We start from the raw sequence: 57,671 nt of genomic DNA, 5'->3' as shown, positions 1-57,671 counted from the left end.
TTGAAGGTCGGTTTGACATTCTCGTCATCCATCCCGGCAGCCATTATCTCAATGGCAATTTTACGTTTCTTCAAGGATTCTAACGTTCTTGAAAACAACATGGTACAAACGCAAGCATCTGCAGCTGGTACCTTATCTGCAATTATTTTTATCTTGCCAGGTCTTTTAATGCTTGGTTATTGGCAAGGGTTCCCATTCTGGCAAACATTCTTGATTTGCGCATGCGGTGGTTCCCTCGGTGTGTTATTCACCATTCCATTGCGCCGTGCTATGGTAGTGAACAGTGACCTACCATATCCAGAAGGCCGCGCAGCAGCCGAAATCTTGAAGGTCGGTTCTCACAATGGTGGTGAAGTTGCTAAATCTGGTTCCGGTATGGCAGACATCGTTTCCGGTGGTGCTGTAGCTGGTATCATCAGCCTTTGCGCTAACGGCTTCAAAGTTCTTGGCGATAGCATGAGCTTCTGGCTTCCAGTAGGCAGCAAAGGGATTACTCAAATTCCATTGGGCTTCTCCACAGCGTTGTTAGGTGCTGGTTACCTTATCGGTATCGCATCTGGTATTGCTATCCTCGTTGGTGTTCTCATCGCGTGGGCTGGCTTTGTACCTTACTTGACTAACGTGTTTGCTCCAGATGGTGGTGCAACTGCAAAATTTGCTATGGGTATCTGGAAATCTAAAGTTCGCTTTATCGGTGCTGGTGCTATCGGTATCGCAGCGATTTGGACATTGATTACCTTGATTAAACCTATCATCGAAGGTATGAAGATTTCCGTTAAATCCATGAATAGCAGCGCTGCTGAACGCGAAACGCATCGCATGGATACAGATATGAGTACAAAATCTGTATTGATCGTATTTGCCATCATCCTTATCGGTTTGGTTATTACGTTCTGGGATTTCGTATCCGCTGTACCTATCAGTGCAGGCTTGATGTGGACACTTGTTGTAGTAGGGGTTGTCGTGGCCTTGTTAATCGGCTTCTTCGTAGCTGCAGCATGTGGTTACATGGCAGGTCTTATCGGTACATCTGCATCTCCAATCTCTGGTATTGGTATCCTAGCAACTATTATTTCTTCTCTAGTGGTATACTTCATCGCTTCTGAAAATAATTTGTTTGCTACCGAAGCAGGCGTTCAATTTGCTACAGCTATGGCTATCTTCATGACATCCGTAGTTATTGCTATTGCATCTATCTCTAACGATAACTTGCAAGACTTGAAAACTGGTCAACTCGTTGGTGCTACACCTTGGCGTCAACAAATTGCATTGTTACTTGGTTCCGTAGCCGGTGCAGTTGCAATTGCTCCAGTTCTTAACTTGTTATACCAAGCATATGGTTTCACAGGTGCGTTGCCTCGTGCTGAAATGGATCCAAATGCAGCATTATCTGCTCCTCAAGCAACATTGATGACTACAATTGCTCAAGGTATTTTCAATGCTAGTATGGATTGGAATTACATCTTGATCGGCGTTGGTGTTGGCGTAGTAGCAATCATTGTTAACTTGATTCTTAAGAGCACAACTGCTTCCTTAACATTGCCTCCATTGGCTGTTGGTATGGGTATCTACTTGCCTCCAACATTGGAAGTACCTCTTATTATCGGTTCTTTCTTGAGCTATTTCGTAGGTCGTTACCTCATTGCTCGCGCTAAAATGCGTGCCGGTGAATTGGCTGAATACGATGTAGAACAATCTAATCGTCGTGGCGTTCTATTTGCGTCTGGTTTGATTGTTGGTGAAAGCTTGATTGGTGTAATCATAGCTGTTATTATTGTATTGTCAGTTACAACTGGTGGTGGTGAATCTCCACTTGAATTAGTTGGTCCTGAATTTGAAAGTACAGCTGGTTGGTTAGGTCTACTTGCTTTCATCTTCTCTGCGTTCTATCTAGTTCGTCGTGTTGTAACTCACAAATTTGATAAAGCAGAAGCTCTCGCTATGAAAGCAGAGCAAGAACAAGCAAAGTAAGAGGTTAACCATGAAATTAAAACAGACTGTTCTCATCATGATGGCTGCCGCATTGCCACTCACATCTATGGCAGCCGCTAGTGAAACGATTCCTGTAACAAAGGATACTGGTGCTGTAGTAGCACAAAATAATCGTCACGATGTGACATATCGTCTCTCTAGCACGGCTACGCCAGAGCAAAACAAAAAATTACGTTCTGTAGCGAATAAAACTGATCGTGGTACTATCGAAGTGGTAGCGCCAAATGCAGATCGTTATATGGATCGTAAAGAGGTAGGCGTATCTCCTGTAGATGCGACTACAGATCATTTGAATCTCGTATTCCCAGAGGTTAAATCTGTTAGCCCTATCGTTGAAAAAGCCATCAATACAACGATTAAGAAATACGTGTCCAAGGTTCAAAATGACACTCAAAAATTGAACGAAAAAGAATCCAATAAAACGAATGTCATCATGTACTATGATGTAAAAACGGATAAAAATGGTATCTTTAGCGTTTTGATTCACACCTATACAATGCGTGATGGCGATGCAAATGGTGTAAATTATGTAAAAGGCTTTACATTCAATACTACAACAGGTCGTCAATTATCCTTGTATGACCTTGGTGGTTTGAATAAGAAGGAACTCGTTAATGCTATCAACAATAATCAACAAGTGAAGGATGCAGTTGGTGCGAATGCTACATTCGACAAAATGCCATCTGAATTCTACACAACTGAAGATTATTCGGTAGTGATGATTCTTCAACAAGATGTGGATACAATCCATAGTGCTGGTACCGTGTATGTACCAGTTGGCAATTTGCGCGACCGTCAAAATGATGTGACCAAATAACAAAACTAACTATATGTGTCTGTATTGTTAAACAATGCAAGGTGCGTAGCACCAAAAAGGGTACACAGACTGTTTTATGTGGTATAGAACTTAATACTTACTAAAAAGCCCCTCCGCGATGTGCGGAGGGGCTTTTGTGTGTATTGTTCTATATGAAGAATAGGGGGATAGGACAAAAAAAGACAGCCCCGAAGGGCTGCTTAACGAATTATTTAGTTGGTTTTAATGGTAATGGGAATTGGATTGTCGTAGTCGGAATTTCTTCAGACGGTGTTTGAACAATTACCTTCTTACCAAATTTCTTTTTAAATACCTTTACTGTTCCAGGTTGTACAGAATCAGCCGTAATAACTAATACAGATGTATCATCTGTTGGTAAAATACTAATGATTTTACCTTGAGGTTCTTTATTTTGATAAAGCGCCAATGCATCGGATTGGAGGTCTTCTAATTGGGCTTGTGTCAATTTGCCTTGACTTACAATTAATGCATTATCGAGTTGTGGATCGTGAGCATCAGCTAGTGCTGTATGAACTGTATCAAAGTGTTTTTTGTCCACTACAGAAACGTGCAATTTACCTTCCTTCCAGAAGAGAGCGCCATCGTTTCTAAATTGTGTGAAGTCTTGACCATAGTGAAGGGCATGGCTGATGACATTGGATGTTTTTCGTTCCACTTGTTGACGGTAGAGCGCATTGTGGAATGCCAATGCTTGTGGTGTTTGTGTCATACGGTAGGAAATTTCAGCCGCCTCTGCACGGGTTACGTATTTTTCTGGGTTAAACATCGTGCCTGGTGCATAGTTGGTAAATCCTAAGTATGCTAATTCACGCACTGCGTCTTGTGCCCAAGGGGCTACGAATTTTTGGTCCCCATACGCTACTTGATCGAGTACAGTAGGGTCATCTGTTGTATAGCCTAGATAATGTAGGTAGTTATCTGCTACCACAGCAAATTCTTGGCGGGACATATATTTTTCAGGTTTATATGTAGTGTCGCCATAGCCAGAGATGATATTCTTGCGCGCTACTGATTCAATAGCGAGGGCAGACCAACGGTCGGATGTAATATCTTTAAAGTGACTAGAGATGAACGCTGCTTGGCCATCATCGGTAATGTTGTTGAATAGGGAGGCCACTTCTTCGCGTGTCATTGGTTGATTAGGACGGAATGTGCCATCCGCATAGCCTTTCATCAATTTAGCCTTTGCTACGGCACTAATTGATTTAGAAGCCCAAAAATCACTTGGTACATCGGAGAAGATGTATGGTCGCACATCTTGGATATCCTTTGGAGACGTAACAACGCCGGAGCGAAGTTGTTGATTAACAACAGTATTAGCAGGTACAGCAGTTTTGTTTTGTTCAGTAGCTGTTGTATCTTGAACTGTTGCCGTTGTTGTTACAGTATGTTGCGCTGGATTAGCGTTTGGTGTTTGTGCCGGTGTAGCGGCAAATGCCATACCGGATGTAGTAAGTAAAGCGGACAGGATGAGAGCCCGTAATGTGTGTGTTGATACCTGTTGCATACATATCCTTCTTAATCATGTGGTAAATATATCAAAAACAGCGTTAGATAACGCTGTTTTTGAAGTCCCCTTAAGGACTAAAGTATATCGGAGTTTTGTCGCTATTAGCGTTTTACAGTCATTTTAACTTTGGAACCAAATACCTTGGAAATACCTTGTTGTGTTTCTTTGCTTGCAGTGCTAACTACAGCGTATAATTGATTGTTTTCAACGTCTGGGAATACGGCGATAATATTGCCACCTTTTTCGTTTTTGCTGTAGTAGTTACGGAAATTAGATTCGATAACATCGTATTCAGTTTGGCTGTATTGAGATGGTTCAACTACTACATAGTTGTTGATAGTAGCATTGCCTTGGCTTGCCAAATTAGCTTTAACTGTATCCAAATCGGAATTAGATTTCAAAGCTACATGCAATTGATTGTCTCTCCAGTACATAACACCATAGTCTTGGAACGCTTCTGGTGTTTTATATGTCTTGTTGAGTTGAGTGAATACATTGTTTTCCAATGTTTCTTGTTGTTTTTGATCGAGTGGTTTTAATGTGCTGCGACGTACAGGTCGAACGATGCGTGGAGATTGTTCTGCTTTAGACTCAGAAACCTTGTCAGATTTTTTAGCCTTAGCTTCTTTTTCTATCTTTTTCGCATCAGCATCAACTTTTTTAGCATCAGATTTCACAGCAGCATCAACTTTTTTTGCATCTGCCTTTGCATCAGTATCTACTTTCTTAGCATCCGCTTTTACGTCTTTAGCGACTTCTCTTTCAACGGTTTTAGTTTTGTTTTCAACCTTTTCAGCGTCTTGTTTTGCATCTTCTTTAATAGCGGTAGCCTTGCTAGTAGTAGGGGCTGTTTCACCGTTTAAGATGCGGTTTAAGATTGTTGCCGCTTGTGCGCGTGTTACAGGTTGTGTTGGGTTGAAAGCAGTTGTTGCACCGGATGCTACATAGCCGCGTTGTGCCATGTATTCGATATCCGCTACATAAGCTTTGGAAATGCTAGCACTGTCTTTGAATGTAACCTTTTCGGATTTTACAGGTGCATCAGGTTTTATTTTCTTTACTAAATTAGCTGCGGAAGCAACGAATTCTTCGCGGTCCATCGCTTTAGCAGGGGCAAATGTAGATTTTGTTGTACCTTCCATAACGCCAGCAGCACCAACTAATTTAATAGCTGTGTTGGACCAACGGTCGCTTTCAACATCGGAATAGGAAACGCCATTTTCTTTTGTTACTAAGTCAGCAAGTTCTTGCTCGTTCATATTGTGTTGCAACACTTTGCCGTAAATGGCTGCTGCTTGTTCACGAGTAATGCTTTTACCAGGGCGGAATGTGTTATCTGCATAGCCGGATAAGTAGCCAGCCTCTGTCATTGCTTGGATGGCATCGCGAGCCCAGTTATCCTTTGTATCTGGGTATACGCCAGCTGGCAATGTTTCTTTAGCCTTTGCAGGAACCTCAGATTTTTGTGTTGCTTTTGCAGTTGTTGTAGTTTTATCTGTAGTTGTAGTAGATTTAGCTGTCGCTGCTGGTGTAGTTTTCGCAGCAGTTGTTTTTGCATGTGTTGTCTTAGCAGTTGTTTTTGCAGCAGTTGTAGTATGTGTAGATGCTTTTGCATTCGTTACAACTGGTGCTTTCGTAGTTGTTGTAGTTTCTGCATGAGCCATGCCGAATGTAGATCCTAGCGCCAATGTAATCGCTAGAGATAAGGACAATTTATTGAGTTTCATGAGAAAGCTCCTTTCAAATTACGTTTATATACATAAATTATAGCACTTTTATGAAATAACCACTACTATAAGAAAATGTAATATATAAGGATAAAAATTAGATGAATAATGGTGAAAGTTACACTTTCATTATAGCAAATGAGAATGGTGCAATTTTGGGACTAAAAAATATCTACTTGATAAACATTTGCAAATAAAGAAAACACGGGAGTTATAGAAAAAATTTATAAAGCAGTACGTGAGTGTGATAAAAATCAATTTTGATTATTACTTTTAGTCATAAGGATATGATTTATGCAACCCTAAATACGAATATAGCAATTGCTTGGACATTTATGGTGCCCTTATTTATAATTATATCGAAATGTTCTTTAAATATAACACTTTAAAGATCGTCAATTTATTGTATAGGCTGATAATTTGTGGAATTTTATCGACCTAAATGAATACATATCAAAAATTTTTTTGAGTTAAGTACTAGAAAAGTTGAGGACGAAAATATGAAAATTCATCTTTTCCAACAGTGTTTGATTGATATGTTCTACCCTCATGTTGGCATGGCTGGTGTAGAAGTACTTGAGAGACTAGGTTGCGACCTTGTAGTGCCTAAGAAACAAGTATGCTGTGGACAAATGTTCACAAACTCCGGTTACAATGATGCCGCTATGGATGCTATTAAGAATACAATCGAATGCTTCGAAAACGCTGACTATGTAGTCAGCATGTCTGGCTCCTGTGCCTTTGCTATTCGCGATGAATACCAACACTTCTTGGAAGGTCAACCTGAATGGCAACAACGCGCAGAAAAATTGAGCGGAAAAATTTATGAATTCACTGAATTCATTACCGATGTATTGGGTGTAGAAGATGTTGGCGCACGCTTTGACGAAACTGTTACATACCATACATCTTGCCACGTAACTCGCTTGATGGGTGTAAAAGAACCACCTTTCAAACTCCTTCGCAATGTAAAAGACCTTAAGTTGATTGAATTACCTCGTGCAGACCGTTGCTGCGGTTTCGGCGGTACATTCTCCGTTAAAAACCCAGAAATCAGCGAAGTAATGACACGCGAAAAAGCTTTGGAAATCGCTAGCACTGGTGCTAACGTAATTTCCGGTTCCGACCAAGCTTGCTTGATGAATATTGCAGGTATGCTTGACCGTCTTCATAAAGATGGTGAAATCGATCGCCGTATCAAAGTAATGCATATTGCTGAAATCTTAAACTGCCGCTAAGGAGGAGACGACATGGCACTTATATATGACAATCGCCCCTATAAAACACGTATAAAAGAATGTTTGGCTGATGATTTCAAAGTTGCAGCTATCAAAAAAGCACAAGACGTGTTTTATGATAAACGTAATACAGTAGTTGCGGACGTTCCTGAATGGTTAGATTTCCGCGCAGAAGCAGCTAAACTTCGTGATCACGTTCTTAACAATTTGGATTACTATGTAAACCAATTCGCTGAAAACGCTGAAAAAGCTGGTTCTAAAGTTCACTTTGCATTCGACGATAAAGAAGCGACTCAAATCGCTTTGGATATCCTTCGTGAACGCGAAGCCAAAATGATCGTTAAATCCAAAACTATCTTAACTGAAGAGATTGGTTTGAACGAAGTTCTTGAAGAAGCTGGTATCGAAGTAAACGAAACTGACTTGGCGGAATTCATTTTGCAAACAGCAGTGAGCCCACCATCTCACATCGTAGTACCAGGCCTTCACTTTGAACGTAATAAAATCCGCGAAATTTTCGCTGAAAAATTAGGTTATACAGGTACTGAAAACCCTACTGAAATGACTCACTTCGTACGTGGTTATGTACGTGAACGCTTCTTGAAAGCTGACGTAGGTGTTAATGGTTGTAACTTTGCAGTTGCTGCATCTGGTACTTGCACAATCGTTTCCAACGAAGGTAACGGTCGTATGGCTAGTTCCATTCCTAAGACTCAAGTAATCTTCTTAGGTACAGAACGTATCGTTCCTGACTTCAAAGCTCTTGACGTAATGATGGAAATGTTGAACCGTTCTGCAGTAGGTGCTAAAATTTCCAACTACTTCTCCATGATGACTGGTCCTGGTCGTGCTGGCGAAGCTGACGGTCCTGAAGAAACTCACATCATCATTATCGATAACGGTCGTTCCGGTATCTTGGGTGGTACATTCCAAGAAATGTTACGTTGTATCCGTTGTGGTGCATGTATGAACATCTGTCCTGTATACCGTCACATCTCTGGTCACGGTTATGGCTCCGTATATCCAGGTCCAATGGGTGCTGTATTGACTCCATTGTTCAAAGGTTACGACGTAGCAGGTGATCTTCCATATGCTTCCACATTGTGCGGTGCATGTACAGAAAACTGTCCAGTAGCTATTCCATTGCATGAATTATTGATGGAACACCGTCATATTATGGCTGACATCGAAAAAACTCGTCCGAAAGCAGAAGAAGCAATCTTCACTGCAGCGGCTAAGATGTTTGGTAACTCCACATTATTCGACCTTGGTACAAAAGCTGGCGCTATTGGCATGAACTTGATTAGTAATAAAGAAGGCAATATGCCTACATGGACTCAAGCTATTCCAGTTATGAACGGCTGGACTAAATCTAAAGAAATGGGTACATTGAAGTTCAAGAAATTCCGTGACTTATATGCTGAACATGAAAAGAACAAGAAGAAGGAGAAAAAATAATGGATGAAGCTAAACGTAAACAATTTATTGCACGTTTATCTCGTGCATTAGGCCGTGATCAAGAAATGTGCCCTGCCTATGTAGAGGATTTTGATTACAGCCATGGTCCTCAAGAAACTATGTTCAAAGATTTGAATCAAGATCAAATTTTGACAATGTTTAAGGAACAATGTCAACGTGTTGGTACAAAATTCGTTGAAACTACACCTGATAAATTAGGTGAAACAATTTTGGCAGCTATCGAAGACTGGGGCAATGGTAAGATTGTATTCCCAAGCACTCCTGAAGTAGACGAATATAAATTAAAAGAATTATTCGAACAAGATGCAGCTAATAATGGCGGCACTCGTACATACTTCCAATGGGACCCAGCTAAAGGCCGTGAAGAATGTATCTCCAACACTGCCAATGCAGATATCGGTATTACATTCCCATACTGCGGTATTGCTGAAACAGCTACTGTAGTACAAGCATCTGGTGAAGAATCTGGCCGTGCTATCAGCTTGTTGCCTACAACACATATTGCTGTATTGTACACTGATACAATCAATCCACGTATGACTCAAACAATGGAACATTTGTCTGAACGTTATCATAACGATCCATCCAAATTCCCTACAAATATCTGCTTGATTTCTGGTCCATCCCGTACAGCTGATATTGAGTTGGTTACTGTAGATGGTGCTCATGGTCCTATCCAAGTAACTTACGTTTTGGTTAAGCGCTAATACATTAACTACGTATAGCTATAACTGAATCACTTTAAAGGTGATCTTCCTTAGGAAGGTCACCTTTTTTATATGTGTTGATTTCTATTATGGTGTAGAGCTCTCTTAGAACTGTATAGGCTCCTGTAGAGCGATGGAAATTAACATGTTTATGGAGCTTGCGGATTCTGCATAGATAAACTCATAAAATTCGTATTGTTTTACTTGTAAAATTTTCGATATATGCTATACTTAGTTCATAACCCATTATTATGATATGAATTAAAGAGGTGTATTATGAATATTCCATTCTTTACAGATTACCTCATGTTAAGCAATCCACTAAGTATTGGTATTATCGCAGTGTTTGTACTTGCCTTAATCGGTATTTATGTGTTGCAACGCAAGGGCACATCCTTTGGTAATCTTGTTATTATTGGCACTATTGTTGGTGCCGTATTAGGCATAGCAATTCAAGTTATTGCTGGTTTTCCTGATGATCCGTCTAAGGTGGTCTACATCAAGGAAAGTACGAAGTGGTTCTCCCTTGTGGGTGGTGGGTTCATCGACTTAATCCGCATGCTTGTTATTCCTATCGTATTTATCTCCATTGTCCATGTTATTTTACATATGGAGGCAGGGGCTAATCTTAAGAAGTTAGTAGTTGCCATGGTATCCACTAACCTCGGCATGGTGGCTGTAGCCGCTATCGTAGGCCTTATCCTCGGTAATGCTTTTGGATTAGGGCAAGGTTTTGATATTGTTGAGTCCGGTAAAAAAATCCGTGAAATCAAACCGATGGTGGATACATTCCGTGCTTTGATTCCTAGCAATCCTATTCAAGCTGCTGCAGAAACAAATGTTATTGGCATCGTAGTATTTGCCATCATCTTGGGCAGCGTAGCCCGTCTCTTAAAACAAACGGGCACCAATAACATGGAAATCTTTACAAAGTTATTTGATGAGCTTCATCAATTGATTTCCTGGGTTGCCGATTTCATTATTGGCCTTATGCCATACGGCGTAGTTGCTTTATTGGCATCTACATTGGCGACACGTGGCTTGCAAGCTATCCTCGATATGGGACTTTTCGTAGTATTGCTTTACGTAGGTCTTTTGATCATGTTCGTCGTTCAAGCTATCTTAATTGCTAGCTTTGGTTACAACCCGATTACATACTTTAAAAAAGCGAAGGCTCCATTGTTGTTGGCCTTCACATCCCGTTCCTCTATGGGCGTATTGCCATTGACTGTTGAAACATTGACAAAACGTCTTGGTGTAAATGCTACAACTGCTAATACAGTAGCATCCTTTGGTACTACTGCAGGCATGCAAGGTTGTGCCGGCGTATTCCCAGCTCTTGTGGTAGTTTACATCTCTAATGTAGCGGGTATTCCATTTGACTTGACAATGTACATCATGAGCGTTATCGTTATCGCCATTGGTTCCGTTGGTATTGCAGGCGTTCCTGGTACGGCTACAATGGCTGCATCCGTATCCCTTAGTGGTACTGGTCTTGGTGCATACTTTACATCCATCAGCCCAATCCTTGCTATCGATCCATTAATCGACATGGGACGTACATGCTTGAACGTATCTGGTTCCTTAACAAATGCACTTGTGGTAGATAAAATTATGGGTACCATTGATAAAGATGCGTATAACAATCCTACACAAGGTGAGGAATAATAGTTAAATAATCATATTGATTGTGAAAGCAGCAGATATTAGGTCTGCTGCTTTTTGCGTAGTTGGACTATGTGTTGTAGTAGAATGCATAGATTGTAATGCAATTGGATGTATACCCTTCTTCGGTGAAATCGAAAATAATTATTATTACATTTTGTAATATCAAAGTACAAATATTTATATATATAATTGTGACTATGGATACGTTTTCAAGTATTACATAAGCGTATAATGTACATATAAAAGTTTCTATATATGCTTAATAAATATAAGCCAAGAGGTAGTACTATGATTACAGAAGAAGTAAAAGAACGTTTAATTGCAGATTATCCAAAGTTTGAAGATATGACACGCAAGTTTTATAAGAAAGAGATGTCTATTGCGGATTATAAGGGCCAGTCCGGCGCATATGGTAGCTACGCCGAACGTGGTGCTGCTACGGGCATGAGCCGTTGGCGTTTTAATTGTGGTCGCATCAAACAAGAACAAATGCGGTTCTTAGCAGATACTATCCGCAAGTACAATCTTACACATATTCATTTCACAACCGGTCAATGCTTACAAATGCATGGACTCGATGGAGAAACTATTTTACAGCTCTTCAAGGAATGTTATGAACATAGCATTTATAATCGCGGTGCAGGCGGCGATAATCCAAATGTAGTAGCCAGTATCTTACGCGGCATTGATCCTCGCGAGACCTTTGACATTTCACCATATGCGGCAGCTATTAGCGAATTTCTTATGGAGCAAATGTTTTATATCAAGATTCCTCGTAAATTTAAGATGGGAATCGATAATGGATTTGATAGCACACCGCATGCCACTTTTAAGGATCTTGGGTTCAATTTAACAAAACATCATACCTTTGATGTATATGCATGTGGCGGTATTGGCCCTAATCCTCGCATCGGTATTCCTGTAGCTCGTGATGTGCAACCGGAAGATGTTTTGTATCATGTGAAAGCCATGCTTATGGTATTTGCAAACCATGGTAACTTTAAAAATCGTGGTAAAGCACGTACTCGCTATATGCCTGCAGAAATGGGGGGCGCGGAAGCTTTCATCAAAACCTATGAAGAAACATTGGCAATGGTGAAAGAGGTTGAAAAACTGACCATTAATCCTGCAGATTATGCCTATGAAATTACGAAGACGGGCAAGCGCGATGATTCGGTAGAAAATTATCGTATTCATCGTCAAAAACAAGAAGGTCTGTACTATGTAGAATACCACCCAATTGGTGGCGATGCGAATGTTGAACATCTATTGGCGGCCCTTGATTATGCGGTTACATTAGACCAAGTGGAGGCTCGTATTGCACCGGATGAAGCCTTGTTTTTCATCAATTTGACAGCTGATGAAGCTAGAAAAATTGCGGAATTAACAGATGATAGCGCACGCGATGATTTTCGTCGTTCTGTATCCTGTGTGGGCTCTACAGTTTGTCAAATCGGAATGCAAGATTCTAATGGCTTGCTAAAGGCTGTCTTTGATCATCTTGAAGAAAAAGGTATTGATACGAAAAAATTGCCGCGAGTACATATTTCTGGTTGCCCACATTCTTGTGGGACTCATCAAATTGGGGAAATTGGATTTCACGGTGCTGTAAAACTCGTAGATAAGAAACCACAACCTGCTTTCATCATCGTAGATGGTGGTTCAGAACATATGGGTTCTGAAAGCTTTGGTAAAATGGCTGGGAATATTGTAGCTGCAAACATTCCCGCGTTTATGGAGGCATTAGCAAATATTCTTAATGAGGCACCAGAAGCGGATTTTGGCTCTTGGCGATTGACTCATAAGACTCAATATATGGATTTGATTAAGTCCTTTGAATAGTCATTATATGACCACATAACACATATGTTTATGCGTAAAGATTAACTCATTAACATATGTGTTATATTTTTTTGTTATCCTACGAATTGATTTTATATGGTATAATAGGCTTTATAGTATGTGTTTGGAGGTTTATTACTATGTTATTTACCGTGAATACAGAAGTCTGTACTCGTTGTGGTCTATGCGTAGCCGATTGTCCAACAGGCCTTCTTGTTATGACTGATGATGGTCCTAAAACAGGTAAGGGTGGTTGTATTTCCTGTGGTCATTGTGTTGCAGTATGCCCTACGCTTGCTCTAGATAGCGACCTAACACCGCGTGCTGAACAAGTGGATATTACAAAAGAAACTAAATTTACGCCGAAACAAGCAGAGCTATTTTTACGCAGCCGTCGTTCCATTCGTAATTATCAAAATAAACCAGTTCCTGCTGAATTGATTCGCAAGGTATTGAATGTGGCTCGTATGGCGCCAACTGCGACAAATACGCAAGGAATTTCATATATCGTAATTCGTGATAAACAAAAATTACGCCGCATTGCAGATCTCGTTCTTGAGTGGATGCATTTAGCGGCAAAAACTGTACCCATTATGCGTCTTTATGCTCGTGCAGCACAAGCTGAAGTGGATAAGGGTAAGGAATACATCTTGCGCGATGCGCCTGCGTTAGTAGTGGCTATCGGATCTAAAAAGGATATTCATCGTACTCACGATAGTGGTCATTCTTGCTTGTCTTATGCAGAGTTGTATGCACCAACATTAGGATTAGGTACTTGTTGGGCAGGCTTCTTTGAACATGCTGGGGAAGCAGAATATGAACCATTATTGGACCTATTAGGTGTACCTGAGGATAAAATCATTGCAGGTGGTATCTTAATGGGCTATCCAAAGGTTCGTTACCGCAATATTGTGGAACGCCAACCATTGGACGTTACATTCGACACTGAAGAATAAACGTGATTGATACTAAAGAATAAAATAAAAGCGATACTCTAACATTGATTAGGGTATCGCTTTTTGGCATTATAAATAAAAGAACCGGCCTCTAATTTGATAGAGGTCGGTTCTTGTTTATCTAGTTTGCAGAGGTAATGCTACCTTTGAAAGTATCGTTGATGAATTGTTTGATTGCATCAGATTTGTAGATGTCTGCAATTTTTTTGTATGTTTCGTTATCTTTGTCTTGGCTACGTACAGCAAGTATCATAACAGCTAATGGTTCGTCTTTAGGTTCTAAGAAGAAACCTTGTTTTTCAACGTTAAGGCCTGCACTTTGAACATAGTTCATAGGAATTGCTGCCACAGCTACATCGTCAAGGCTACGAGGCAATTGTGCGGCTTCCAGTTCTTGGATCTGTAGGTTTTTAGGATTAGATGTAATATCTGCTACTGTTGCTTTAAAGCCGACGCCGTCTTTCAATGTAATGAGACCCGCTTTAGCAAGTAATGCGAGACCGCGACCGCCGTTTGTTGGATCGTTAGGAATAGCTACGATAGCACCATTTGGTACATCTTGTGCACTATGTACAGAGTTACTATACAATCCCATAGGCATTAAAATCGTTTTGCCAATAGCTACAAGGTCGGAACCATTTTGTTTGTTAAAGTTTTCCATAAATGGAACGTGTTGGTATGCGTTGAGTTGGATATCTCCATCAGCCAATGCTTTGTCTGGTGTTACATAATCGGAGAATTCCACAACCTTAAGGTTAATACCTTGCTTTTGAGCCTCTTTCGCAACTGCTTCTGCTACTTGAGCATGAGGGCCTGCAGTAGCACCAATTTTAATTTCCTTTGGTGTCTGACTAGATTGATTTGTATTTGTGCCACAGCCTGCGATGGCGAATGCTAAAACGCCAACGAGAAGAGGGGCAATAAATTTTTTTAATTTCATGTGAACATCCCTTTCTATATACATATAATGAATATATCCTATCACGTGAATGGGGGTTTGTATATAGAGCAAAATATACTGGTTATCTATAGATTAAAACTATGGCTTTCAAATAGTTGTAAAAATGGGTTATTAATATATATCTAAAAAAATCGAAATATGATATAATACATATAAGTTTTATACAATTAAAGTGGTGGAATAGAAATATAATACTTAGGAGGTCTTTATGTTTAACTTTGATTTTTATAACCCTACACATATCGTATTTGGTAAAGACCGTTTAGATGAATTAGATGCATTGGTTCCAAAGGATGCAAAGGTGCTTATTACCTATGGTGGTGGCTCTGCAGTGCGCAGTGGTCTTATTGACCGCATTGTAAAGGCACTTGGTAATCGTAAGGTAGAACAATTCGGTGGTATTGAGCCAAACCCATCTCTTGAGACCTGTGAACGTGCGGTAGCTTTTATTAAAGAACATGGCGTAGATTTCGTCCTCGCTGTAGGCGGCGGTTCTGTAGTTGATGCCACAAAACTTATCGTTATGGGCGCTACTTATGATGGCCCTGTAATTGAGGTTATGAAAGCAGGTGTACCAGAGGTTCCGGTGGAAATGGTACCAAATCCACTACCATTTGGTACAGTTATGACATTACCTGCCACTGGTTCTGAAATGAACAATGGTGCTGTTATTACCTATGGTGATGGTAAATACCCTGTATTCAGTAGCTTAGTATTCCCTAAGTTCTCCATGCTCGATCCTACGTTGACTTTCACATTGCCTGAAAAACAAGTCAAGAACGGCGTCATCGATACTTTCGTACATACGACAGAGCAATATTTAACATACCCGGTGGCAGGCCGTATTCAAGATCGTTTCAGCGAAGGCATTTTGAAAACTATGATTGAAATCGGCAAAGAAACGGTAGAAAATCCAGAAAACTACGATATTCGTGCTAACCACGTGTGGGCCTCTACCTTAGCATTAAATGGTCTAATCGGTGCCGGTGTACCACAAGACTGGGCCACACATCTTATCGGTCATGAATTGACTGCTGCATATCATCTTGACCATGGGATTACATTAGCTATCGTATTGCCTGCATTATTAGAAGTGAGAAAAGTAGACAAGCTTGAAAAATTGGCCCAATATGCTACACGTGTATGGCATATTACTGAAGGTACAAACGAAGAAAAAGCAGATAAGGCTATTGCTAAAACGCGTGAATTCTTCGAGTCCCTTGGCGTATCTACGCATTTGAAAGATTATGGTCTTGGTGAAGAAGCAATTGATAAAATTGTGAAACAATTGGAAGACCATGGTATGACTCGACTTGGTGAAAAAGGTGATGTCACACCAGAAGTGGCTCGCGAAATTTTAACGCGTGCCTTATAATTAGTAGAATAGTGTATATATTAGAAAAGACACCTGGTAGGTGTCTTTTCTTTGTACATTGTATGGAGAATATAATGGCATTATATACATTTTATGAATATCATAATCTAGTGTAAATGAAAGAAGGCGATATATTAATGGAACAATTACATAAAGGGCGTCAAGCTTTTAGTTATGCTTTTCCTATTATGGTTCCTATGGGCATAAGCTTCTTTTTCATAGGCTTAGGATTTGGTTTATATGCTACGAGCCAAGGGTTCCCTTGGTGGACACCACCTGTTTTGGCAGCAACCATTTTTGCAGGTTCCATGGAGTTTGTAACGATAGGTATGTTGATGGCTGGATTTGATCCTATTAATGCCTTTGTTTTAACCATGTTCGTTAATGGTCGTCATTTTTTCTACGGTTTATCTGCGCTACAACGATATGTTCATATGGGTTGGAAGTGGTTTCCTACCGTTGCTTGGATGTGTGATGAAAGCTTTGCTATCAACATGTCTACAAGATTACCGGATGATGTGGATAAAAAATGGTTTTACTTCCACGTGTCTTGGCTTAACTATGTGTTCTGGGTATTTAGTACCTTTGTAGGTGGTCTATTTGGTAATCTATTGACTACTGTAGATTTACGAGGCATTGATTTCGTGTTACAAGGGCTATTTATTGTGGTATTTCTTGAAATGCTACTTAATGCAAAGAATAATAAGATTCGAGCCTTTGGTGTAGCTGGTGCAGCTATGGCGGTAGCCATGCTCTTATTGGTGGGGAAATCTCTCTTTATGCTTCTATCTATGAGCTGTATGCTAGTAGTTTGCTATATTGCGTACAAATGGGGAGGTGTGCGCCTTGACTAATATAGAAATGGTTATGACCGTTGCTATCGTAGTAGCAGGTACATTATTGACTCGCTTTGGGGCGTTCCTCATATTCCCACCTGGGAAAAAGGCGCCAGATTTTGTACTCTTTTTAGGCAAAGCATTACCTGCTGCCGTTATGGGTATGCTCGTCGTATATACCTTTAAGGAAACCGTCGTCTTAGCATATCCATATGGTATCCCTGAATTGATAGCATTACTGGTTACAGTAGGATTACATCTATGGAAACGAAACATGCTCGTATCCATTGCCGTAGGTACTATAGTGTATATGCTTATCGTACAAAATATTTAATATTTCCCTAAATCAAAGAGCGTTTTTGGAAAAGAGGATAGACTGATTACTGGATTTGAGCGGATTTTAATTTATAAAATTAGTTAGAGTAAACATGAATCCTCGTATTCTTATTATGCTGAGAGTATTATGTTAATGAAATATCCCCTTCGTTAAACGACTTTGGCCCTGCGAAGCCCGCAGGGCGGAGTCAGACCCGGCCGGTGGAGGCTTGACGAAGGGGATATTTCATTTATGTATGTTGCTAGAGATAAGAATGCGAGGATTCATAAACTATAACTATTTTAGTTGTAAAATCCGCTCAAGCCCCGCAGCAGTATGATGATTTTCCAAAAACGCTCTTTGATCAAGTAGCTCCATGAGATCCATATCTGTAATGGATAATTTGAAGTCAAAGACGTCAAAGTTAGACTTCATATGCTCTAAGCTTGTTGCCTTTGGCAATGGAATGATGCCTCGTTGGATATGCCAACGCAAGATGATTTGATGCTTCGTTTTTCCATATTTTTCAGCCAAGCTCTTGATGATAGGGTGGTCAAATATAGGTTGACGATCGCGTGTGAATGGGGACCATGCCATGCCCACAACTTGGTGTTTTCTCATCAATTGAATAAGGGATTGACGTTGGTTGAATGGATGGCACTCGATTTGGTTGACTACAGGCTTTACATTGCAGTGGTACAGCAAGTCGATTAAGCGGTCTTCGTAGAAATTAGACAGACCCAAACCGCGCAGCACGTTTTGGTCGTATAATTCCTCCATGGCGCGCCAGGAACCGTAGTAATCACCTAGTGGTTGGTGAATAAGCATGATATCTATATAATTAGTATTTAACTTCTTTAGAGAACTTTCAACAGCGCGCATCGTAGCATCGTAACCGGCATTGGTATGCCAAATTTTAGTGGTTACAATGATGTCGGACCGATTAATACCAGATGCACTCATGCCCTTGCCGACGGCTTCTTCGTTATCATAATAAGCTGCCGTATCGAGTAAACGGTATCCAGCCTGCAAGGCATTCGTTACAGCTTGCTCCGTTTCCTCCGACGTTCCTGTTTTGTAGGTGCCAAATCCGATGGATGGCACAAAGCTACCATTATTTAAAATTCTAAAATCCATACGTTCTTCCATGAGAAACCTCCATATGTATACTTGTTTAGGAATATTATATCAGATATTATTTCTGCCTAGTAATATCTAATCATATAGGGAATTAGCTTTCATACAATTCTTATTGATTTTGTGATATACTAAGGTATTGATAAAAATCAATACAATGGATAGAGATAAGGTGAAAGTATGAACAAATTTCGACTTGGTGCTGTAATGGCACTATTGGTCATTGTTGTATGTGCGATTGCAGGTTGTGGTACATCTACGGTATCCGTTGCCGATGTTACTTATAAAGATATGCCGTTACAAATTCATAATGAAGCGAATGTAACAGCTCTTAATAAGTCTACTATTACGCCCGCTGTATCAGGTGCGGCTACGTATGCTGTGAAGGTAGGCGATAAGGTAACACAAGGTCAAGTGGTGGCGACAATTGATACGTCTGCACTTCAACAACAATTAGCGTCCTTACAAGGTCAGCTTAGTGCGGCCCAATCCTATACGCCTGCTGTTGAAACAACAACGACAACGACGGCGCCTACGGTTAGTAGTGCTCAGCTTGAAAGTGCTCGCCAAATGCGCGAGGCTGGTAATATTACCGAAAAGGAATATAATCGTATTCTAGAACGGTCTCGACCTCAAACTGTGACAACCACAACTGGTGGTGGCGGTGGTGGCAACGGTGCTAGTGTTGCTGCTATTGAGGCACAAATTGCTCAGGTGTCCGCACAAATAGCTGCCGCTAATATTACGGCTCCTATAGCTGGTGTGGTGACTGCTATTTACAATGAAGATCGTCAAATGGCGATTGCAGACCGTCCATTTATGTTGATACAACAAGAGACGCCTATGGTGGCATCATTGAGTATTCCTCGTGATGCGGCTATGAAATTAGCTAGCCCAGAGGCAAAATCAAGCATTAAAGTGTCTTTACATGTCGGTGATTCAGATATTCCAGGTGAGTTGACCTATATAGATACAAACCAGCCTGAAAATGTACCAAGTGTACTAGTTAAGGCTACTTTCAACAACGAAAAAGGAGCTATTAAGGCTGGTGAATTTTATAGTTTGACCATCGAATCTAGTGCTCAAGCTAAGATGCTCGTTGTTCCTGCTGCGGCAGTACGTGAAAATCAAGATGGTAAATATGTATATGTATTAACCGCTGATAATACGGTAGACGTACGTGTCGTTGAAGTAGGGGATGAACAAGATGGATATGTGTCGATCATGACAGGTCTCAATGAAGGCGAACAAGTTATTACAACCAAGGGAACCTTTGAACTAGGTGAAAAGGTGAAGGTTCAATAAATATCTTATGTGTAGCTAGAAACTAGCAACCATGAATGTTGAAAAGGAGGAGATTATTATTTTAGAATTTAAACGTTTTGAATTAAGAGACAAACCATTAATCGATAAATATTTTGAACAACATCATTACGAAGCGTCGGATAATTGCTTTACTACATTGTATATGTGGCAAGAAGCCTATGGCATTCGTTGGGCTGAGGAAAATGGCGTATTGTACATCCAAGGTGGTGGTAAGCGCGATCCATTCCTATTACCTCCATTTGCTGGTAAGGATGCGAAGTTCCTCGATGGTTTGTTGCGTGCAAAAGAATGGTTTGTAGAAAATAAATTACCATTCATTTTCAAAGGTGTTAGCAAGGTTGTGAAAGAACGGATGGAGGAACTATGCCCAGGCCGTTACGTATTCACACCTGACCGTGATAACTACGAATATATTTATAAGTCTGAAGATCTTATCAATTTGTCTGGTAAGAAATTCCGTCAAAAGAAAAATCACTTGAATCAATTCCGTATGCAATATTCCAACTATGAATATGTGCCAATTACAGAAGACATCATTCCATTGTGTCGTGAGACAGCAGCGTCTTGGGTGGAAACTCATCACGAAGAAGGTATTGAAGATGAATTAGTGGCTATTAATTTACTCTTTGATCATTGGGATGTTTTGGGCTTAAAAGGCGGTGCTATTAAGTTGTTTGGTCGCGTAGAGGCTTTCAGTATCGGCGAATTAATGAATGATAGAATGGCTTTAATTCACATCGAAAAAGCCAATCCGGATATTCGCGGTTTGTATCAAGCAATTAATAATGAATTCATCCGCCATGAATTTAGCAATGTAGAGTTTATCAATCGTGAAGAAGATATGGGCTTGCCTGGTCTTCGTCAAGCGAAGGAATCTTATAATCCTGATCATTTTGCAGAAAAATATGATGCTGTATATGCTAATGAAGCAGATAATGCAACGGGCGGTAAATAATCAGGTCAATCTAATAACGAATATGAGAGTGGTACTGTATGGTGCCACTCTTTTCCGTTATAATAAAGGGTAGAGTGTGTGAAATACATTCTACTATATGAAATATATAGCTTAGAGCTGTTTAGGATAGAAAGGAACTAGTATGGATTTTAGAATTGCTACATCACAAGATACGGCACAAGTAGAAGCGCTTTGGGCGTATTGCTTTGAACCAAAAGAAGATCCGTTCTTTCAATATTATTTTTCTAACTGTTATGAACCGGAGAATACTGTCGTAGGTATCCAAGAAGGTCAATTGCTCTCCACTGTTCATTTGCGTCAATATAACATCAATGTGCGCGGCGCTATCTTGCCTACTAGTTATATGGTTGGTGTTGCTACTCATCCAGCTGCACGTCGTGGTGGCGTAGGTGGTGCATTATTGTTGCACTCCTTAGAAGAATTGCGCCGTCGTGGTCAAGGCATTACCATTTTAATGCCTTCTAAAGCGGGATTTTACCAACAATATGGCTGGGATTTGTACGCTCATCAATGGGTACAGACCATGCCATTAGAGAGTTTGCGTTCTTTGACGGATAAAACCTTATCCTTTGGATTGCTAAATGATGTAGAGCAATGGACATTGCTTGATCCTGTTTACAAAGTCTATACGAAGGATTTATGTGGCTATGCGGAACGGGGTGAGAAGGAGTGGAAACGTCTATTAGGCAGTTTCTTTGCTGAAGGTGTGAATATTGCGGTCGTGAAAAACGATGAAGGTCAAATCGAGGGCTATGCTGTATATCGTCTGGGGGCTCCTGAAATTCCAGTTACGGAATTTGTATACACAACACGTCGTGCTCAACGTGGTTTGCTTAATTATTTTTATAACCATCGTTCTCAAGGTGAAAGCATTCGCTGGAATGAAGGGTTGCATGATACGGGTTATAGATTTGTTCCTGATGGAAAAACAGGTCATACAACGATGCCGTATATGATGGCGCGTATCGTAGACGTAGAAACAGCGTTGACTACGGTACCTGTTAATCCAGAAGCCGTTATGATGCCAATTACCCTAAACATTAAGGTTACTGATACATTATGCGATTGGAATAATGGCGTGTTTGCCCTTACCCTAGGTGAAAGCACTTTACCTAACGTAAAACGCGTTTCTGCTGAATCTGTGGATGAAATCGATATCACCATAGACATTGGCGGTCTAACAGTCCTGTTGATGGGGGCTGTATCAGCTAAAGATCTTGTGTTTGAAGGTAAATTACAAGGCGAATCTCATTGGATTGATTATCTAGATATGGTATATCCTAAACAAAATACATATATCAACGAATGGTGGTAATATGAGTTGGAGAACATATACAGTAAAAGAAGAGGTAGGTACAACAGTATCTGCTTATGTAAAAGAGCGATTTTCTTTATCCTCTCGAAATGTGCAGATGATATTCCGTAAGAAACGGGTGAAGGTAAATAGCCGCGTTGCTCATTCCAAGCGTATGCTAAGAAAAGGGGATGTTATTACTATTGAGTTACCACAAGATAAGGATTATGGTGTAGAGGTTGAAAAAGGACCTATAGAGGTTCTCTATGAGGATGAACACACACTTGTGGTGTATAAGCCTCCATTTATGCTAGTTCATCCAGCAGGTCAAACGAAATATCATACATTGAGTAATCTGGTGGCTGGCTATTATGCTAAACGCGGCGAAGTTCATAAAATTCGGCCTGTTCATCGCTTGGATCGAGATACAACAGGTGTTATTATGTTTGGCAAAACCCGTGAGGCAGAACAATATTACACTAAACAGCTACAAGAAGGTCGAATTCACCGTGTCTATCGCGGTCTCGTAGAAGGAAAGATTACATCTGATGGTGTGGTGAATGAACCTATCGGTGTGGATCCGGTATTTGATAATCGCCGTTGTGTTGATGAATTTGGTCAAGATGCTGTAACCGAATATCATGTGATTGAATATGGTGATATACAATCGTTGTTAGAGTTTACATTGCTAACCGGACGAACTCATCAAATTCGCGTTCATATGGCTCATATTGGTCACCCTATCATTGGCGATGCCATGTATGGTATGCGGAATAAACCGTATACGAGACAGGCCTTACATGCCTATTCGTTGACATTTATACCATATGGACAATCTGAATTGGTGACTGTTATCGCACCTGTACCATCTGATTTAGGTTGTGAACTACAAAATAAAAAGCTGCCCTAGGGCAGCTTTTTGCATAAGTGTATGGGTTTAACAACGAAAAAAGGACTCCTGCTGGAGTCCTTTTTCATGTAAGGGGAGTGTTAGTATTAACATCAAATGACCTATGTATTTAAACAAGTAGTAGGTTTGGGGTTAGTATTACTTGTCGGGAGATAAATACATTAAGTAATCAGGGAATATTTACTTATAATTATCATTTGATATAGCAATTATAAGTAAATACTATGAAGGTAAAATGAACTTCTAAAAAATATTTTATGAAATTTAGATGAAATGTAAAATTCGTTTATTAAATGTTGATAAATGCCATACTTCTTGATATGATAATAGAGGAGGATAATATCTTCTCTTTATTTTTTTTAAAAATATTTAAAAAAATCGTTCTAGTTATAAGACTTTTGTTGTTGGGTTAGAAAGGGGGCCACTATGAAGTTGCTTATAGCTTTGATGGCCTTTTTTTGCCTCATAACATATTCGAATACAGCACAAGCGACTGATTGGTATTATGTAAGTCCTGATGACAAAGGTAATCAATTGTTTATAGATAATGATAGTGTTCAAAAAAGCGATTATGATGCTGTTCTTTGGCTAAAAGTTAATGAACCAGGTGGCGATGAACTTCGCTATAAGGTATATATTAGCCGTTATAATCGGACCATGGAAATTCTAGAAGTAGATGCGTATATGCCAAACGGCACTCAATATGATAATGTTGATTATGATAAAGACCCTGAACCGATTGAAGGCAATACGAATGGCCAAGCCATCTATAGATTGTTATGGCAATAAATAGTTTGAATTTAATATTTCAGATATAAATTTAAAAAATTAAATATAAAAATACCTAGCTAGACAGCAACTAGCTAGGTATTTTTTGTGTGTAAATGTATTGTAAACACGCAGAGGTGTTACAGTCTTTGTAGATAGGTAAAATTTAAGATATCCACTAGTGATTAGAAACAACCGTTAGTTTATAGCTGAGCGGCTGTACGGGTTAATTCCAAATCATTAATCATTTGTAAATCGTCTTGCGGGGATCTACCGCCGGTTGTTAAATAACCGCCTACCATGATGCCATTAAGCCCGCCTTTTAGTGCGTACGATTGTAAATCGCGAAGATTTACTTCTCGACCGCCTGCAGTACGAATTAATGCATGAGGTAAAATGAAACGGAATACAGCGAAGGTACGTAAAATTTCCATCGGTTTTAACGCTTGGTTATGTTCGAATGGAGTACCCTTAATCGGATTTAATATGTTTAATGGGATGGAATCAATGTTAAGGCGTTTTAGTTCAAACGCCATTTCTACGCGTTGTTCTAGAGTTTCGTTTAGACCTAAGATACCGCCAGAGCAAACGCGAATGCCAGCTTTTTTGGCATTTTCTATGGTAGACATCTTGTCCTCATAGGAATGTGTGGAGCAGATGTCAGGGAAATGACTTGGTGCAGTTTCGATATTGGAATGATAGCGAGTAACACCAACTTCTTTTAATTGAAGAGCTTGTTCATAGGTTAACAAACCAAGGGAACAACAAATTTCTAAACCAATTTTTTCGCGAATTTCTTTTAATACGCGTAAGATTTGGTTGAATTCATTAGGGTTGGAAGTGTTGCGACCGCTTGTAACAATAGAGAAGCGAATAGCACCAGCTTCTTTTGCTTTTCTAGCAGCATCTAAAATCGATTCATCATCCATAAATGGATATTCTTGAACGCCTGTATTGTGGTGTGCCGACTGTGCACAGAATTTACAGTTTTCAGGACATTTACCAGAACGAGCATTTACAATCGCGCAAATGTCTACGGAATTATCGTTAAAATGTTGTTTTATTTTATCTGCCATAGCCAATAAAATCATGGTATCTTCATCGGATGTATGGATTAAATCGATGGCTTCCTCTTTAGTGATTTCACCACCATGTAATATACGATTGGCAATGGTTAATATTTTTTCATAAGAACCCACCTGGGTTTGTTGCTCTACTGGAAGTGCCATTATAGCCTCCTTGTTATTGTTAACTTATAAAAACGAATATATTTACAATGTAATTGTAGTATTCTTGGATACTAATTGTCAACTGTATAAATAAATTAGTTTACAATATGATATCTTACATATTATATAGAAATATATAGTATAATTAGATATTAGTATTCTATAAGTTAGGAAAGGAGACAATATGCAACCCTTTCGTTTTATACATTGTGGAGACCTTCATTTAGGGGCTCCTTTTCAATATGCTATGGGGATGAGTCGGCATGTAGATCGTGCCGTCGCAGAAGCAACCTATGAAGCTTTCAATAATATCATTGAAATCGCTGTGCGCGAACGCGTTAATGCAGTTGTCATTAGCGGCGATGTTTATAATAGTGAAGATCATAATTTAGAGGCTCAGGTCCGATTTGTGCGTGCCATGTATCGCTTGAGGGAGGCGCATATTCCCGTATATATGGTGCAAGGTAATCATGATCCTGCTGAAAGCTGGCGTGCTGGCTTATCAATGCCTGATAATGTACATGTGTTTTCGGATACACAGGTACAACGATTTCCGTTGATGGTTAATAACATTGAAGTTGGTGGTGTTTACGGCATCAGTTGTGGTCATGGCAATGAACAATCTAATTTTGCTGCACAATATAAAGCCTTTGAACGGGATGAATTTTCCCTTGCTGTCATGCATGGAACGGTCGGCTCTAGTGTGGGCAGTGAACATCATGATGTAACAGGGCCCTGTAATTTGACGGATATCATGCAAGGTGCTATGGACTATTGGGCACTAGGTCACATCCATAAATCACAGGTGATTTCAGAAGACCCTATGGTCGTATATGCGGGCAATCCTCAAGGATTACATCGGAAGGAATCTGGCGCTAAAGGATGCTATATGGTCAACATATCACATAATGGACATTGTGAATTAGAATTTATTGAGACCTGTGCCATTCGTTTTGAAGATATAAAGATTGATATTGCAGGCATACAAACTGAACGTGAGTTATTAGATTTGTTGAGCCATAAAAAGCAGTCCTTACGTAAAAAATATAATAAGAATACATTGGTATCGGTCCATTTAGTAGGAACTGGTCCAATGCATCGCTTATGCGTGGATGAGTCCGTTCGAAAATTATGGCTACGGGAGACGCAGGCAGAGGAAAAGAGTAAATCTATTTTTGTTATGCCATACCGCATGATTGCTAAAACGCGTCCTACTGTTAATTTGGCAGAGCGCCGTTTATTGTCCGACATGGTAGGCGATTATCTACGCGCCTATGATGAAACCGTTACTGATATTGAGGCAGTACGTCAAATCTTGGTCGATCGTCCTGAGTCTAAACGACTTGGCAGTTATTTAGATTTATTATCAGACGATGTATTGAAACGAGTTATGGAACGCAGTGAAATGGAAGGGGTTACGGTGTTAATGGGGGTAAACGATGAACATTAAACAGATTCGACTCGACTCATTTGGACCGTATGAAAACTGGACATTTAAATCCGGTCCTAACGGTGTACAGCTTGTATATGGCGCTAATGAAAGTGGGAAAACTTCCTTATTAGAAGGTATGCGTTCTCTTTTGTTTGGCGGTAAACATAAAAAATATGGTTATGTAAGTGGATCTCTTGAGCTCGACAAAGAGGGGACGGTTTATCATTTAGGCCGACAAAACAAGAATTTAGATTTTTATTCGCCTGGTGAGCCTAGCATAAAGGACGAGCCGAATCAATTGTGGTGGCATGGGCTCGATAAAAAAACGTATAACCGCATATTCGGCCTTACGTTAGAGGACCTTCAAGGCGTAGATATACTCAATGAAGTAGATGTACGAGCTAGATTCTTTGGTGCCGAAGGGGGCGAGCAACTCGGTGATGTAGTAAAAAGCATTGAAACCAATGCTAATGACTTACTGGTTGCGTCTGCATCAGGCAAACGCCGCATCAATGTTTTGATAGAGCAATTACAAGAAAATAAGGCTCGTTTATCCGCACTGGGTGAACATGAAACGCAATATGTAGAATTACAACAAGCGTTGAAGGCTTCCGAGGATACAGAAGCAGAAATTCAGAATCAAATCAAAGAATGGCAAGATTATCGTGAAGGCGTAGAGATGGTGCTTCGTGCATGGGATACGTATCGACGTAGCGAAGAGGCGCGTCGTCGTATGCAACAGTTTACATCTCCTGATACACTAGATCGCGATGCGTTTTTAAGTATCGATGAGGGCCTTCGTGAAGCTCGTCAGAATATGCAGCTTTGGCTTGATAAAGAAGAAGCACTAAAACCGGAAAATTTTGATCCTAATAGTCCATTTACTACCTATGGCCAAGATATAGAGGATTTGATTCAACAAGGTGCGAAGTGGGAACAATTGCGCCGTGAGTGTGAAGAAGGCGAAGCCTACATTGCTAAGGTTAAAGAGCAACTTGATTTCTCGAGAGGGTTACAATCTTCATGGCGCAAGGATGAATCGGTGCCAACTGATGTGAATTGGTTTGAAGGAGAACGTTTATCCAAACGATTGCGTACCGCAAAGGACCAATTATTATATTGGCAAAGCCAAGCACCATCCTTGCAAAAAGAACTAAAAATAAGTGAAGATAGATCATCTGTTGACACTGGTGAAAATAGCCCTGTTAACACCTGGGCTCAGCAAGAGTTGCAGGCTGTTATGACTGATATTGCAGATCTAGAGTCTCGACTTGGAGAACATGGTTCCATACGTATGGCCGCGATGCCGATTTGGTTGCAACGTATTGGGGGGATTGGAGCCGTCGTTGGTGTATTGATGTCGCTAGCAGGACTTATTGCACTGGAATCTGTACTATATAGCATCGGTGGTATTATTTTATTAATACTTGGACTGGGATTGTTCTGGTATGGATGGCGCCTTCGCCATGTAGATGATTCCGATGTAGCTCGGTTGATGCGTGAACTAGAACGCTTACAGCAACGTAAGTCGTATTTGGAAACACAATTGGATGCACCTTTACCTGTGGCGTCAGATGTACCGAACTTGGAAACGGCAGCTATTGAGCAACGTTACAATGATGAAGGTAAACAATTACAGGCTAATTATGAAAAAGCCTTGGCTGAATGGCAAGCATGGATTCCTGAAGGAGCGGCTAAGAGTCTCGATGAAGATGACTTCTTTAGTATGAAGCATGAATTTGACCAGTATTATGAACAATTGCGGACCATTGAAGGATACGAGAAACGCTTAGATGAACATAAGGAATCTTTGCGCGTTATAGAGGATCAAGCTGTTACCTTATGGTATAACCTTGGTGTTGAAGCCCCTGTGTCTCCTACTGAGCTAAAACGTATTTATAATCAATATAAAAACTTTCAACAACAAATGATTCGTTGGGAACAAAAAGAATCACAGCGTAAGAGCTATCGTATGGAGTATGATAATTGGCATCGCAAGGAAAAGGAACTTTTACTTGAACAAAAAGCATTGCTTGAAAAAAGTGGATTGTCCGGCGCCAATGAATATCGTCAAAAACTCATTGATGAAGATCAATTTAAGCAATGGGAAACGATTTACAAACAGAGCCAAGTACAGCTTGATTTGTTAACTCCAGATGGTGAAAATAAGGATTTGTTCTATCGCCGCTTGCGTGAGGGGAATAAAGAGAATTGGACTGATGAATTAGCCCATGCAGATCAAGAGCTGAATGCGCGCAAGGATGCGATGGCTAACCTCTATGAGAAACGAGGTCAAATCGTGGAAGCTATGCGTGCATTGGGTTCAGATCAGGAGCAACGGGAAGCCATTCAACAACGACAAGAGTTAGAATCTGAATTGGAATCTGCCTTGGAAGATTGGGCCACTCAAGTTGTCATCGCTCATTGTATGGAACGAGCGCAACAATCATACGAAGAAGAGTCACAACCAAAGATGTTAGAATTAGCATCTCAGTATATTAAACGTTTAACGAATGGTGCTTATACATTTGATATGTGGGGATTGCAAGACGGTTTAGCCCTTTTGAATGAACGGGGTGAACGATTACCGATTCATCATTGGTCTAGTGGTTTAGCGGATCAGGTGTATCTCGCGTTGCGTTTGGCACTAGCAAAGGTCTTTTCGTACCAAGTGGATGCATTGCCAATCATATTAGATGATATCTTAGTCCGCTTTGATGAAGAACGCCAAAAGAGTGCACTTGAGTTGTTAGCTGAACTTAGTGAACATCAACAAATTTGGTTGTTTACATGTCAGCAACAAGTGTATTACATGGGGCAAGCTATTGCTGGTATAGATACGCATATATTACAACGTGCATAAATTTCTATCCCTAAAAATATAGATAATAAGTGGCTTTGCATATTCATCACTTTTGGGGTACACTTTTAATATGAGCGTGACATTCTAATATAAAATCTTATATACATGTATGGGTGTGTTTTGTAGAAAGGGGTGGAAATTTGAATACTGCTTATTTAGATATGATTCAGGGCAAGAACCCTGGCATAACACCGGTATGGTATATGCGCCAAGCAGGGCGCAGTCAGGCTGCATATCGTAAGATAAAAGAGAAGTACACATTGTTCGAAATTACCAAACAACCTGAACTTTGCGCACAAGTGACAGAACTGCCTGTTAAAGAATATGGCGTTGATGCGGCTATTCTTTATAAGGATATTATGAGCCCTATGGTGGCTATTGGCGTGAATGTGGATATTAAACCTGGTGTAGGTCCTGTATTTGATACTCCGATTCGTCGTATAGAAGATATTGAACGATTACATACATTTGATGCAACAAAGGTAGAGTATATTGCCAAGACTATTGAGTTGTTGACTACCGAGGTGCTTGATGTACCTCTTATTGGCTTTTGTGGTGCACCATTCACCATCGCGTCTTACCTTATTGAAGGAGGTCCTACGAAAAGTTATAACAAAACTCGTGGGATGTTAATCAGCGAACCCGAAATTTGGAATAAACTAATGGAAAAACTAGCGGATATGTCCATCGAGTATTTGTCAATGCAAGCGCGCGCTGGTGCTAATGCTTTACAAATCTTTGACTCTTGGGTGGGTGCTGTTAATAGTACAGAATATGAGCAAGCTATTTTCCCTCATATGAAACGTATTATTTCCACAGTAAAATCTAGATTCCCTAACTTGCCGCTCGCTATGAATGGTGTCGGTACAGACCACCTTGTTTCTACTTGGTCTAAATTACCTCTTGATGTTATCGCCTTAGATTGGCGAAGTTCTCTTGGAGCAGCTAAGGATAGAGGTGTTACACAAACAGTACAGGGGAACCTTGATCCTGCTTATTTATACGGGGATACAAAAACAATAGCCAAGGTAGTAGATGAAATTTTAATGGATGGCATTCGTCATGGTAAACATGTATTTAACTTAGGGCATGGTGTATTCCCTGAGGCGGATCCAGCAAAATTACATTGGTTGACAGACTATGTTCATGAAAAGAGCCGTGAATTGTGGGCTCGTGAAAGCCGATAATATGGAGCCGGCTATACTGTTATTATCTTTTGGTACACCTCGTCAACCATCTGATTTATTACCTTATTTGACGAGTATACGACGCGGAAAAATGCCTACGGAACGAGAATTGGAGGTCCTAACCGCTCGTTATGATGCTATCGGACAATGGGATAATAAGCTGTTGCAGACGATGGGGGAAGAGCAAAAGAAAACTCTAGAATCACTATTGAAGATAGACGCGATGTATTTGGCCTATCTTCATATGCCTAATAGTATGGAACAAGCTGTAGAATCCATAGCAGCTGCAGGGTATACTTCTATTTTATGCATTGTCACATCGCCGTTTTATTCTATGATTGGAACAGGCGCGTATGAACGGAAATTACATTCTATATTACGAGCGTATCCGGATATATCTTGTGAAATTATCAAATCTTGGTGGAATAAACCACCGTTTTTTGAATACTGGCGTTCACAGTTGATGGCCGCGAATCCATTACAAGCTGATACAGCCTGTATTTTCTCTGCCCATAGTGTACCTACTTCAACGGTTGGTAGCTATGAAGATGAGGTCATGTCCGCATCAAATCAAATTGCAAAAATGGTAGGCCTTAATCACTGGTATCAGGCATGGCAAAGTGCGGCACCCTATGGTGAATGGTTAGGTCCTACCATTGAAAGTGTCATTGAACAGGCTCTTATAGATGGAGCAAAACGGATTGTATGTATTCCTTTTGGGTTTGTTAGCGATCATGTAGAAATTTTGTATGATAATGATATTATTTGTCGGAATATCGTTGAAAATGCTGGGGCTACATATGAACGTCTGCCTATGCCCAATGGAAATACCCTATTTATGGAGGCCATGGCAAAGGCTATACGAGAAAGGATTAATAAGTGAAGGTAACGATTGTTGGTGGTGGCCTTACGGGGCTTACTGCAGCCTATTATTTAGGCCATGCCAAACCAGATTGGCAGATACAATTATATGAACAGGCCCCTCGATTTGGCGGTAAAATTCAAACGCAACAAGTAGATGATTTTGTTGTTGAGTTAGGACCGGATTCCTACTTGGGCCGCAAAACGGAAATGACGGATCTCATTACAGATCTTGGTCTAGCAGATACGCTTGTATCCAATGAAACGGGGCAGGCCTATGTGTATGACCGTGGCAACATTCACCCAATTCCAGGTGGTTCCATCATGGGCGTTCCTACGGAAATGATGCCTTTTGTGAAAGCGACCTTAATTTCCTGGGCTGGTAAAGTGCGTGCTGGTCTTGATTATTTTAAGAAACCGTATCCCTTAGATGCTCACGGTGATGTATCGATTGGTCATTTCTTCCGCTATCATTTAGGTCAAGAAATGATGGATAAATTAATTGAGCCATTATTGGCGGGTATTTATGGTGGCGATATTTATAAAATCAGTCTATTATCTACGTTTCCACATTTTATTCAAGTAGAACAAAAATATGGCAATATGGTTAAGGGCATGATTGCTGCTAAGATGAGCCATCAAAAGGCGGGGGTATCTAAGGCTGCTAAAGGTGCTGTTAATGAAGGCGACGTTCCCCGTGCTGGTAAAGGAACGATGACGGATGCTCAATTTGATAAGAAACAATCTAGTATTCAGCGAACGAATGGAAATCTAAAAGCATCAAAAGGAACCGCATCACAATCCGGTATGTTTAGACAATTAACGGGTGGTCTTGAAAGCGTGGTAACTGCGATTGTGGAACAAATGCCATCCAATGTTACATTGACTACTAAGGCCCTTGTTCGAGATATATCGTATGCTGATGCAGTGTATCGTTATAATGTGAATGGTCGAGAAGAAACCTCCCATATGTTGGTTATCTCTACACCACCGGCTACGTATAAAGATTGGTTTATTAGAGATACTGGATTTGATGGCGTACGCAATATGGAACAATCTAGTTGTGCTATTGCAATCATGGCCTTTGATAAAGAGTCCTTTGATGGCGAACTAAAAGGCTCTGGCTTGTTGATTACTCGTAAAACGGATACACCATTAACGGCGTGTACTATATTAAATCAAAAATGGCCACAAACAACGCCAGATGATAAAATCGTTCTTCGCGTTTTTATCGGTAAACCTGGTAATGATGTGGTGGAACGCTATAGTGATGAAGAACTTTCTGCATTAGCTCTTAAAGAAATTCAACGTATTATGAACTTTAATGCAAATCCAGAATGGATCAAAATCAATCGTTTAATACATTGCATGCCTCAATATAATGTGGGTCATCGTGCTGCTATCGCAGCCGTTCGGGAGCATGTGAAAAAACATTATCCTAATTTGTATCTCATTGGGACACCGTTTGATGGGATTGGGATACCGGATGGGGTGAAACAGGCTAAGGAACTTGTGCAACGGTTAAGTAGTTCTACGTAGTCGGCGATGGATTTCGGTAATAGCAACTACGTTGCCGGTACGAGATGGTCTTCATTAGGCTCCAGCTAGCTTAACGGTCTTCGGCCTAGGGCCTTGACCTACTAAAGTCGCCTTCTGGAGACCATCTCGCACCTACTACGCGGTAAATATTAACTGAAATTCATCACCTACTGTAGAATGTTTTTGGTAACCGTTGCACCAGATTCCTTTAGCCTAGCGGTAAAGGGGAACGGTCTTCGGCCTAGGGCCTCGACTTACTAAAGTCGCTTCAGAAGGCTTATCCATTGCCTACTGTAGCGGATTTTAGTCTCCAGCTAGTACAAGGTCCTTTAGCCTAGGTTAGAGGAAAACGGTCTTCGGGCTAGGGGCTCGATTTTGTAATTGTAAATTGTGTTTTATATATTTTATGTGAAAAGGAGTGATTGTATGGGTAAGGCAATTCCTACTGTTGAGGGTTGGCATAGTCAACATATGGTGTTTTCCATGGATTTTAGTGCTTGGAATTGTTTTGATGCAGAGGAGAAGGCTGAGGCTCGTGATGAGTTAAAGGCGTTTTTGGCTGAGTTGGAGTCTATGCACCAAGCTAAAGAGGGCAGTTATGCGTTCTATGATGTGAATGGTTATAAGGGCGATCTTTTGTTGTGGATTTTGGCGCCGTCTCTTGAGGATTTGGCGAAATGGGAACGCAAATTCCGTCGTCTAACGATTGCGTCTGTGCTTGTTCAAACGTATTCTTATACGTCTGTAACAGAGGTTAGTGCATATGTGAAAGCTAAGCTTGATACGCCTGAGGTGGATGCGAAATTGTATCCAACTGTACCAAAGGATAAATATATTTGTTTTTATAATATGACGAAGAAGCGTGAAGGCAATGATAATTGGTATATGTTGCCTCCAGAGGAACGCGGTCGTATGATGCGTGAACATGGCATCACTGGTAGACCATATTTAGAAGTACTATCTGAGTACACTACAGGTGGTATCGGTCTTGATGATTGGGAATGGGGCGTTACTATTTTTAGTAATGATGACATTCAATTCAAGAAAATTGTTTACGATATGCGCTTTGAAGAAGCGAGTGCACGATATGGTATCTTCAGCGATTTCTATGTAGGAACGTTGATTGATGAAGCACGCTTTGATGAAGTATTTGCTTAATCTATAACTACCAGTAGTAGTACTGTAAAGGGAAGGGGTTAAAGTTTTGACGCTAGCCATACGAAGCCTTGAGGGCTAAGTAGAATCGGCTGGTGGGAAAATTTTAACCCTTTTTGTTTTCTTATAATGAATCATGTATACAAAATACGCATATGGCTATGATTTTACCGCAAGTTAGATTGCGGTTTATATATTATCAATTTACAGTGGACTTTGGTATACTGTGTATAGACATTAAATTCTATAGAATTTGAATTTTATATGAATATTGAAATGGAAGTAACTTTCACAAGGCTTATATATAATGATTATAGAGGTTGTGAAACATCAAGTGATATGAGAAGGAGTACAAAAGCTATGGAGATGAATGGTAGCGTTATTGATCAACAACGTTTAGATCAGGCTAGACTCGAAGCAAATGGCATGTATAGCAGCCAATTTGAAAAAGATGCCTGTGGTATGGGTTTTGTCGTAAATATTAAGGGCAAAAAATCCCATGATATCATCGATGATGGCTTGCGTATTTTAGAGCGTCTTGAACATCGTGGTGGTGCTGGTGCAGATAAGGATACAGGCGATGGTGCTGGTATCTTGGTACAAATTCCACATGAATTTTTTAAACGTGAATGCGAAGTGTTGGGCATTAATTTACCTGCAGCAGGTGAATATGGTGTGGGCATGATTTTTGCGCATAAATATGAAAGTCTTCGCAATGAGCAAAAACGTATTTTTGAAGAAGTAGTACGCGAAGAGGGGCAAGTCGTTCTCGGTTGGCGTGAAGTGCCTGTAGATGGTACTAAAGTTGGTAAGGAAGCGGCTGCTATTCGTCCTTGGATGATCCAAATTCTCATTGGTAAAGGCCCTGATGTAACGAATAATGCGGAATTTGAACGTAAATTATATGTTATCCGTAAATTGGCGGAAAAACGCATTATCCCATTGAGTAAGGAACTATCTAGTGACTTTTATATTGCATCCTTGTCCTCTAAAACAATTGTATATAAAGGTATGTTGACTCCTGGTCAATTGCGTGACTTCTACCTTGATTTGAGCGACCTTGATTTCACATCTGCATTGGCTATGGTTCACTCCCGTTTCAGTACGAATACATTCCCAAGCTGGGCTCGGGCGCATCCTAACCGTTTCTTAGTGCACAATGGTGAAATCAACACAATCCGTGGTAACGTAAACTGGATCAATGCTCGTGAAGGTAAAGCAGAATCTCCATTATTCCCAGATATTAAAAAGGTATTCCCTGTAGTAGATGACAGCGGTTCTGACTCCGCTATGTTCGACAATACTTTGGAATTCTTGCACATGACAGGTCGTTCCTTGCCTCATGCGATTATGATGATGATTCCTGAACCTTGGGAACGCAATAAGCTTATGAGCCAAGAAAAACATGACTTCTATGAGTTCAATAGCTTCATGATGGAACCATGGGATGGTCCTGCCGCTATGGGCTTCACTGATGGTACTGTTATCGGTGGCGTACTTGACCGTAATGGTTTGCGTCCTGCTCGTTACTATGTAACAACTGATGATCGCGTTATTATGGCGTCCGAAGTGGGTGTAGTAAACGAAAACGCTGAAAATATTCGCGCAAAAGGTCGTTTGGAACCAGGCAAAATGCTTCTCATCGATACAGAGGAACAACGCATTATTTCCGACGAAGAAATCAAACAACGCGTTGCTACTGAATTGCCATATAATGAATGGGTAAAAGAACATGTTATCCACTTGTCTGAAATTACTCAAGCTGATGAAAGCGATATTCCCAAAGTAGAAGATTTGTTCAAAAAGCAACAAGCCTTTGGTTATACTCAAGAAGATCTTGTACGTATGATCGTACCTATGGCAAAAGATGGTAAAGACCCTGTAGGTGCAATGGGTGCCGATGCTCCACTTGCTATCTTGTCTGATAAACCACAATTGTTATACAGCTACTTCAAGCAAATGTTCGCGCAAGTAACAAATCCTCCAATCGACTCCATTCGTGAGGAAATGGTTACATCTACACGCGTTATGCTTGGTAACTCTGGTAACTTAACAGATCCAAATAAAGCTGGTACCTATGCGTTGTCCATGCGTACACCAATTCTTACAAATCAAGAATTGGCGTCCATTAAGGCTCTTGACTGCCGTCGCATGAAATCTGTTACATTGCCAATCCTCTTCGACCCAACTAAGGGTGCGGATGGCTTGCGTGATGCGTTGAATGAATTGTGCGAAAAAGCAGAAGAAGCAGCACGTACAGAGCAAAATGTATTGATTTTATCCGACCGTGGAGTTGATGAAAATCATGCACCAATTCCAGCGTTGTTAGCTGTAGCAGCTGTTCATAATCACTTAATTAGAAAAGTATTGCGCACAGAAATTGGTCTTATCCTCGAATCTGGTGAGCCTCGTGAAGTACATCATTTCTGTACATTGATCGGTTATGGTGTAACAGCTATCAATCCTTACTTGGCTCTTGAAACTGTACGCGATTTACAAGCTCGTAAACGTCTTGGTGATATTACACCTGAACAAGCAGAAAAGAACTACATTAAAGCAGCTGTAGGCGGCATTATGAAGGTTATGTCCAAAATGGGCATCTCCACAGTTCGTTCCTATCATGGTGCACAAATCTTCGAAGCCTTGGGCTTGAACACCAACTTTATTAATAAGTTCTTCGTTAATACACCAACTCGTATTGGCGGTATTGGTCTTGTAGGCGTTGCCAATGAAGCTTTGGCTCGTTATGACCGTGCTTTCAAATCTGACGAATCTGTTCTCGAACCAGGCGGGTGGTACGGCCCTGTAAAAGATGGGGAAGAACATTTATTCAACCCTAAAACAATTGATCTTTTACAAGAATCTCTTATCAACGGCGATTACGCAAAATATAAAGAATACTCTAAAGCGATTCGCAATGATTACCATGTTACATTGCGTTCCTTGATGGAATTGAACTATCCTGTAGGCGGCGGTATTCCTATTGAAGAGGTTGAACCTGAAGAATCCATCGTAAAACGCTTTAAAGCAGGTGCTATGAGTTATGGTGCAATCAGTAAAGAAGCGCATGAAACAATCGCTATTGCCATGAATCGTCTTGGATCTACATCTAACTCCGGTGAAGGTGGCGAAGACTCTGCACGCTTTAAACCATTGCCTAATGGGGATAGCATGAACTCTGAAGTAAAACAAATTGCATCTGGTCGTTTCGGTGTAACTGCTAATTACTTGATTCATGCAAAAGAATTGCAAATCAAATGTGCACAAGGTGCTAAACCAGGTGAAGGTGGTCAATTGCCAGGTAAAAAGGTATATCCTGAAATCGGCAAGGCTCGTCACTCCACACCAGGTGTAGAACTTGTTTCTCCTCCACCACATCATGATATTTACTCCATCGAAGACTTGGCGGAATTAATTTACGATTTGAAATGCGTCAATAAAGATGCTCGCATTTCCGTTAAATTGACTTCCGAAGCTGGCGTTGGTACTATCGCAGCTGGTGTGGCGAAAGCAAAAGCAGATAATATCTTGATTTCCGGTTATGACGGCGGTACAGGTGCGGCTGGTCGTACATCTGTAAAACACGCTGGTGTGCCTTGGGAACTTGGTTTATCTGAAACTCATCAAACATTGATGCTTAATCGTTTGCGTGACCGCGTTCAATTAGAGGTAGACTCTAAATTGATGACTGGTTTCGACGTAGCTGTTGCGGCTATGCTTGGTGCTGAGTTGTTTGGTTTCGGTACATTACCACTTGTAGCTGTAGGCTGTAAAATGGCTCGTGTATGTAACCTCAACACATGCCCTTATGGCGTGGCTACACAAGATGAAAAATTGCGTGCTCGTTTCAACGGCAAACCTGAATATGTAGAAAACTTGATGATCTTCATTGCACGTGAATTGCGTGAAATCATGGCTCGCTTAGGTATCCGTTCCGTAGCTGAACTCGTTGGCCGTATCGATCTTGTTCGTCAAAAATCTCAAGACGATAACTTCAAATTGTCTCGTGTCGATTTGAAACGTATCTTGTTCCATCCATACATCGATGCGTCTGTTGGTCATATGCATACCATCGATCAAGACCATGAATTGGAACGCACATTGGATATGTCCAAACTTTTGCGTATGTGCCGTCCTGCTATCGAAGATCAAAAACCTATTCGCGCTAAATTGGCTATCAACAACATTAACCGTGTAGTAGGTACATTAGTTGGTTCTGAGGTAACACGTCGTTATGGTGAAAGCGGACTTCCAGATAACACAATCAAGTTGAACTTTGAAGGTTCTGCAGGTCAATCCTTTGGTGCTTTCATTCCAAAAGGCATGACATTAGAACTCGAAGGGGATGCGAATGACTACCTCGGTAAAGGTTTATCCGGCGGTACCATCGTTGTTTACCCACCTAAGAAATCTATCTTTGAAGCTGACGAAAATATCCTTATCGGCAACGTTGCCTTCTATGGTGCTACATCTGGTAAATCCTATATCAATGGTGTAGCTGGTGAACGTTTCGCCGTTCGTAACAGTGGTATTACAGCTGTTGTGGAAGGTGTAGGCGACCATGGTTGTGAATACATGACAGGTGGCGAAGTTCTCGTACTTGGTAAAATTGGTCGTAACTTTGCAGCCGGTATGTCCGGCGGCTATGCGTACATCCTTGATTGCGATGAGCGTTATGTAAATACAGGTCTTGTAGAATTACGTCCTGCTAATAATGATGATCTTAAACGCATCAAAGAATTAGTCGAACAACATGTATTGCATACTAATTCCACAAAAGGCCGTCATATCCTTGAAAACTGGAATAACTTTGCCAATAGATTTACTAAGGTTGTTCCTGTAGCATACGAAGAAATGCATGCTGCTATTGAACGATTCAAAGAACAAGGCTTGTCCTTAGAGGAAGCTCAATTGGCTGCATTTAAAGAAAAATATGCAAAATAAGTTCTAATCTAATATAACTTAGAGAGAATGTAATATAGAATGCCTCTATAGTTTTGACTATAGAGGCATTTTCATGTATAATATTTGTATTGCAATATTGGATCATGGCAGTTCTCGGGCCCGTGCAATGGGGGCCTGTGAATCGTGTCAGGACTGAGAGGTAGCAGCACTAAGCGGTAACCTTCATGTGCCACGGGGAACCCGGGGGCTGTCGTGATCGAATATTGCAAGGCGGCCTTGGGGGCCGCTTTTTTTTATCTACTTGTTGTAGCTGAATAAGGTACTAGTTATACTAAAAGAGGACGTGAAAGGACGCCCTCTTTTTTGTGTAATATGGTATAATAAAGTATTGTTAATTACGGACTGTTTACAGGGAAAGGGGGGTGTTCCTATGGCATATATGGCGCTATATCGTAAGTATCGTCCGCAGACGTTTACCGATGTGGTTGGGCAACATCAGGTATCAGATACGTTGATGCGCGCTATTCGCGAGGATAAGGTGGCTCATGCGTATCTATTTGCCGGCCCGCGCGGGACTGGTAAGACGAGTATGGCTAAGATTTTTGCACGTGCCATTAATTGTGAACATGGCCCTACTGACCATCCTTGTAATGAATGTAGCGTATGTAAATCGATTTTGAGTGGTCAGTCTATGGACGTCCTCGAAATTGATGCGGCGTCGAATCGTGGTATCGATGAGATTCGTGCTTTACGTGAAAGCGTAAAGTTTATGCCTGTAGAGGGGCGTAAAAAGGTATTCATCATCGACGAAGCCCATATGCTTACCAATGAAGCGTGGAATGCCCTATTAAAGACGATAGAGGAACCACCAGATCACGTGATGTTCATCTTTGCGACCACTGAGATTGAAAAACTGCCTGTTACCATCGTATCTCGTTGCCAACGATATACATTTAGACGTATCACATCTGATGATATTGCACAGCGGTTACAATATGTTGCGGATAAAGAAGGCTTTGCCTTAGAAGATAATGCAGCACGTCTCATCGCGGTTCATGCGGATGGTGGCTTGCGCGATGCGTTAAGTATTCTCGATCAATGTGTGGGTATGGCCAGTGGCGAGATTACACCGGCCGTTGTAGAGGAACTCATTGGCCTCGTTAGTAAGGACTGGATTATTAAATTCCTATCTGCCTTGCATAATGGAGATGGCCCAGCTGTATTGAAATATATTCAAAATGCACTCAGTGAAGGGCGTGATGGAGCTCAAATCATGGAGGCCCTTACGCAACACTTACGGGCTCTATTGATTGCTAAGGTCGCTCCTGATGCGGAGGAATTAAAGGTATATGATTCGTTCCGCACTGAATTCTTAGAACAAGCAAAAGACATTGAGTTTGGTACCATCAATCAATATATTAAACAGTTACAATCCATCATGAGCGATGCGAAACAGGTAGATAATCCACGCACGGTTATTGAAATGGGCCTATTGGTTTTATGTGCAGGCGTATCCAAGGCTCATGACGATGTGGAGGACCGTTTGGCTGCATTAGAACAGTCTGAACGCGAGTCACGTGAAGGCGTACTCAATCGGCTGGCCAAATTGGAACAACAAGGTCCACCGATGGCGGCGCCATCTATTAATTTTGTGGCTACACCTAATGCATCAAGATCAAATGTGGTAGATGATGATTTCATTCCACCGCCTATGGAGGAATACGAATCTGTTACGATTCATGAGGTGCCAACAAATTATAAGCCTTCACCTATTGTAGCGGAATCGAAACCTAGCGGTAGTAATCAAACGGCTACTATAGGTTTGACGCCGCCACCTATGCATGGTGTTGGTATGACACCACCACCGATGAAGACTTCTGGTGAAATACCACCTAAGACCGGCACATCTCGAACGACGAGACATACGGGCCGTCAGAAGAATACAGGTATTAGCCAAGTCGCTGTTATCGGTGAAACCATGGTGGACTCAGGGGAATATAGAACCATTCAGACTACTGTGATAAAATATCTAAAGGACAGCGATAAGGGATTAGCATATAATATTATTGGTCAAGGCCAAGTTATTTATGTAGATCGTGAAAAAGCAGTAGTAGCTTTTAAAAAGGGAATATCCCTTACCTTGGCTACTAATGAAGCAAATCGCAAGGAAATTGCATTAGCGTTCCAATATGCGTTGGGCTATTCCGTGTCTTTAGAGATTGTCGATATAGAGACAGATGTCTATAAAGAATATATGATGGCTAGCGGAGCGCGGTCCAATCGAGCTGTACAGCCTAAGAGGTCACAGCCTACACCGGTTGTTGAGGCCCCGCCACCACCGGTAGAAACAGACTTACTTGATAATGGTGAAACAATATCCTCTACGCCTATAGCGAATCAGGATACTGAAGAGAAGTCTGGAGCTACTATACAATCTGAAACCCAAGATGTATCTGGTGGTGTAAAACCGCCAGAGTCTATAAGCTCCGAAGCTCGCAATAATGCTAGAGAGGCTGCGTTAGCTGCTCTTAAAGCAAGAGGTATAAAACCACCGAGCAGTAAGGGAGATGAGGATTCATCTGCTAAGAAAAAGACGGCTCATGATGACGGTGGTATACCCGTTATGAGTTTAGACGGAACACAGGTAATGACCGATGATGGTGAAGTTATCAATCGGCCTATGGATAGCGGTGCCACCGTGGAGGTAGAAGCCGTCCCAAAGCGTGAATACCAGTGGGACCCTGAACACATGGGCGTTGAAGAACAACAAAACCCACTGTTGGCTAAAACATTAGAGAAACTTTCAGAAGATCATGACATTTATGTAGAGGTCATAGAAGAGTAAATTGCAATTTTCAGTATATAGTTAATTTATTTTGCAAGGACTTTCACAGTCCTATAAGGAGGAAATACAATGTTCGGTAAAGGTATGGGCAATATGGCAGGCATGATGAAAAAAGTTCAAAAAATGCAAGCTGACATGAAAAAAATGCAAGAAGAGTTAAAAACTCGTACAGTAGAAGCATCCGTAGGTGGCGGTGCTGTTACCGTTGTTATGAATGGCGAAAAGATGATTGAATCTTTGAAGTTGAATCCGTCCGCAGTTGATCCTGAAGATGTGGAAATGCTTGAAGACTTGGTAATGGCTGCTGTTAATGAAGCAAGCAAAAAAGTAGATGACCTATTGTCTCAAGAAATGGGCAAGGTAACAGGTGGTCTTAACTTGCCAACAGGTTTATTCTAAATGACAAACGCATTAGAACGGCTCGTAGAACAGTTGCGTAGATTGCCAGGCATTGGATCAAAATCTGCCCGTCGCTTGGCATACCATCTTGTGGAAATGCCTCAAGAAGAGGTGGACCGATTGGTCAATACCATTGTTGAAGCCAAAGGGGCAACCCGCCATTGTTCTATCTGTTTTAATCTATCTGCGCAGGACCCTTGTGAATTTTGCTCGAATCCTAATCGGGATCAAACCACGATTATGGTGGTTGAAACGTCTCGTGATGTGATTGCCATTGAACGCAGCGGTGATTACAAGGGGCTCTACCATGTCTTAGAGGGGGCGTTGTCACCTTTAGAGGGTATCGGTGCTGAAGATATTCGCGTTAAAGAGCTGATTGCTCGTTTGCGTGATGGTGTCGTACAAGAGGTTATTCTCGCAACGGACCCTGATGTAGAAGGGGAGGCGACGGCCTTATATTTGGCACGTCTACTAGCGCCGACTGGCATCAAGGTAACGCGTATTGCCCGCGGTGTTCCTGTAGGTGGAGATATCGAATATGCCGATGAATTGACCTTGGGCGGTGCCGTTGTAAATCGCCAGGAGATGAAAGGATAATATGAACGTATTACTCGCGCCATTATTGGCAGCGCCTATGACTGAAGCGATTATATCTGTATTTGTCATAGTTATTGCATTGAAATTGGCTTTTTTCACCATTAAAAAGGTAGCCATCAATGTTGCACTAGGCATTGTGACATACATGGTATGTATCTATGTGTTACATATACCAATGGATATTGGCTTTGGTGTGTGGGCTTTGACCGTACTATTTGGACCTATTCCGATGGTACTGGCCGCTCTATACTACGGCTTATAAAATAAGGAGAGGATATCATGGTTATCAATAGCGAACAACAACGCGTCATCGATGAACTAGATAGAAATATCCTCTTGTTGGCGTCCGCTGGGACGGGAAAAACGAATACACTGGCTTATCGAGTGGCTCACATTATTGAAAGTGGCCGCTGCGAGGCTCATCAGATTTTGTGCATGACCTTTACCAATAAGGCGGCACAAGAGATGAAGTCGCGCATCGAATCCCTCGTTGGCCAACCTGCAAAGGCTGTGGAGATTAGTACGTTCCACAGCTTTTGTTTTTACGTTCTTCAACAAGAGGGCAAGCGAGATGAGTCGCTCTATACAGATGTGACTATATTTGATGAAGAGGATTGTAAAGAACTATATTTGCCATATAAACCGAGAAACATGCGGGATATGAACTTTGCTAGCCTTATAAGCATGGTAAAGGAATATCGTTCTGTGTATGAATTCTATTCTGAATCGTTGCTAGATGATTACAAACGAACGATACAACGTTTAGAGCAGGAGCAATCTAAGCAAATAGAGAAATTATTTTACAATTACAATACTCTTGCTACTGAGGATTTGTCGGACTTTTGGGCTCATGGTCATGAATGGATTGCTCGTTATGATGAAAGTCTACAATCCGTTCACGGCGTTGATTTTACTGATTTAATCTGTGGTGTGCATCGACTATTTCAAAATCCAGATATTCGAGAACGGTGGCGCAGTCGTTATCAGTATATTTCCGTTGATGAAATGCAAGATACGGGCTCATTAGAATATAAGGTTATGGAAATGCTATGGGAAGGCAATCATATTCTTTTATGTGGCGACTATTTCCAAACTATCTACGAATGGCGCGGCTCAGATCCGTTCCGTTTATTAGAGGCATTTACCCGTGATTTTAATCCTCTAAAAATCATATTCTATAAAAACTATCGCTCTAATCGCACTTTGTTTACAATGGCTTTCAAAACATTGCAGAACATGTTTCCTCAACTCGTTGGAACTGTGTACGATGAAATGCCAGAGGCCAACAGTGCTAGTGATGGGGCCCCTATCCTTGTGAAAGGTTGTCGCAATGAATATACGGAATCAAAATTTATTTATGACCGTATTTGCGCGCTTCCAAAGGATGCATCTATCGGTGTGTTGGTTCGTGATAATCGCAAGGCACAGCGTTTAAGTGAACAGTTTGAACGATATAATCAAGAGAAACCAGAATCTGAACGTCGTCCGTTTATGATTATTGATGAATATAAGTTCTTCCGACGTCAGGAAATCAAGGATATCATGGCTTACTTTAAGCTCTTGATGAATCCTAATGATGCGGTCAGTGCGAAACGCATTATTAAACGCTATGTATCGGGCATTGGCGACGCGCGTATTCGCGATATTGAAAGTCCAAAAAATCGTAGTGTAGGGCTAAAATTGACGGATTTTATGGATATGCCCATTTTTGAAGCTGAGCCATATGCCAAATTGGTAGCTGGTCTTGAGGTGGGTGAAGTGGTGGTATACGATGTAGAAAGCACTGGTACGGATACGACACAAGATAGAATTATACAAATTGCGGCGATGCGCATTGATAAAGATGGCAATGAAATAGAACGGTTTGAACGTTTTATCAATCCTGGTAAATCGGTGGGCACATCCCAACTTGTTCATGGCTTTTCAGATGAATATTTAGCAGAGCATGGTGAAAGTCCAAAGGTCGTATTGGAGGCTTTCAAAGAATTTTCTAACAATCGTATCATTGTAGGTCATAATGTAAATTATGACATTAGCATTTTGAGCCATGAATTAGCGCGCCATAATTTAGGCGAGCCTCAATTTAAGGCCGTATATGATACATTAGATATCTTTAGACGGTTCTATCCAACACTGGAAAATCATAAGTTAGGATTTTTATCAAAATATTTTCCTATTAATCATACGCCTACCCATAATGCGATGGATGATATTATCGCTACGGGCCAATTATTAATCTACGCAGTCTGTGAAAATATTGTGCCCTCAACGACAGATCGCATGGTAGCCATTAATCAATATAAGGCGGCTTTCACAACGATTGCATCTCAAATGGCAACCTTGCGCAGAAAGATGCATACCGATAATCCTACGGAATTATTGGCCTATATTATGAATCAAATGGGCGTACTAGACTATTATAAGAGTCATGGCGAAATGGCTAAGGTTGAACATATACGAGATTTGTATCGTATTATGGAATCATTAGATAAGGAATATGAAGGTACAACGGGATTAGCTCGTCTCAATCATATTTTGCAATTAGCTGCCTTGACGGCTGGTGAGCCACAACAGATGAGTAAACAATCTAAGATACCGATTATTACGGTTCATCAAGCAAAGGGTAGTGAGTTTGACCATGTATTTTTGGCGGGTATGAATCAAGGGACATTCCCTAGTTTTATGTCCTTACGCGAGGGCAATGAGGATGAAGAAAAACGCTTGTTCTATGTGGCCATTACGCGACCAAAACAGGAGCTAGTTATTACCTATACCAATGAATCACAACGGGGCCAAGGCACAGCGCCAAGTGCATTCCTTGATTATATGCCAAGGGATGTAAAACTCGTAGAAAGGAGTGTGTAATGGCACGAAAAACGCATAGACCAGATGATATTATTTGGCCAGTTACTACCCAGGATATAGAATCCATACAACATGCAACTACAGATGCTATAACATTAGGGCAACTGTTAGATACTAAATATCCAAGAAAAGCGATGGTAAAGTTATTTGATGAGAAATTAATCCATGTAAATGGTCATAAAGCAACACCTCATACAGAGGTTGCTGTAGATGATGTAATTTGGATAGCTATGGCCAAAGAGAAGATTGATTATGAGCCAATTGCAATGGATTTACATATTCTCTATGAAGATGACGATTTGCTCATTGTGGATAAGCCTGCCGGTGTTACGGTCAATTCAAAGGATCAAGTATCACTTGCTAATGGCATTGCCCATTATTTTATGGAACATGGTATTAAGCGAAAAGTACGTTTTTTGAACCGTCTTGACCGCGATACAACAGGCTGTATTGTAATTGCCAAAAGCGGTCTAGCCCAAAGTTTATATCAACAGCAAATGGATGATAATACCTTTGAGAAATGGTACATGGCAATCGTTGAAGGCCTTGTCGAATCAGATTCGGATTCGTTGGTGCTTTCTATGGATAGAAGTATTGATAGTATTCATTACGAAGTAAATTCTAAGGGGAAAGAAACACGGACTGATTTTACCGTTTTACACCGATATCCGAATGGGGTTGTGGATAACTCTGTGCATAACCTACAAAATATTGTGGATATATCCCATGAAAATGTGGACAGCACAGTGAATACTGTGGATAAACAGGGTGAAAATGTGGATAATTCTGTGCATAACTTAGGAAATCAGCCTTGTACAGCAGTGGCAGTTCGCTTATATACAGGTAAAACACATCAAATCCGAGTGGCTTTTAGTCATATAGGTCATCCTTTGTTAGGGGATACATTGTATGGGGCGAAATCTACGGGCGAACCATTTGCACTACGTGCAATAAAGGTTATTTTTACACATATGCGTTCTGGAGACCGTATAACCGTTCAAGCTTAACTAGAATGGGCATTCAGTAGTAGAATGAGTTCTTAACTATATAAAAGTTCATAATTGAGAAATGAGAATGACTGATAAGTTCAGTAAAATCAATGGATTTCGTGAAAAAATATCGAAAATTATAGTGACAAATGATAATCCATAAGCTATAATACAAATAAACGTACACATATAAATTATTTAATATTGTACATATAGTATGTAAGAGGTGTAATAGAATGATTTTACAAGAAAATAGTGCTGAACGTAATCGGGGTATTACGCTCGCCAGTATCAAGGGCATTATAGGTAATGTGGTGCTTGTCATTTTTAAAATGATAATAGGATTGGCATCGAATTCCATCGCCATAATCCTTGATGCGGTAAATAACTTAACAGACGTTCTTTCTTCGGTGTTGACAATTGCCGGTACAAAACTGGCCGCAAAAGGAGCCGATAAGGAACATCCATTTGGACATGGCCGTATAGAATATATGACTACCATGGCTATTGCTTTCATCATTCTCGGTGCAGGCATTGGATCCCTTAAGGAATCGATAGATAAAATTCTTCATCCAGAGGTATCCACATTTGATATTCCAAGCCTTGCCATCATCGCTGTTGCCATCGTTGTAAAGGTTGTGATGGGGCGATACATTAAGTCTCAAGGTGAGAAATATAAATCTGATGCCCTTGTAGCGTCTGGTATTGATGCTCTTTTTGATGCGGTGATTACCTTTGCTACATTGGTGTCTGCAGGCCTCGTATATTTCTTCAATGTAGATATTCAAGGCTATGTAGGGGCTTTAATTTCCCTCTTAATTTTGAAAGCAGCCTATGAGATCTTACGGGATATGTATAATCATTTGCTTGGTGTTCGGGCCGATGATGATCTTATTCGAAACATCAAAGAAACTATCGCGCAACATCCAAATGTAGGCGGTGTATATGACCTAGTGCTAAATAGCTATGGACCAGGTGAAGTGATTGGTTCTGTTCATATTTCGTTGCCAGATACGATGACAGTGGGTGAGGTCCATCCGTTAACTAAAGGAATCGCAGTTCATCTTTATAAAAAGTTTGGCATTAATATGACTGTCGGCGTATACGCAGAAAATCAACCAAGCGTAGAAGTTCTTGAAATCAAAAAAGCGCTTGATCAAGTTATCAGTTTGTATACTAATGTAGTCCAACTCCATGCCTTCTACGTACGAGAAGATAAAAAGATTATCTATTATGATATTATTTTTAACTTTGATGAAGAAGATCCACATGGTACATTAGAAAAGATTAAGGCGGAACTTCATAACCGTTATCCAGATTATACACAATTTGCTATTGTGGATACGGATTTTAGTAATTAGTTTTATATAAAGAATAACCGATATGTATCCTTGTATGAGGAACATATCGGTTATTTTTATGGGGCTGGATCGTCACTTGATAAATGCGTTATTTATGCCTATAATAAATTGTATAAAATATAGTTAGTCATATATTATATATAGTATGGAGAGAACTATGAATAAATTGGTATTATCCACATTAGCAGTTATGACTGCAGTTAGTATCTGTGGCGTGCAACCTGTAGATGCTAAATCAGTTAAACCAGATCCAACCATGACTATGTTGCACATGCCGAAGAATGATGAAATCTCGGTAGGTAATGGTACTACAAAAGAAATCAATAAACAAACACAATCATTAGTGAATAATGTGGCCGTATCTACTAGATCAATGATTAAAAAGAATTGGAAAACCATCTATATTAAGGCTATACCATCTGACAATACAGTTCGTTTCTACTATACGGATATGATGGGCCAAGTTTATAGTGGTCAAACTATTAAAAATACTGGTTTATCTAAGGGTAAATATAGCGCAGGAGCATTACGTCAGTCTCAAGCGCTACGGGATTTGTATATGTATCTACAACAAACGAATCAAGAAATCCCTAGTTCTATAGATATTATCGTTACCAGTCAAGGCCGTCGGATTCGAACCATTATGAATTACGATGAAAATATAGGTGATAGTTCAATTTATCAACAAAATTATGAACAAATTAATTTCCCAAATTTGAAATAGTTTGGATATAGTGAAAGCCCCTACCTCGGTGAGGTAGGGGCTTTGTGTTAAATTACATAATCATCGTGATCATCTGTTGTTTGTTTTTTGTGTTGTTTTTTAGCACCTGCTAAGTCTAATAGTTCTTCTTCAAGTGTATCTTCGTCCCCTGTATTAAGCATGGAGTAGAAGGCCCACAAGATAATGAACCAAACTGGTGTGAAGAATAAGGCAACTCTTGTGTCATCATTCAAGGCCAAGATAATGAGGATGAACGCAAAGAACGCAAGAATTAAATAGTTTATCACTGGATATAGAGGCATTTTAAATGTAGATTTTGCCGCTAATTCAGAATTTTTTTTGCGATATTTTAAATGGCAAATAACCATGATAGCCCAGATGAAAATGAAGCAGAATGTAGAGATAGATGTAATCATAACGAAGACTGCTTCTGGCATGACATAGTTAAGTACAACTGTAATAAGTAGTACGGCAGCAGAGAAAATAGTCGCTTGGTATGGCACGCTGCTGTGTGTTAAGCGGCGCATTGATTTAGGTGCATGACCGCGTTTAGCAAGGGCATAAATCATACGACCTGTACTAAAAATACCAGAGTTTGTGGCGGATGCGGCAGAGGTAAGCACAACAAAGTTGACGATACCTGCTGCGGCCGTAATACCAACGGCTGTAAATACGGCTACAAATGGGCTGGCTGCAGGGTTAACGGCTGTCCATGGGTAAATACTCATGATGATGGCCAAGGAACCAATGTAGAATAAAATAATACGCAATGGAATATTATTGATGGCCATTGGAATAACCTTTTCAGGGTTTTCAGTTTCACCTGCGGTCAACCCTACAAGTTCAATGCCTGTGAACGCAAATACGACCATTTGGAAGGATAGAATAAAGCCCATTGTTCCATTCGGAAACCATCCGCCGTAATTCCATAAATTACTAAAGGCCGCCGCTACACCCGCATCGGTACTAAACCCAGAGAAAATCATGATTAAGCCGATGATGATAAGGGACACAATGGCAATGACCTTAATCATGGCAAACCAAAATTCCATTTCCCCAAAGTGCTTTACAGCTGTTAAATTCATAAGCAACAAGGCTATTAAGACGACGAGGGCTGGTACCCATTGGGGAAGCCATGGTATCCAGTATTGCATATACAGTCCGACGGCCGTTAAATCGGCCATGGCTAGTGATAGCCAACAGAACCAATATGTCCATCCTGTGATGAACGCAGCGCGATCACCTAGATAATCTTCTACAAAATCGATAAAGGAATGATGATTAAGATTAGATAATAATAATTCCCCTAACGCTCTCATTACAAAGAAACAAATAAGACCAGTTATGAGATAAGCAAAAAGAATGGATGGACCTGCCAAATGGATGGCCCGACCGGAACCTAAGAATAACCCTGTACCAATGGCACCGCCGATGGCGAGCAATTGTACGTGACGATTCTTAAGGCCCCGTTCTAACTGATTCGTATCAGACATAGTAAAGACCTCTTTTCTACAAACTACCTATAAATACAAAAAGCCATGGATGACCATAACTTTCATAATCTATAGAATATATAAAACTATTTTCTTATCATACAGTATCTATTATAAAAAGTCAAATGTATTTTTACAGTAGACATATCGTGCAAATAGTATTATTAATATACGAATAAAAGAAAGAGTATTCATACTTTTAAAAGCATACTATGAGTTAAAAGGTTTTCAAAATTTGCTATAATAACTGATAGATTATCTTTTACGTAAAATCGTGGAGGTCATTATGAGACGGCAAGACCGAAGAGTTACAGATATAGAAGAAATTAAGAGCATTTTAAACAGCACTCGCATCATTCATCTAGGCATGATGGATGGTGATTACCCTTATGTAGTGGCCCTACATTTTGGTTTTGAATTTATTGATAACGCGCTTTATATCTATGTTCATGGGCATCATGAGGGAAAGAAGTTTGACTTGATTAAAGCAAATCCTCATGTATTTATCGAAATTGATGGCAGTGATGAGGCCCTTGTTTCCGGTGGAGATATTCCTTGTGCATATAGTTCAGTTTATTCCAGTGTGATGGGCCAAGGAGAGGCTACTTATTTAGAGAATATTGATGAAAAGGCTCATGGTCTACAAGTGTTGATGAACCATCAAACAAATCGGGAATTTACTTTTACCGAAGCTATGGTAAACTCTGTAGGTGTAGTTCAAATTAAAGTGTTAAACTATACCGCAAAGAGACGAAGACAACTTGAGGAAGATATTATTATGCCTCCCTTAACTAAATAATGATTCGACATCCTATTGAAGTCTATTATGATATAGAGCTTACTAGGATGTTTTTTTATCGAACTCGTAAGTCTTAGAGACATTGTTGACCTATTAATATGCATTCAAAAATGGAAAGATAAAAGTTTTATGAAGTAGCTAGGGATACAGAATCGATTTCGTGATTTTGATATAAATAAGAAAATATATCATTATATGTGAGAACTATATTATAAATTTTTATAATAGGAGGGAATATGAAGAAAACGATAGGTAAGTCAATTTTGGTGGCCATAGCTATGGGACTTCTATCTACAAGCTATGTATTAGCAGATACTCTTGATCAGTCTGTGACTACTAATAATTCTGAGGCCGCATCTAATTCTAAAAATATTGCACCAAACGTGGATAATATTTCTGCCATTATTCAAAAACCAAGAGCGCAATTAGTAGGCTGGCCTTTGATGACGCAAGACAGTGCTCGTAACTTTAAGGGTATTGTAGAGGTTACTGAGAAACTACCGTATGAGGCTGAGGCACCTAGTTATATTCCTTTTGGATATCAGTTGTATACCGCGCGTATTGATCGAAATGATGTACTAGAGGTTGTATATCACAAAAAAGGCGGATCTATCTATCAAGATGGGAAAAAATTTATTACTAATGTTATGGCCTATCGAATGGGCTATTCCGTGGATACCGTAAGAGATACTGCGTATATTCCTGCTGAGTATAAAGATTTTGAGTGGTCTGAACAAGGTGAATCTGGCGAAGTCTTTTATACTGGTGATCCAGCAGCACAACTAATCCGTAGCATTACGTGGACAAAGGACGGTATGGCATACTCCTTATTGTTCTTAGAACCTGTGAAAGCAGTTGATGCTGAATTCTATAAGGAACATATCGTGCCTGTTAAAAGTATAGATAGCTCACGCTATGAACTATTAGGAAACTATCCGATTACGAAGACTTCTACTAAAACAATTGATGAATATAATAAAGAACTTATGGAACGTTATCTCTGGTATGATCAACTTGATAATGGTGATATAGTACATCATAATGTTGACGCAAGTACAAATGATTTTGGCTATGATTTACAAATTCCATCTTATATGCCTAAAGACTATGCAGTACGCGATGTAAAGGCCAAGGACCATGATGTATTAGAAATCGTTTATACAGAAACGGGCCGTAATGGAGAATATGGTCCAAAATTAACCTTCTCTAATACAGATATTGTATATCGCATGGGGTGGGCTATTGATACCGTAGTAAAGCCTATATTGGAAAAGACAAAATACAATGCTAAGGATGCAGTTAGCTTTACTACCCCTAATGGAATCTCTGTACATACATTAAGTTCTAGTAAAGACGCTATTCAAATTGCTTATTGGGAAAAAGATAATAAAGTGTATATGCTCTACTTTGCTTCTTTAAGAACCCAAGACTATGTAAGTAAAATTGTAGATTCAGTAGGGTCATTAAGTAACGTGGCTTCTGATGATACTCGATTACGTGGTGACCGCAATGATAAGCAACATGTTGAAGAAAACGATGCGAAAAACGTTAAACAAAATGATGAGCCTGATTGGCCTCATTATGAAACAATCGGATTGCCATGGCGTACAGTGAACTGACGCTACCCCAACTGGTGATGTGCACTATACCGGTGATGTAGATAAGGACTTAGTACGCAGTGTTACGTGGTACAAGGATAATATGGCGTATTTCTTGTTCTTCCAAGTGCCTGTGAAAGCATCTGAAGCAGAGTTTTATAAAGATCATGTTGTGCCGTTAAAAAATATCGATTTTAGTCGTACAGATTTAATCGGTCTAAAAACGATTCGTTAATAAAAAAGAACCTATCCCTAAAGATATTAGTAAAATATCTAGGAGATAGATTCTTTATGTATTAATTAGAAGAATACGTAGCGGATGATTACAAGTACCGCTAATACGTACATAATCCAGTTAACTTCTCTTGCACGACCTGCAATGATTTTGAGTAGAGGGTATGCAATAAGACCTGCAGAGATACCGTTTGCAATGCTGTATGTGAACGGCATCAAAACGATAACGAGGAATGCAGGGAAGCCTTCTGTCCAATCGTCGAAGTCGATATTGCGGATAGCACCTAACATGAGGGCACCAACGATGATAAGAACAGGAGATGTGGCTGCATTTGGCACCAAGGATACCAATGGAGCTAAGAACAAGCAGATTAGGAATAACACGCCTGTTGTAACAGCTGTTAAGCCTGTACGGCCACCAGCACCTACACCTGCTGCACTTTCAACAAAGGCAGTAATCGTAGATGTACCGAGCAATGCACCCGCACTAACACCGATAGCATCAACAGTCATCGCTTTGCCAAGGCCTGGAAATTTACCAGTCTTAGGATCCGCAATTTTTGCCTCTGTAGCAGTACCAATCAAAGTCCCCATAGAGTCGAATAATTCAACGAAGGTGAAGGAGAAGATGATGGTAATTAGGCCCATATGAAAAGCACTAGGAATATCTAATTGAAGGAATGCTGCCTTAGAGAAATCAGGCACTGCTAATATAGTGAAGTTCTCAGGCATTGTAGATAAGCCTGTTATATAGGATACAATTGTTGTGACTAGCACACCAATCAAGAGAGACCCTTGAATCTTACGAGCCATCAATAGAGCTGTAAAGATGAGGCTGAATAGTGCCAACAATGTTTCGCCACTGTGTAAGTTACCTAGTGTTAACAATGCTTCAGATGCTGGAGGTACTAAATTCCCATGTGTTTGTACAACTTGGCCTAAGGAGTTAGGAGACAAACTGATGGAAATCGCCATCAAACCGGATAGTTTTAAACCGATGATAGAGATAAAGAGCCCAATACCAACGGTGATAGCGACTTTCATAGAAGCCGGTATACCTACAACAATCATTTGTCGTATTGACGTCAGCGTTAAAACGAGGAATACGAGGCCGGAAATGAATACCGCACCTAGTGCCGTTTGCCATGATACGCCCATGCCGAGAACTACGGTAAAGGAATAAAAGGCTAAGAGGCCAACTCCTGGAGCGAGGGCTATTGGATAGTTAACAAATAAACCCATAGCAATCGTTACGAGGCCACCACCTAAAGCTGTAGCGATGAGGACGGCATCCTTATCCATGCCAGCAAGACTCAAGATGTTTGGCGCCAAAAATAGGATGTACGCCATCGTGATAAACGTGGTAATACCTGCTAAAATTTCGGTTTTAACGGAAGTACCTCGTTCATTGAGTTTAAATAGTTTATCTAACATTAGATAAATCCTCCCTGTATGAAATTATAAATCATATCAAATAAAAATATTTCGATATACCTATAGTGTATCATATTTCCCACCATTTTTTGTATGAATTTATGTTATACTATACATATATTGTGAATGACTTAGAGGTTAACTTATGAAAATATCTACAAAAGGGCGGTATGCCTTGCGAATCCTAGCGGATATTGCAGAACACGGAATGGAAAAAAATGTACCAATCCGTGAAATCGCAGAACGCCAAGGGTTTTCAGATAAATACTTAGAAGGAATTGTATCCCGTTTATCCGCTGCGGGCCTCGTAAAAAGTGGGCGTGGTAAATACGGTGGATATCGCTTGGTCAAAGATCCTGCTGAATATAATGTATATGAAATTTTATATGCTGCAGAGGACTCTATTGCTCTCGTATCCTGTTTAGAGGATGACGTAGAACCATGTCCTATGTTTAATGATTGTTTGACTGCTCCACTATGGCAGTATTTACAAGATGAGTTCCGCCATGTTATGGAGCGCGTTTCATTGCAAGATGTAATGGACCACAAGTTTCCCGTGGAATAATTGATAGAGTCGCGTTTTATATGCGGCTCTTCTTTATATATATTTATTGTAAAAGCATATGTTTATACACGTTTATATGTGGAAAGAAGGCGAAAGATGGATACAATCGCAGACGATACTCGTGGTGGCATGCGAAATGTATGGATTATTACAGCTGCCATGACTGTATTAGCTATATGCTACACCATGATTATTCCTTTTTTGCCTATATATCTTTTGGAATTAGGTGTTCCAAAAGCCGATGTAGCCCTTTGGTCGGGTCTTGTCTTTGGGATTACATTCCTCATTGCGGGCATTATGGCTCCGATTTTGGGGAAAATCGCCGATAATAAAGGAAAAAAACGGATGGCCTTGCGCGCTGGCTTTGGCATTGCTGTCTGTTATGTACTAATTGGTTTAGTTACAGACCAATATCAACTACTCATGGGGCGTGCGCTCGTTGGATTTGCCAATGGGTTCTATCCCGCGGCAATGACTATGGTATCCCTCAGTGTCGATGAGAAACAGGTTGGTCGAGCTTTAGGTATCTTCCAGACGGGGCTTATCTTGGGGAATGTCATCGGTCCATTTTTAGGTGGTGCTGTTGAAAGTGTAGTAGGGATGCGTCCTGTATTTTATGTATCTGGTGTGGCGGTACTTATTGCGACATTGGCTGTATTGTTCTTTGTGAAAGAACCAAAATTACATGCTATAGGTGGCGATGGAAAAGAACAGCTGGCACAACCTACTAAATCTACATCCTTACGTGAAGACTTTAAAGCCGTACAACAACAGCCTGTATTAGTACGATTACTTTGGATTTTCTTCTTCATGCAATGTGTCATCATGATGCTACAGCCTATCTTGGCCCTTTATGTGGGGAATATGCAAGGCACCATGGAAGGGGCTGCCATTATTTCTGGTACTATCTTAAGTATCGGTGGTTTAGCAGGATCCTTAACGACTAATCTATGGGTTCGCCTTGGTGAACGTCGTGGTTATTTTAAGACCATTTCCTACTGTATGATGGGTAGTGGTATCGTTCTATTGCTGCAAAGCTTACCAGTGGGTATATGGTGGTTTGGTGTTTTACAGGTTCTAATTGGTTCATGCATTGTAGGGATTAACCCATCATTGAGTGCAGCGGTAACCCTTAATACAGATCCAAGCTTTAGAGGTCGTATGTTTGGTATGACGACGACTGCTCAACAATTTGGTTCTATGGTAGGCCCTGTATTTGCTAGTATTGTATCAACCTATGTGGGCATATCCTACGTATTTAGTATTACTGGATTGTTATTGTTGTATATGGGCTTTCAGTCTCGAAAATTATCTAAAAAACATGAATAGCACTATGATGAGTCATAGATAGTATTAAGGGAATCATTTGTTTCGTATGAGATGCAAAGGAGTTGTTATGGTCCGTATCGGTCAAACTGTACTTGGAGAAAAGGGTACAAAGATATGCGTGCCTATTGTGGGCACAACGATGAAAGAAATTCTAGATGCTACTGCGGTGGCATGCAATACACCTTGTGATGTGGTGGAGCTACGCATTGATTATTACGAACGAGCTCATTCCATTGATGCTATTATTGAACTGTTGATGCTCATGAAACCCCAGTTAAAAGGTCGTGCATTGCTCTTTACATGGCGCACGAAGGGGGAGGGGGGCGAGAAATCTATTTCCTCACAAGATTACTTTACAATGTTAGAACGCCTTATCCCAACGGGCTTGGTAGATGCTATTGATATTGAGTTATTCTTTGATCAAGAGAGAATGCTTAAAACCATAGAGTTTGCTAAGGTTCATGGTGTAACGATCGTCATGAGTAATCATGATTTTAATGGTACACCAAGTAGAGACGTCATTGTAAATCGACTCATTCAGATGAAAGGATTTTTAGCGGATGTGCCAAAGATAGCCGTTATGCCTCATACAACAGGCGATGTTCTTACACTACTAGAGGCAACGGCTGAAGTGAAAGCCTTATATCCATCAGACCCAATCATTACGATGGCTATGGGCCCATTAGGCGCTATTACACGCGCTTCAGGAGCTTTATTTGGCAACGCTATGACCTTTGCTTCAGCGGGCAAAGCATCGGCACCAGGCCAAATCGATGTACATGAACTAAAGCGCATCTTAGATACCCTTGATGTAGATGGTATATTTGATGAACAACAACATAAACGCATAAAAGTACATTAAAAAAGTCGGCGAGAGCCGACTTTTTTATATAGTTGTGCGCCGAATAGGCATGACTAAACCCCCAGTTAAACTGGGGGTCGGTAAAAAATTCTTAGAGAAAAGGAAAGAACCTCCTAGTGGTAAAATAAAGTTGGTCTGGCAACCACAACATTTCAACATAGGAGGTTCAATGTCAATGAATGACGTAAAAAGCTTATCACATAGTAAATGGAGATGTAAATATCATATTGTTTTTGCACCAAAGTATAGAAGACAAATAATTTATGGTCGGATAAAAGCTGATGTAGGTAAAATTTTAAGAGATTTATGTAATAGAAAAAATGTAGAGATTATAGAGGCAGAATGCTGTCCGGATCATATTCATATGCTAGTAACTATTCCACCACATTTAAGTGTATCAAGTTTTATGGGATATTTAAAAAGCAAAAGTAGCCTCATGATATTCGATAAACACGCAAATTTAAAATATAAGTATGGAAATAGACATTTCTGGTGTAGAGGATATTATGTGGATACGGTAGGACGATATGAAGGAGCGATAAAAGAGTAT

43 protein-coding genes, 1 other RNA gene and 1 pseudogene (1 of these 45 running past the window's edge) are annotated in these 57,671 nt (G+C 40.4%); 38 read left to right on the top strand and 7 right to left on the bottom strand.

Annotated features, from left to right (window positions below):
- On the top strand, positions 1–1,971 hold the 3' portion of the coding sequence (locus VIHSUH07_RS09575; protein ID WP_105084766.1) for an OPT family oligopeptide transporter. The gene continues 114 nt to the left of window position 1, outside the view; the window shows 1,971 of its 2,085 coding nt (coding positions 115–2,085); the start codon falls outside the window, past its left edge; its stop codon occupies positions 1,969–1,971.
- Between the two features lie 10 nt (positions 1,972–1,981).
- Positions 1,982–2,809: a hypothetical protein gene (locus tag VIHSUH07_RS09570; protein WP_005375770.1), complete on the top strand. Its 828-nt coding sequence runs from the start codon at positions 1,982–1,984 to the stop codon at positions 2,807–2,809.
- 208 nt (positions 2,810–3,017) lie between these two features.
- Here VIHSUH07_RS09570 and VIHSUH07_RS09565 read toward each other — a convergent pair whose 3' ends face one another.
- Complete coding sequence (locus tag VIHSUH07_RS09565; protein ID WP_105084765.1) at positions 3,018–4,337, bottom strand: S-layer homology domain-containing protein; 1,320 nt, start codon at positions 4,335–4,337, stop codon at positions 3,018–3,020.
- A 104-nt stretch (positions 4,338–4,441) separates the two neighbouring features.
- Positions 4,442–6,067, bottom strand: a complete 1,626-nt coding sequence (locus VIHSUH07_RS09560; RefSeq protein ID WP_105084764.1) for an S-layer homology domain-containing protein — start codon at positions 6,065–6,067, stop codon at positions 4,442–4,444.
- Positions 6,068–6,567: 500 nt separating this feature from the next.
- Here VIHSUH07_RS09560 and VIHSUH07_RS09555 point away from each other — a divergent pair, with 500 nt between their 5' ends.
- From VIHSUH07_RS09555 to VIHSUH07_RS09530, 6 genes are all read left to right on the top strand, one after another.
- On the top strand, positions 6,568–7,305 hold the full coding sequence (locus VIHSUH07_RS09555; protein WP_005375746.1) for a (Fe-S)-binding protein: 738 nt from the start codon (positions 6,568–6,570) through the stop codon (positions 7,303–7,305).
- Between the two features lie 12 nt (positions 7,306–7,317).
- The gene (locus VIHSUH07_RS09550; protein WP_038124682.1) at positions 7,318–8,763 is read left to right on the top strand and encodes a LutB/LldF family L-lactate oxidation iron-sulfur protein; all 1,446 of its coding nucleotides are present in this window, start codon (positions 7,318–7,320) and stop codon (positions 8,761–8,763) included.
- Complete coding sequence (locus VIHSUH07_RS09545) at positions 8,763–9,491, top strand: LutC/YkgG family protein (protein WP_038124684.1); 729 nt, start codon at positions 8,763–8,765, stop codon at positions 9,489–9,491. Before VIHSUH07_RS09550 ends, VIHSUH07_RS09545 begins: the two co-directional genes overlap by 1 nt.
- 276 nt (positions 9,492–9,767) lie before the next feature.
- Entirely contained in the window at positions 9,768–11,159 is a 1,392-nt protein-coding gene (locus VIHSUH07_RS09540) for a cation:dicarboxylate symporter family transporter (RefSeq protein WP_105084763.1), read from the top strand.
- A gap of 288 nt (positions 11,160–11,447) precedes the next feature.
- Positions 11,448–13,001 (top strand): nitrite/sulfite reductase, encoded by a 1,554-nt coding sequence (locus VIHSUH07_RS09535; RefSeq protein WP_105084762.1) that lies wholly within the window; start codon positions 11,448–11,450, stop codon positions 12,999–13,001.
- A 140-nt stretch (positions 13,002–13,141) separates the two neighbouring features.
- Complete coding sequence (locus tag VIHSUH07_RS09530) at positions 13,142–13,957, top strand: nitroreductase family protein (RefSeq protein WP_105084761.1); 816 nt, start codon at positions 13,142–13,144, stop codon at positions 13,955–13,957.
- Between the two features lie 121 nt (positions 13,958–14,078).
- On the opposite strand, the gene VIHSUH07_RS09525 is transcribed toward VIHSUH07_RS09530, so the two are convergent.
- Positions 14,079–14,897, bottom strand: a complete 819-nt coding sequence (locus tag VIHSUH07_RS09525; protein ID WP_038149153.1) for a MetQ/NlpA family ABC transporter substrate-binding protein — start codon at positions 14,895–14,897, stop codon at positions 14,079–14,081.
- 229 nt (positions 14,898–15,126) lie between these two features.
- Here VIHSUH07_RS09525 and VIHSUH07_RS09520 point away from each other — a divergent pair, with 229 nt between their 5' ends.
- From VIHSUH07_RS09520 to VIHSUH07_RS09510, 3 genes are all read left to right on the top strand, one after another.
- Complete coding sequence (locus VIHSUH07_RS09520) at positions 15,127–16,293, top strand: iron-containing alcohol dehydrogenase (RefSeq protein ID WP_105084760.1); 1,167 nt, start codon at positions 15,127–15,129, stop codon at positions 16,291–16,293.
- Positions 16,294–16,430: 137 nt separating this feature from the next.
- Complete coding sequence (locus VIHSUH07_RS09515; protein ID WP_105084759.1) at positions 16,431–17,147, top strand: AzlC family ABC transporter permease; 717 nt, start codon at positions 16,431–16,433, stop codon at positions 17,145–17,147.
- Positions 17,140–17,463, top strand: a complete 324-nt coding sequence (locus VIHSUH07_RS09510) for a branched-chain amino acid transporter permease (RefSeq protein ID WP_105084758.1) — start codon at positions 17,140–17,142, stop codon at positions 17,461–17,463. The genes VIHSUH07_RS09515 and VIHSUH07_RS09510 overlap by 8 nt, the downstream gene beginning before the upstream one ends.
- Before the next feature lie 279 nt (positions 17,464–17,742).
- Here VIHSUH07_RS09510 and VIHSUH07_RS09505 read toward each other — a convergent pair whose 3' ends face one another.
- Positions 17,743–18,594, bottom strand: coding sequence for an aldo/keto reductase (locus tag VIHSUH07_RS09505; RefSeq protein WP_105084757.1), 852 nt, complete (start codon positions 18,592–18,594; stop codon positions 17,743–17,745).
- A 168-nt stretch (positions 18,595–18,762) separates the two neighbouring features.
- Here VIHSUH07_RS09505 and VIHSUH07_RS09500 point away from each other — a divergent pair, with 168 nt between their 5' ends.
- The 5 genes from VIHSUH07_RS09500 to VIHSUH07_RS09480 all read left to right on the top strand — a co-directional run bounded on the left by VIHSUH07_RS09500 (position 18,763) and on the right by VIHSUH07_RS09480 (position 23,877).
- Positions 18,763–19,887 (top strand): efflux RND transporter periplasmic adaptor subunit, encoded by a 1,125-nt coding sequence (locus VIHSUH07_RS09500; RefSeq protein ID WP_005375740.1) that lies wholly within the window; start codon positions 18,763–18,765, stop codon positions 19,885–19,887.
- 31 nt (positions 19,888–19,918) lie between these two features.
- Positions 19,919–20,863, top strand: coding sequence for a DUF2156 domain-containing protein (locus VIHSUH07_RS09495; protein WP_016476404.1), 945 nt, complete (start codon positions 19,919–19,921; stop codon positions 20,861–20,863).
- 142 nt (positions 20,864–21,005) lie between these two features.
- Complete coding sequence (locus VIHSUH07_RS09490; protein WP_105084756.1) at positions 21,006–22,199, top strand: GNAT family N-acetyltransferase; 1,194 nt, start codon at positions 21,006–21,008, stop codon at positions 22,197–22,199.
- A 1-nt stretch (position 22,200) separates the two neighbouring features.
- A complete protein-coding gene (locus VIHSUH07_RS09485) occupies positions 22,201–23,088 on the top strand; it encodes an RluA family pseudouridine synthase (RefSeq protein WP_105084755.1) in 888 nt (295 codons plus the stop codon).
- Between the two features lie 426 nt (positions 23,089–23,514).
- Positions 23,515–23,877: a hypothetical protein gene (locus VIHSUH07_RS09480; RefSeq protein ID WP_005375251.1), complete on the top strand. Its 363-nt coding sequence runs from the start codon at positions 23,515–23,517 to the stop codon at positions 23,875–23,877.
- Positions 23,878–24,059: 182 nt separating this feature from the next.
- Here the strand turns inward: VIHSUH07_RS09480 and bioB are convergent, their stop codons facing one another.
- Entirely contained in the window at positions 24,060–25,085 is a 1,026-nt protein-coding gene (bioB, locus tag VIHSUH07_RS09475) for a biotin synthase BioB (RefSeq protein WP_105084754.1), read from the bottom strand.
- Positions 25,086–25,269: 184 nt separating this feature from the next.
- Here bioB and VIHSUH07_RS09470 point away from each other — a divergent pair, with 184 nt between their 5' ends.
- The 16 genes from VIHSUH07_RS09470 (at position 25,270) to VIHSUH07_RS09395 (ending at position 48,807) form a co-directional block, all read left to right on the top strand.
- Positions 25,270–26,535, top strand: coding sequence for a metallophosphoesterase family protein (locus tag VIHSUH07_RS09470; RefSeq protein WP_105084753.1), 1,266 nt, complete (start codon positions 25,270–25,272; stop codon positions 26,533–26,535).
- On the top strand, positions 26,525–29,380 hold the full coding sequence (locus VIHSUH07_RS09465) for an ATP-binding protein (RefSeq protein WP_105084752.1): 2,856 nt from the start codon (positions 26,525–26,527) through the stop codon (positions 29,378–29,380). Before VIHSUH07_RS09470 ends, VIHSUH07_RS09465 begins: the two co-directional genes overlap by 11 nt.
- Positions 29,381–29,520: 140 nt before the next feature.
- A complete protein-coding gene (hemE, locus tag VIHSUH07_RS09460; protein WP_105084751.1) occupies positions 29,521–30,567 on the top strand; it encodes a uroporphyrinogen decarboxylase in 1,047 nt (348 codons plus the stop codon).
- Positions 30,527–31,450: a ferrochelatase gene (hemH, locus tag VIHSUH07_RS09455; RefSeq protein WP_233187850.1), complete on the top strand. Its 924-nt coding sequence runs from the start codon at positions 30,527–30,529 to the stop codon at positions 31,448–31,450. Before hemE ends, hemH begins: the two co-directional genes overlap by 41 nt.
- Positions 31,447–32,967, top strand: a complete 1,521-nt coding sequence (gene hemG, locus VIHSUH07_RS09450) for a protoporphyrinogen oxidase (protein ID WP_105084749.1) — start codon at positions 31,447–31,449, stop codon at positions 32,965–32,967. The genes hemH and hemG overlap by 4 nt, the downstream gene beginning before the upstream one ends.
- Before the next feature lie 426 nt (positions 32,968–33,393).
- Positions 33,394–34,125: a hydrogen peroxide-dependent heme synthase gene (gene hemQ, locus VIHSUH07_RS09445; RefSeq protein ID WP_105084748.1), complete on the top strand. Its 732-nt coding sequence runs from the start codon at positions 33,394–33,396 to the stop codon at positions 34,123–34,125.
- 357 nt (positions 34,126–34,482) lie between these two features.
- Positions 34,483–39,066 carry a glutamate synthase large subunit gene (gene gltB / locus VIHSUH07_RS09440; protein ID WP_105084747.1) on the top strand — a complete coding sequence of 1,528 codons (4,584 nt, stop codon included), beginning with the start codon at positions 34,483–34,485 and terminating at the stop codon, positions 39,064–39,066.
- 111 nt (positions 39,067–39,177) lie between these two features.
- An RNA gene (ffs, locus tag VIHSUH07_RS09435) (signal recognition particle sRNA small type) lies at positions 39,178–39,277 on the top strand.
- 180 nt (positions 39,278–39,457) lie between these two features.
- Complete coding sequence (gene dnaX / locus VIHSUH07_RS09430; RefSeq protein WP_105084746.1) at positions 39,458–41,872, top strand: DNA polymerase III subunit gamma/tau; 2,415 nt, start codon at positions 39,458–39,460, stop codon at positions 41,870–41,872.
- 69 nt (positions 41,873–41,941) lie between these two features.
- The gene (locus VIHSUH07_RS09425; RefSeq protein WP_005377304.1) at positions 41,942–42,271 is read left to right on the top strand and encodes a YbaB/EbfC family nucleoid-associated protein; all 330 of its coding nucleotides are present in this window, start codon (positions 41,942–41,944) and stop codon (positions 42,269–42,271) included.
- Positions 42,272–42,868 (top strand): recombination mediator RecR, encoded by a 597-nt coding sequence (gene recR, locus VIHSUH07_RS09420; RefSeq protein ID WP_005384103.1) that lies wholly within the window; start codon positions 42,272–42,274, stop codon positions 42,866–42,868.
- A gap of 1 nt (position 42,869) precedes the next feature.
- On the top strand, positions 42,870–43,130 hold the full coding sequence (locus VIHSUH07_RS09415) for a hypothetical protein (protein ID WP_105084745.1): 261 nt from the start codon (positions 42,870–42,872) through the stop codon (positions 43,128–43,130).
- Positions 43,131–43,147: 17 nt separating this feature from the next.
- Entirely contained in the window at positions 43,148–45,733 is a 2,586-nt protein-coding gene (locus VIHSUH07_RS09410) for a 3'-5' exonuclease (RefSeq protein WP_105084744.1), read from the top strand.
- Positions 45,733–46,740: an RluA family pseudouridine synthase gene (locus VIHSUH07_RS09405; protein ID WP_105084743.1), complete on the top strand. Its 1,008-nt coding sequence runs from the start codon at positions 45,733–45,735 to the stop codon at positions 46,738–46,740. Before VIHSUH07_RS09410 ends, VIHSUH07_RS09405 begins: the two co-directional genes overlap by 1 nt.
- Before the next feature lie 218 nt (positions 46,741–46,958).
- Entirely contained in the window at positions 46,959–48,083 is a 1,125-nt protein-coding gene (locus VIHSUH07_RS09400) for a cation diffusion facilitator family transporter (RefSeq protein ID WP_009660735.1), read from the top strand.
- Between the two features lie 157 nt (positions 48,084–48,240).
- Complete coding sequence (locus VIHSUH07_RS09395) at positions 48,241–48,807, top strand: immunity protein YezG family protein (protein ID WP_105084742.1); 567 nt, start codon at positions 48,241–48,243, stop codon at positions 48,805–48,807.
- Positions 48,808–48,854: 47 nt separating this feature from the next.
- On the opposite strand, the gene VIHSUH07_RS09390 is transcribed toward VIHSUH07_RS09395, so the two are convergent.
- On the bottom strand, positions 48,855–50,300 hold the full coding sequence (locus VIHSUH07_RS09390; RefSeq protein WP_105084741.1) for an amino acid permease: 1,446 nt from the start codon (positions 50,298–50,300) through the stop codon (positions 48,855–48,857).
- Positions 50,301–50,586: 286 nt separating this feature from the next.
- Between VIHSUH07_RS09390 and VIHSUH07_RS09385 the strand changes: the two genes are divergently transcribed.
- On the top strand, positions 50,587–51,099 hold the full coding sequence (locus tag VIHSUH07_RS09385) for a pyridoxamine 5'-phosphate oxidase family protein (RefSeq protein WP_105084740.1): 513 nt from the start codon (positions 50,587–50,589) through the stop codon (positions 51,097–51,099).
- A gap of 986 nt (positions 51,100–52,085) precedes the next feature.
- Positions 52,086–52,932: pseudogene (locus VIHSUH07_RS09690) on the top strand (hypothetical protein).
- Between the two features lie 65 nt (positions 52,933–52,997).
- Here VIHSUH07_RS09690 and VIHSUH07_RS09375 read toward each other — a convergent pair.
- A complete protein-coding gene (locus VIHSUH07_RS09375) occupies positions 52,998–54,365 on the bottom strand; it encodes an NCS2 family permease (protein ID WP_105084739.1) in 1,368 nt (455 codons plus the stop codon).
- Between the two features lie 145 nt (positions 54,366–54,510).
- On the opposite strand from VIHSUH07_RS09375, the gene VIHSUH07_RS09370 reads away from it, so the two are divergent.
- From VIHSUH07_RS09370 to tnpA, 4 genes are all read left to right on the top strand, one after another.
- On the top strand, positions 54,511–54,930 hold the full coding sequence (locus tag VIHSUH07_RS09370; RefSeq protein ID WP_105084738.1) for an RrF2 family transcriptional regulator: 420 nt from the start codon (positions 54,511–54,513) through the stop codon (positions 54,928–54,930).
- A gap of 96 nt (positions 54,931–55,026) precedes the next feature.
- Entirely contained in the window at positions 55,027–56,259 is a 1,233-nt protein-coding gene (locus VIHSUH07_RS09365; RefSeq protein WP_105084737.1) for an MFS transporter, read from the top strand.
- A 67-nt stretch (positions 56,260–56,326) separates the two neighbouring features.
- Positions 56,327–57,121 (top strand): type I 3-dehydroquinate dehydratase, encoded by a 795-nt coding sequence (aroD, locus tag VIHSUH07_RS09360; protein WP_105084736.1) that lies wholly within the window; start codon positions 56,327–56,329, stop codon positions 57,119–57,121.
- A gap of 175 nt (positions 57,122–57,296) precedes the next feature.
- On the top strand, positions 57,297–57,671 hold a 375-nt coding region (gene tnpA, locus VIHSUH07_RS09355), incomplete at its 3' end, for an IS200/IS605 family transposase (protein ID WP_105084245.1).

This window comes from Veillonella sp. T34266-5 (assembly GCF_002959815.1).
In the GTDB taxonomy this organism is placed as follows: domain Bacteria; phylum Bacillota; class Negativicutes; order Veillonellales; family Veillonellaceae; genus Veillonella; species Veillonella atypica.
This window is presented reverse-complemented; position numbering and strand designations above follow the sequence as displayed.

Coding starts and splice junctions, on each gene's coding strand:
- VIHSUH07_RS09570 (WP_005375770.1), top strand. CDS start 1,982: ATGAAATTAAAACAGACTGTTCTCATCATGATGGCTGCCGCATTGCCA.
- VIHSUH07_RS09565 (WP_105084765.1), bottom strand. CDS start 4,337: ATGCAACAGGTATCAACACACACATTACGGGCTCTCATCCTGTCCGCT.
- VIHSUH07_RS09560 (WP_105084764.1), bottom strand. CDS start 6,067: ATGAAACTCAATAAATTGTCCTTATCTCTAGCGATTACATTGGCGCTA.
- VIHSUH07_RS09555 (WP_005375746.1), top strand. CDS start 6,568: ATGAAAATTCATCTTTTCCAACAGTGTTTGATTGATATGTTCTACCCT.
- VIHSUH07_RS09550 (WP_038124682.1), top strand. CDS start 7,318: ATGGCACTTATATATGACAATCGCCCCTATAAAACACGTATAAAAGAA.
- VIHSUH07_RS09545 (WP_038124684.1), top strand. CDS start 8,763: ATGGATGAAGCTAAACGTAAACAATTTATTGCACGTTTATCTCGTGCA.
- VIHSUH07_RS09540 (WP_105084763.1), top strand. CDS start 9,768: ATGAATATTCCATTCTTTACAGATTACCTCATGTTAAGCAATCCACTA.
- VIHSUH07_RS09535 (WP_105084762.1), top strand. CDS start 11,448: ATGATTACAGAAGAAGTAAAAGAACGTTTAATTGCAGATTATCCAAAG.
- VIHSUH07_RS09530 (WP_105084761.1), top strand. CDS start 13,142: ATGTTATTTACCGTGAATACAGAAGTCTGTACTCGTTGTGGTCTATGC.
- VIHSUH07_RS09525 (WP_038149153.1), bottom strand. CDS start 14,897: ATGAAATTAAAAAAATTTATTGCCCCTCTTCTCGTTGGCGTTTTAGCA.
- VIHSUH07_RS09520 (WP_105084760.1), top strand. CDS start 15,127: ATGTTTAACTTTGATTTTTATAACCCTACACATATCGTATTTGGTAAA.
- VIHSUH07_RS09515 (WP_105084759.1), top strand. CDS start 16,431: ATGGAACAATTACATAAAGGGCGTCAAGCTTTTAGTTATGCTTTTCCT.
- VIHSUH07_RS09505 (WP_105084757.1), bottom strand. CDS start 18,594: ATGGAAGAACGTATGGATTTTAGAATTTTAAATAATGGTAGCTTTGTG.
- VIHSUH07_RS09500 (WP_005375740.1), top strand. CDS start 18,763: ATGAACAAATTTCGACTTGGTGCTGTAATGGCACTATTGGTCATTGTT.
- VIHSUH07_RS09495 (WP_016476404.1), top strand. CDS start 19,919: ATGAATGTTGAAAAGGAGGAGATTATTATTTTAGAATTTAAACGTTTT.
- VIHSUH07_RS09490 (WP_105084756.1), top strand. CDS start 21,006: ATGGATTTTAGAATTGCTACATCACAAGATACGGCACAAGTAGAAGCG.
- VIHSUH07_RS09485 (WP_105084755.1), top strand. CDS start 22,201: ATGAGTTGGAGAACATATACAGTAAAAGAAGAGGTAGGTACAACAGTA.
- VIHSUH07_RS09480 (WP_005375251.1), top strand. CDS start 23,515: ATGAAGTTGCTTATAGCTTTGATGGCCTTTTTTTGCCTCATAACATAT.
- bioB (WP_105084754.1), bottom strand. CDS start 25,085: ATGGCACTTCCAGTAGAGCAACAAACCCAGGTGGGTTCTTATGAAAAA.
- VIHSUH07_RS09470 (WP_105084753.1), top strand. CDS start 25,270: ATGCAACCCTTTCGTTTTATACATTGTGGAGACCTTCATTTAGGGGCT.
- VIHSUH07_RS09465 (WP_105084752.1), top strand. CDS start 26,525: ATGAACATTAAACAGATTCGACTCGACTCATTTGGACCGTATGAAAAC.
- hemH (WP_233187850.1), top strand. CDS start 30,527: ATGAAAAGAGCCGTGAATTGTGGGCTCGTGAAAGCCGATAATATGGAG.
- hemQ (WP_105084748.1), top strand. CDS start 33,394: ATGGGTAAGGCAATTCCTACTGTTGAGGGTTGGCATAGTCAACATATG.
- gltB (WP_105084747.1), top strand. CDS start 34,483: ATGGAGATGAATGGTAGCGTTATTGATCAACAACGTTTAGATCAGGCT.
- dnaX (WP_105084746.1), top strand. CDS start 39,458: ATGGCATATATGGCGCTATATCGTAAGTATCGTCCGCAGACGTTTACC.
- VIHSUH07_RS09425 (WP_005377304.1), top strand. CDS start 41,942: ATGTTCGGTAAAGGTATGGGCAATATGGCAGGCATGATGAAAAAAGTT.
- recR (WP_005384103.1), top strand. CDS start 42,272: ATGACAAACGCATTAGAACGGCTCGTAGAACAGTTGCGTAGATTGCCA.
- VIHSUH07_RS09415 (WP_105084745.1), top strand. CDS start 42,870: ATGAACGTATTACTCGCGCCATTATTGGCAGCGCCTATGACTGAAGCG.
- VIHSUH07_RS09410 (WP_105084744.1), top strand. CDS start 43,148: ATGGTTATCAATAGCGAACAACAACGCGTCATCGATGAACTAGATAGA.
- VIHSUH07_RS09405 (WP_105084743.1), top strand. CDS start 45,733: ATGGCACGAAAAACGCATAGACCAGATGATATTATTTGGCCAGTTACT.
- VIHSUH07_RS09400 (WP_009660735.1), top strand. CDS start 46,959: ATGATTTTACAAGAAAATAGTGCTGAACGTAATCGGGGTATTACGCTC.
- VIHSUH07_RS09395 (WP_105084742.1), top strand. CDS start 48,241: ATGAATAAATTGGTATTATCCACATTAGCAGTTATGACTGCAGTTAGT.
- VIHSUH07_RS09390 (WP_105084741.1), bottom strand. CDS start 50,300: ATGTCTGATACGAATCAGTTAGAACGGGGCCTTAAGAATCGTCACGTA.
- VIHSUH07_RS09385 (WP_105084740.1), top strand. CDS start 50,587: ATGAGACGGCAAGACCGAAGAGTTACAGATATAGAAGAAATTAAGAGC.
- VIHSUH07_RS09375 (WP_105084739.1), bottom strand. CDS start 54,365: ATGTTAGATAAACTATTTAAACTCAATGAACGAGGTACTTCCGTTAAA.
- VIHSUH07_RS09370 (WP_105084738.1), top strand. CDS start 54,511: ATGAAAATATCTACAAAAGGGCGGTATGCCTTGCGAATCCTAGCGGAT.
- VIHSUH07_RS09365 (WP_105084737.1), top strand. CDS start 55,027: ATGGATACAATCGCAGACGATACTCGTGGTGGCATGCGAAATGTATGG.
- aroD (WP_105084736.1), top strand. CDS start 56,327: ATGGTCCGTATCGGTCAAACTGTACTTGGAGAAAAGGGTACAAAGATA.